Consider the following 54598-nt stretch of genomic DNA (forward strand, 5'->3'; position numbering starts at 1 on the left):
GAACCACCCCTGATACCCCACGGTGACCTTGCCGACCACGTCTCCGGGCCCGCTGGCGGCCGGCGCCGCGGACGCGCTGTGGGCGGTGCCGAGCCCGGTGAGGGCCGCGGCGGCCGTGCCGCCGGCCGCCGCTCCGATGAACGTACGACGCGAAACTGCCATGGATGCTCTCCGAACGGCGGCGCACGGCGGCGGGCGCCGGGCGCGACGGTGGACTGAGCGCGCGAACCTGCCGTTGCAGTTTCAACTTCAACAGGTGAACTCAGTGCCCCGCGCGCGGCCGTGCCGGAGTGCGGCACGGCCACGCGGGAGTCCGCTGGATTCGGGCTGACCTGCGGTGGGGGGAGGCGTGCGCAGTCCGATGACACACGCCACGCTGAGTGCTTCCGAAAGCGCGGCTGGCTGTACGCAGGGATTCAACTGCTGAAACAAACATCCCGTCAAGGGTCCAGGCCGGATCGGCGAATTGTCCGGGAAGCAGGCTATTTGCGGGCCCGAGGCGGGCATTGCATCCTGTGCAATGACGCCAAAACATCGGATGAGTCGATTCGTGATGTGTCGGACCGCCGCGCGGCCACCCGATAATCCGGATCGTCCCGATACGCTCACTGATGTGACGACGCTCCTGCGGCCCAGCTCCCGCCGTTCCGCCGGCCGCCGGTCAGGTCGCGCCCTGCTGACGCCCGTGCTGCTGACGGTCGCCCTCGGCGTGGCGTCCGTCGCCACGCCCCGCGACGTCGCCGTCAGCCGGCTGCTGCCCGCGGCGCCCGCGCTCGCCGCCTCGATGTGGTCGGTCGCCGCGACGGTCGCACTCGGGCTGCTGGCGCTGATCGTGGTCGTGATCGTCGAGATGGTCTACCACCAGCCGGCCGTGCTGTTCACCGGCGGCGCCATCGCCGCCGTCACCGCCGCCGCCGGCTACGCCTGCCACATCCGGCTGGAGCGCGAGCGGGCGCTGCTCCAGGTCCGCTCGGTCGCCGAGGCCGCGCAGTCGGTGGTGCTGCGGCCGGTGCCGTACCGGGTCGGCGGCATGCGGGTGGAGACGCTGTATCTGGCCGCCGCCGCCGAGGCCAGGATCGGCGGCGACCTCTACGAGGTCGTCGACACCCCGTTCGGCGTACGGCTGCTGATCGGTGACGTCCGTGGCAAGGGCCTGTCCGCGGTGGGGGTGGCCGGCGCCGTGGTGAACTCCTTCCGGGAGGCCGCCTTCGACGAGTCCGACCTCACCGCGCTCGCCCGGCGGCTCGACACCAGCCTGGTCCGGCACGGCGCCGCCTACACCTCCGGCGAGTCCGCCGAAAGGTTCGCCACCGCGGTGCTGGTGCAGATCCCGCACGGCGGCGGCACGGCGGAGGTGGTGAACTGCGGCCACCCGCCGCCCATCGTGATCAGCGGCGCGGACGTCCGGGCCGTCGAGCCCACCGCGCCCTCCCCGCCGCTGAACATGGCCGCCCTGATCGGCGCCGACTACACCGTCGACAGGGTCCCGCTGGCCCCCGGCGACCAGCTGCTGCTCTACACCGACGGGGTGACCGAGACCCGCGACGGCGAGGGGCGCTTCTTCCCGCTGCTGCCCTGGCTGCGCGCCCAGGACCCCGTCCCGCCGCGCCGGCTGCTCGACCTGCTGCACGACCGGTTGCTCAGCTACGGCGGCGGCGGCCTCGACGACGACATCGCGGCCCTCGTCGTCCAGGTCGGGCCCGACACTTGAGCCCCGCCGGGGACACCGCCCCCCGCCTGCGGCTTCACACGTTCACATGCCATCGCGGGCGGGCCGGCGGGATGCGAGGGATGCTGGGAGGTGAGCCGATACCGGGAGGCTGCGCCATGCCGAACATGGGACTCGCCGTCGTGCGCCAGTACGAGCGCGGAGTCGTTTTCCGGCTCGGGCGGCTGCGCGGGGTGCGCAGGCCCGGCTTCCACTTCATGATCCCGTTCACCGACCGCATGTGGAAGGTCAGCCTGCGCACGGTCACCATGCCCGTGCCGTCACAGCAGGTCATCACCCAGGACAACGTGTCGATCGGCGTGGCGGCGGTCGCGTACTTCCGCCGGGTGGACGCCGTCAAGGCGATCGTCGAGATCGAGAACGTCACGCAGGCCGTCGGCCAGATCGCGCAGACCACCGTGCGCAACATCGTCGGCCGCTCGCTGCTCGACCAGGTGCTCACCGACACCCAGACCCTCAACCTCGCCATCCGCGAGATCCTGGACAGCATCACCGAGCAGTGGGGCGTCCAGGTCTTCCTCGTCGAGCTCAAGGACATCCAGCTGCCCACGACGATGCAGCGCGCGATGGCCCGTCAGGCGGAGGCCGAACGCGAGAAGCGGGCCAAGATCATCGCCGCCGAGGGCGAGGCGCTCAGCGCCGGCCGGCTCGCCGAGGCCGCCGACGTCATCGCCGACCACCCCGTGGCGCTCCAGCTGCGGAACCTGCAGATCCTCGCGGACATCGCCGCCGAGAAGAACAGCACCATCGTCTTCCCCGCACAACTCCTCGACAGCGCCCGGGCCGTCGCCCGCTTCGTCGCCGAGGAGAGCGGGCGCGGCCCGGACCCGAACGCCCCGCCGCCGCGTGTCGACCCCGTGGCGGAGCCACCGGCCGTGGGAGGGTCCGACGACCGCGACACTCCGCCGGAGATCGACCCGGGCCGGTGACCCGGCCGCCCGGCAGCGCATCGCGAGCCCGATCGCGGGAACACGAAGTGCAGGGAGACATGACGCCCATGCCCGATCTCGACGTCGCCGACTCCGGCCGCCCCGCGGCCTCGTGCGCGGTCGACCGTGACGGAACGGTCACCGCGTGGGGCGGCGACGCGTTCGTACTGCTGGGCTACGCCGCCAAGGACGCGGTCGGGCGGCACATCGACGATCTGCTCCAGGTCCCCGCCGATCTGCTGCCCTGGGCGGCCGACACCGGCTGGACGGTCTTCGCCCCGGTCCGCGACCGGGGCGGCGACCGGCTGGACGCCCTGTGGTGCGCCGAGCCCCTGGCCACGGCCGACCGCGACCAGTTCTGGGCCGTCCGGGTCGTCCCGCAGGAAGCCGCCACCCGGCACTCCACCGCCCCCGGCGGCCCGCCCGAGCAGGACCACAGCAGCAGGCGGCGGCTCGCCATGGTCTACGAGGCGTCGCTGCGTATCGGCAACACCCTCGACGTCTTCCGCACCGCCGACGAGCTCGCCCAGATGAGTACCGAGGAGTTCGCCGACTACGTCACCGTCGACCTGCTGGAGCAGCTGCTCACCGGCGACGAGGTCGTCGACCCCGCGCCCGAGGGCAGCGTCGTGCTGCGGCGCACCGCCCAGCGCTCGGTGCTGGACGGCTGCCCCGAGGCCGTCGTCGCGCTCGGCGACAAGCACGCCTACCCGCAGGACTCGCCGGCCGGCCGCACCCTGGCCACCGGCCACGGCTTCCGCCAGCAGGTCAACTCCTCCACCCTCGGCTGGTGGTCCGCCTCGCCCGAGCGCCAGACCGCCGTCCAGCGCTACGGCATCCACAGCGCCCTGGTCGTCCCGCTGCGGGCCCGCGGGGTGACGCTGGGCCTGGCGATGTTCTGCCGGCACCGCACCAGGGAGCCGTACGAGGCCGACGACCTCGGCGTCGCCGAGGAGCTGGCCCGGCGCGCCGCGGTCTGCGTCGACAACGCCCGCCGCTACACCCGCGAACGCGCCACCGCCGTCATGCTCCAGCGCAGCCTGCTGCCCGGCACCCTCGCCTCGCCCACCGCCGTCGAGACCGCCGCCCGCTACCGCCCGGCCGGCTCCCGCAGCGGCGCCGGCGGCGACTGGTACGACGTCATCCCGCTGTCCGGCGCCCGGGTCGCCCTGGTCGTCGGCGACGTCGTCGGGCACGGCCTGCGGGCCGCCGCGGCCATGGGGCGGCTGCGGGCGGCCGTCCGCACGCTCGCCGACATCGACCTGCCGCCCGACGAGGTGCTCACCCGGCTGGACGACGTCATCACCCGGCTCGGCCGGGAGGCCGCCGCGGTCGACGGCGCGGGGCCGGAGGAGCAGGGCCTGGGGGAGATGAGCGCGACCTGCCTCTACGCCGTCTACGACCCCGTCTCGCGCTACTGCTGGATGGCCAGCGCCGGCCACCCGCCGCCCGCCGTCGTCACCCCCGAGGGCGAGGTCACCTTCGCCGACGTGCCGATCGGGCCGCCGCTGGGCATCGGCGGGCTGCCCTTCGAGGCGATCAACCTGCGGCTGGCCGAGGGCAGCCTCATGGAGTTCTACACCGACGGCCTGGTCAAGGTGCCCGGCTCGGACGTCGACGAGGCGATGGAGACGATGCGCACGGTGCTGCGGGCCGCCGACCGCCCGCTGCAGCAGACCTGCGACCTGCTGCTGCGCACCCTGCTGACCGCGCCGCCCACCGACGACGTCGCGCTGCTGCTGGTCCGCACGCGGGCGCTGAGCGCCGACAACGTCATGTCCTGGGACGTCTCCGACGACCCGGCCGAAGTCGCCGGTGTCCGCAGGCGCGCCAGCGACCAGCTCAGCGCGTGGGGCCTGGACGAGGCCGCCTTCACGATGGAGCTGGTCATCAGCGAGCTGGTCACCAACGCGATCCGGCACGGCCGGCAGCCGGTGCGGCTGCGGCTGATCAAGGACGACGCGTCGCTCTTCTGCGAGGTCTCCGACGGCAGCAACACCGCGCCCCACCTGCGCCGCGCCCGCGTCCTCGACGAGGGTGGCCGCGGCCTGCTGCTCGTCGCCCAGCTCACCGACCGCTGGGGCACCCGCCAGACGCCGGTCGGCAAGATCATCTGGACGGAGAACGACCTCACGTCCGCCCCGACCCCGACGCTCTGACCTCCGGCCGGGCTGTCCAGGGCCGGGGCGCGCGTGGCCCCGCGCGGCGGGGCTCCGGCGGTCCGCCGGGGAGTACGTGGCGGGGCCGGCGCGGGGCTGCGTTCCGGCGTTCCGCCGGGGATACGCAGCCGGGGCCGGTCCGCGGCCCGGCGGCTGCGGGGTCAGGCGGCGTCCCGGGCGCCGGTGCCGTACTGCGGCCGGGTAGCCCGCCGGGCCGGGGGTCAGGCGGCGTCCCGGGTGCCGGGCGCCGTGCGGCGGCCGAGGGGCTTGCCGGCGGCTGCCGCGAGGGCGGCCACGGTTGCCGCCGCGGTCAGGGCCGCCGGGAGCGACCGGGTCGCGAGGGGGCCCGCCACCGCCGCGCCCGCCGCGTAACCGGTGAGCTTCAGGCTCGCGCCGGTCGTGAAGACCCGGCTCCGCGAGGACTCGGGCGCCTCCCGGTGGCGTACCGCGAACAGCGCGGTGAGCTGCGGCCCCTCCCCGACGCCGGCCAGCGCGAAGGCGGCCACGAGCAGGCCCGGGCGACCCGGCACCGCCAGTGCGGCCAGCGCCAGCGCGGCGGCCTGGACCACCGCGCCGGCCACGACGACGGTCTCGGGCCGTAGAGCGCGCGGGAAGCGGGCCATCACCGCGCCGGCCCCCAGTGCCGCCACCGCCGTGCACGACAGCAGCGCCGCCCCCTGCCCCGCCCCGCCGAGCACCCGCTCGCCCAGCAGCGGCAGGCACGCCGCGGCCATCCCCTGCGCGGCGCAGCACCCGACCGACACGCCCGTGACCCGCGCCAACGCCCGGCTGTCGCGGAGCACCCGCAGCCCCTCGGCGAGATCGCGCGCCACGGACGCCACCGGTCCCGTGCGCCGCCCGGCCCGGGCCGCGGGGCCGGGCCGGCGCGGTCCTCGGGTCAGACCCCGCGCCACGGACGCCCCGGGCCCCGCCGCCGGGGCGGCCGGCCGTCCGGGGCGGCCCCGGGGCGGTAGGTACCAGGCGGCGGGGGCCGCCGCGGCGACGAGCGCGGCGGAGAGGGTCACCGCCGTGGGTGCGCCCAGGGTCTGCGCCGCGGTGGCGGCGAGGGCGGGGCCGGCCAGGGTCGCCAGGGTGAAGGTCAGGGCGTCGAGGGCGTTGGCCCGCGGCAGGGTGTGCGGCGGCACCGCCCGGGGGAGTTGGGCCGTCCAGCCGCCGGAGAGGGCCGGCGCCAGGAGCCCGGTCAGCGCCGCCGCCGACACCGTGACGGGGAAGGGAACCCGCCCGAGCGTCGCGAGCACGAGGGCGAGACCGGCCGCGTAGAGCACCAGCGCCGCCGCCAGCAGCCGGCCGGGCCGCTCGCGACGGTCGAGCAGCGCGCCCAGCAGCGGGCCGCCGGCCGCCGCCGCGACGGTGAGGCCCGCGAGCAGCGTGGACGCCCGCGCCGCCCCGCCGGTGAGCGCGTACCCGGCGAGCATCAGCGCCGGGCCCGACATCTCGTCGCCGGTCCGCGCGGCCACCGCACCGCCGAGATACGCACCCAGTCCGTAACCCTTCTTCACCGGGGAGACGTTACGGACGTCACTCAAAACAGCGCAATATGCGTTACATTGCCGGCGTGCACCCCGACGACTGGTCCGCCCGCCACTCCGTGGCCGCCATGGCCCGCCGCACCGCCGCCCTCGTCAACGCGCTCGCCCCCGAAGCGCCCGACCCCCGCGGCATCGCCGCCCTGCTGCGTGCCCACGGCGAGACCGGCCCCCTCGACCTCACCGCCGCGGACGTCACCCGGATGCGCCGGGCCGCCGCCCTGCTGCGGGAGGTCTTCGCCGCGGCCGGCACCGGCACCGCCGCCGACGCCCTCAACCGCCTGCTGCGCGAGCACACCGGCCCGCTCCGGCTCACCTCGCACGGCGCCGGCACCCCCTGGCATCCGCACCTGGACCGCGACGACGACGCCCCCTGGGACGAGTGGTTCCTCGCCTCCTCCTGCCTGGCGCTGACCGTCCTGCTGTGGAACACCCAGGAGCCGCCCGGCCGGATCTGCGCGGCCCGCAGCTGCGGCGACGTCTTCGTCGCCCAGGGCCGCGGCCCCGAGCGCCGCTACTGCTCGCGCCGCTGCGCCACCCGCGAGCGCGTCGCCGCCCACCGCCGGGCCCGCGCCGCCGCCGTCCCGCCGGCCTGACCCGCGGCTCGGGCACGCCCCGCGCCCGCGGCCGGCGGCGGGAGCAGGCCGTCACCTGGCGCGGCGCGCCACCGTGAAGTGGTCGATGCGCTCGCCCGTCTCGGCTATCGCGGACACCGTCAGCGTCGACTCGTGCCCGGAGCGGGCCGGCTCGACGTCGACCGACACGAACGAGTAGCCGGTGTAGCGGACCCGCGACCAGTGCACGGACTCCTTCACCTGGCCGCCGCCCTTGGCCGAGTGCCAGGTCTGGACGGTGTCGACCTCGTTGAGGTGGCCCTCGTACGAGTCCGGCGCCGGGAAGTCGTACAGGCTGCGGCCGGCGCCGCCCGCGGTGATGTAGACCGTGCCGTCGCCGGCCGGGCGGGTGGTGTCGCCGATCCGCACCTGGCGGCTCACCCGGCCGCCGCGGATCGCGTCGGTGCGCTCGTACACGTGGTTGTGGCCGTTGATGACCAGGTCCACCTGGTGCTTGTCGAACACCGGCACCCACTCGGCCTGCACACCGCCGTCCGAGGCGTGCGAGTTGGTGGTGGAGTAGGCGCAGTGGTGGAAGAAGACCACCAGGAAGTCGATGCCCCGCTGCTTGCGGTACGCCGCGAGCGTGCGGTCCAGCCACCCGGTCTGGCCGCCGCCGGAGATGCCGTAATTGGCCGGGATCTCGTAGGACACGTCGTTGGCGTCCAGCGCGATCACCGCGGTGTTGCCGTAGACGAAGGAGTACGCGCCGGGCTGCGTCGCGGAGTTGAAGCCGTGGCCGGGCAGCGTCCAGCGGGCCCGCTGGCCGCCGTAGCCGTTCGGCGAGTACCAGGCCTCCATGTCGTGGTTGCCGGTCGTCACCATCCACGGGATCTTCGCCGCGACCGACTCGGTCTGCGCCAGGAACTGGTCCCAGGTGCGCGCGTCGTAGTCGGCCGCGTCGCTCGCCTGGCCCGAGCCGTCCGGGTCGGCGTAGCAGATGTCGCCCGCGTGCAGGTGGAAGGCGGGGTTGCGGGCCAGGATCAGCGAGTCGTTGGCCAGCGCGTGGTAGCTGACGCCCTGGTCGCCGAACGCGGTGAAGGTGAAGCGCTCGCTGTGCGCGGGCGCGGTGGTGAAGGAGCCGATCGTGGCGAAGGCCGCGGTCGTCGCCGGGTCGAAGCCCTCGTGGCCCACCCCGTAGTAGTACGTGGTGCCCGGCCGCAGGCCGCCGAGCTGCGCGTGCAGGTAGAACTGGTCGACCGCGGGGAGCTTGCTGTTCAGCAGCTGCGGGGTGTGCAGGTCCCGGACCTCGGCCTCGATCTTGTGGCTGAGCGACCAGGGCTGCAGGCCGATCCGCACGAACGGCTTGCGCACCGCGAGCGGGACCTGCCAGGAGATCGTGAACTGCGTCTTCGGGTCGGCGCCGAACTGCAGGTGGCGGCCGAACGGGGCGACCAGCGCGCCGTCCACGCCGTGCCCGGTCGCCGGCCGGTTCAGCAGCGCCGGGCTGGCCTGGGCCGTCCCGGTGAGCAGGCCGGAGGCGGCGGCGGTGCCCGCGGCGGTCAGGCCGCCGAGCACGACGCGGCGCCGGGTGAGCTTCGCGCGCAGGTACTCGTGCTGCTCGGCCATGCTCATCCGCTGCGCGAGCGACGTGTCCATACCCATACGAGGAGTGTCCATGCCGCGCAATGTCGCAGCGGTCGGCAACGGCCGTACGTCTCACGCGTGAACGCGGGGCGGCGGCCGACCTGCGGCTGGGCCCACGCGAGCCACACCCGCCACTCTCGCCCCGGGGGTTTCTCTGGCGCCGCGTCAACTCACCGCAGAACCAGGTGGATTGGCGCGAGTATCGCGCACCGCCGCGGCGGCGTCGATCCGCGGTTGCACACCCGCCGCGCCCCCGGCGGCCGGGCCCGTCAGGCGGTCTGCGCGCGGGCCCCCGCCGCCGGTGCGGCCCGCGGCGCGGGCAGCGGGCCCGCCGGGCGACCGGCCGCCGGCGCCAGCCCGCCCTCGGCGGCGCAGGCCGCGAGGCGGTCGAGCAGCAGCGCCGCGTACGGATGCGGCTCGCGCCGCGGGGTGATCGCGTAGACGCCGCGGGAGGGCGGGTCCACCAGCGGTACGGCGGTGACGTCGGCGCGCAGCGCGGCCCTCAGGACGCCCGGCACCAGGGCGACGGCATGGCCCGTCGCCACCAGGGCGAGCTTGCCCGGCAGATCGGCCGCCGCGAGATCGACCCGGGCCGTGACGCCGGCCCGGGCGGCGTGCCGGCGCAGCAGCGCGGCCGAGCCCTCGTTGTCCTCGGCCCAGGTCCGGCCGGCCAGCGCGGCGATCGGCAGCGGACCGGGCCCGGCCAGCGGATGCCCCACGGGCAGCACGACGACCATCTCGTCCAGACCCAGGAACCGCCGCTCGACCCGCGCGTCCTGCGGCAGCCCGGGCGGCGCGTCCGTCACCACCCCCACGTCCAGATCCCCGGCCGCCACCCGGGCGTGCAACTGCCCGCTCAGCGCCGGCAGCAGGCTCCACCGCACCGGCCCGGCCGCCTCCAGCACACCCCGTACGGCCGCCGGCACGATCTGCGCGGCCAGCGACGGCGTCGCCCCGACCGCCAGCGGCCGTACCGCGCCCCCGTCACCCGCCTCCCGCGCGGCCCGCACCGCCCGGTCGGCCTCGGCGAGCGTGGCCTGCGCATGCCGCCGGAACGCCTCCCCGGCAGGGGTGGGCCGCACCCCGCGCGCGTGCCGCTCCACCAGCGGCACGCCGAGCTGCCGCTCAAGACCGGCGATCTGCCGGGAGACGGCCGACTGCGTGTGGTGCAGCTCGGCCGCCGCCGCGGACAGCGAGCCGAGCCGGCACACCGTCACGAACGTCCGCCACACCACCAGGTCCATCGCGCCAGTATGCGCGCCGGCCATGCGCGCCCTGCAGGGCAGCCCTACCGGATCTGCGGTTGTCGCAGCGACCGCGGTGGACCAGGCTGGCACCCATGACCACCGCACACACCGTCGCCGTCCTGGGCCTGGGCCGTATGGGAGCCGCGATCGCCCGCCGCCTCACCGAGCAGGGCCGGGAGGTCGTCGGCTGGACGCGCTCCGGGCGCTCCGCCGGCGACATCCCCACGACGGACAAGCCCGCCGACGCCGTCGCCGGCGCCGACCTCGTCCTGCTGGCCCTCTTCGACGGCCACGCCTGCCGGGACGTCCTCGACGCCGTACGGGACGCGCTGCGCCCCGGCACCGTCGTGGTGAACACCAGCACCATCGCCCCGGCCGAGGCCGAAGCGCTCGCGCAGTCCAGCGGCCCGTCGTACGTCCACGCGCCCGTCCTCGGCTCCACCCCCGCCGTCGCCGCCGGCAGCCTCCAGGTGCTCGCCGCGGGCGCCGATGACGCCTTCGACAAGGCCCGGCCGGTCCTGGAGCAGCTCGGGAACGTCCGCCATGTGGCCGACGCCCGTACCGCCGCCGCCCTCAAGCTGGTCGTCAACAGCACCATCGCCGGCTCCGTCCTCGCCCTCGGCGAGACACTGCGGCAGGCCGACGCCCTCGGACTGCCCCGCGAGCAGGTCCTGGACGTCCTCGAACTGAGCCAGCTCGGCAAACTCGCCGCCGCCAAGCGGCCCTTCCTGGCCGACCCGTCCGCCGCGGCCACCCGCCCGGCGCAGTTCACCATCGGCGCGCTGACCAAGGACATGGACCTGCTCACCGCCGCCTCGGGCGCCCCGCTGCCGAGCGCCGCCGCGCTGGCCGAGGCGCCCGCGGGCCCGCACGCCGACATCGCCGCCGCCGCGACCGCCCCGGCCGTCGACGACGCGGTCCTGGCACCCCTGCGGGCCTACATGCGCGGCCACGCCACCGGCGACCCCGCCCACTTCCGCGCCGCCTTCCTGCCCACCGCCCGGATCGAGGGCCTGCGCGACGGCACCTTCGTCTCCTGGGACCTCGACGACTACTGCGCCCTCTTCCCCGGCCACCCGGCGCCCGACGAGGCGGCCAGGACCCGCCGTATCGACGCCGTCACCGTCCACGGCACCGTCGCGACCGCGGCGATGACCCTGCGGTACGGCCCCGAGACCTTCACCGACGTCTTCCTGCTCGCCCGCACCGACGGCGACGGCTGGCGCATCGCGAGCAAGGCGTACCACCGGCACACCTGAGCGCGGCGGGACCGGGACCCGCGGCGCTGCTCAGGTGTGCCGCGTCACCAGTCGCGGTCGGCGAGCAGCGGGCCGAGCGGCCCGAGGTCGAGGTTCAGGTCCTCGCGGCGCAGCCCGTGCCGGGTGCACAGCTCGTCCATCGCGCGGTCCAGGTGCATGAGGGTGACGCCGAGGCGTTCCTCCTGCTCCGCCGTCAGGCCGCCCTGGTCGATCCGCCGGACGGCCTGCCGCTCCATCAGCTGGCGGACCAGCTCCACCAGGGTGAGCACCAGGCCGACCAGGTCGCGGGCGGCGCTGTCCGGGTCGAGGTCCAGCCGGGGGCCGCTCACAGCAGGCCCCCGTCGCTCCAGGGCGCCGGGACGCGCTCGCTGACCGACGCCAGCAGGGCGTGCAGGGAGAGCCGGACCAGCGGCACGTCGGCGATCGCGATCACCACGTCGCCGCTGATCACCACCCCGGTGGCGAGCACCCGGTCGAGCAGGTCCACCAGCGGCACGCCCAGCGGCGCGCCGCTGTCGGGCCCCACCCACGGGACGACGCCCGTCGCGCCGGTCACTCGCCCTCTCCCGCGGTTTGCCCGGTGAAGGAGTACGGCACCCACGGCCCGGACAGCTCCACGTGCAGCCCGAGGTCGCGGTACGTGCCGGCCAGCGCCCGCACCGCCGAGGCCAGTTCGGCGGCGCGGGCGTCGTCCACCAGATACGCGGCGTTGAGCACCTGGTGCCGGTCCCGGCCGGTGACCTCGGTGCCGTGTGGACGCCGCCGTACCGACGAGACGGCGAAGGCCGCCGCGGTGTCGTGGGCGTGCCGCGCGGCCCGCAGCGCCGCCTCCTGACGGGCCGTGCGGTCCCGCTCCTGGCCGCGTACCCGCGCCAGGTACGCCGCGCCCTGCCCGCCGGCGGGCACGGGGGAGGGGTGGCCGGCGGCGGGTGCCGCGGACGCCTCAGGGCGCCCCGCCGAGACCTTCAGCGCCCATTCGGCGCGCCCGGTCACCAGCTCCAGCGCGGCCAGGAACTGCTGCCGCCGCGCGTCGAGCGCGGCCACCGCCCGGCGGTCGTCGGTGAACAGCGTGGCGAGCGGCAGCGGTACGACGGGCCCGCCCGCGGCGGCGGCCGTCACCACGGCGTGGTGGGCCCGCGCGCACACCTCCAGCCGCGCCGGATCGGCGAGCCGGCGGCGCAGCGCGTCCTCGGTGAAGTCCGCCGCGGGCACGTCCTGCACCAGGGCCCGGAGCCGAGCGGCCAGCGGCAGCAGCCGCAGGGCGCCGCCGCCTTCGTGGCCGCCTTCGGGGCCGGCGGCGGGCGCGGCCGGCCCGTCGCCGCCGAGGATCGCGAACACGCAGGTCACCGTGGTGCCGGTGGCCGGCGCGGCGAGGGCGGGGAGCTGCTGCGCGGCCGTCATCCCGCGTCGCCGCCCTCGGGGTCCCCGGTGCGGGAGCGCCGCCGCGGCGGGCGCTCGCCGCGGGTCTCCAGCTCGGCCAGCCGCTCCCTGAGCTGCTGGTTCTCCCGGGTCAGGGCATGCTCGGCGGCACGTGAGGAGAGCGCCGGGTCGGTCTCCCACCAGTCGATGCCGGCGAGCTTGGCGGTCTCGACGGAGGAGACGAACAGCCGCAGCCGGATGGTCAGCAGCTCGATGTCGAGCAGGTCGATCTTGATGTCCCCGGCGATGACGATGCCCTTGTCGAGGATGCGCTCCAGGATCTCGGCGAGGTTCGCCGTGGCCGGGGTCGGGCCGTACGGCTCGGCCGCGGTGGTGTACTCCAGCGCGGTCACCGCCGGCTCCGGCGGCGCCGCGGGGCCTGCTCTTCCTCGTCGTCCTCTTCTTCCTTGGCGGGCTCCTCCTCCTCGCCCTCTTCCCCTTCCTCCTCGTCCTCGGGCTCGCCCTCCTCCTCGTCCCAGTCCTCCTCGCCGTCCTCGCCGGCACCCTCGCCCTCGTCGTAGGCGTCCTCGTCCTCGGGGCCGTAGTCCTCGTCGTCCTCCTCCGGCCCGTTCTCCCCCTGCTCGTCGTCCTCCAGCCCCTCCTCGTGGGAGCGGACGACCTCGCCGTCGCGGATCTCGCCGCGCCAGCCCTCCACCTCGTCGTCGGCGTGCAGGGTGACGTGCCGGCCGAAGTGCTTGAGGTCCAGCCGCAGCCGGCGGCCCTGGGCGCGCCAGAGGTTCGCGGTCTTCTCGAAGAAGCCCGCGGGGGTGTACTCGACGACCACGAGGATGCGCGTCAGGCTGGGCCCGAGCTCATGGAAGCTCACACAGCCCGTGGTGCTGCCCTTGGCGCCCTCCGAGGTCCACACGATCCGCTCGTCGGGGATCTGCTCCTGCGTCGTCGCCTTCCAACTGCGGCTGGAGGGGCCGATCTTGAGATTCCAGGTGGTGACCTCGTCCTCCTCCTGGGAGACGCCCCTGACGCCCTTGGTGAAGCTGCTGAAGTCCTCGAACTGCGTCCAGTTGTCGTACGCGGTGCGCCGGGAGACCCCGACGTCCAGCGACTCGACGATGTTGACGGCCTTGACGTTCTCGCCCGTGCCGCTGCCTCCGCCGCCGCCGACGGTGTCCTTGACCTTGCCCACGACCTTGTCCTTGGTGTCCTTCGCCTTCTGCCCGACCATCGCCTTGAACGGCGAGTCCCCGTGCAGCATGCGGTTGCCGGCGCCGAGCATCCCGCCCTGGCCGTCGGCGACGTCGGTGAGCCGGTCGGTCAGACCGGAGACCTTGTCGCCCGCCTTCTGCGTCCACTCGTCCGCGAGCCCGCCCAGGAACTTCCCGAACTCCTGGCGCAGGTCGCCGAAGCCGGTGAGGCCGCCGGACTGCTCGCTTTCCTTGCCCTTGGGGCCCTTCGGTGCCATGTCCGCCTACCTCCCGTGCCGCTTGGCGGCGCCGTGCGGCCTGCCCGACCCCGCGTGGTCCGCGGCGGCCTTCTTCCCCGCCGCGGCCTTCTTGCGGGCCGGGACCGCCTTCTTGGCGGCGGTCCGCTTCGCCGGGGACTTCTTCGCCGGCGCCCGCTTGCGCGCGGCGGCCTTCTTCGCCGGGCCGTTGAGCCGGTCCCAGTCGGTACGACGGGAGGCGCGGCGCCCGCCCTCCCGCCCGCCGCCGCCCTGCGCCGGCTCCTCCTCTTCGGCCCCGTCGCCCTCGCTGCCCTCGCCGGTCTCCTCGCCCTCGTCCTCCTCGAACTCCGCCGCCTCCTCCGCCTCGTCGTCCTGCGCGCCGCCGCGCCCCTTGCCGCGCTGCCGCAGCGACTCCGCCAGCGCGGTGAAGCCGCGCTCGGCGGAACCCGACGCGGCGGAGCGGGCCGCGGCCAGCAGCTCCCCGCTGATCTGGTCGCGCAGCGGCTCGAAGCGCGGGTTCTCCCGCAGCTGGCGCATCCCCTCGGCGGCGAGCCCCGCCGGGCTCAGCCCGAACCTGCGGCCGGCCAGGAAGGTGGCGATCGCGAGCGCCGTCCTGGCCTTGCGCGTGCGTCCGAGGACGTAGCCGCCGGCCATGGCCGCTGCGACCGCGGTCTTGCATGAGCTGTTCATCGGCGAGCACCTCTCGAATGATGGGTCGTCTTGCGGCGGACCGGCCGGGGCCGTTCCAGCAGGTCCAGCAGCCGCTCCTCCTCGGCCTCGAAGCCCGCGTCGTCGATCTCGCCCTCGTCGTAGGCGCGGTGGAGCGCCGCGAGCCGGGCCCGCAGCACGGCCGGGTCGTACATCTCGTCGAGCGCGGTGTCCAGCAGCTGCTGGGAGACCCAGGTGACGCCGCGCACGGGAGCGAGCGGCAGCAGCAGCACCCCGCTGAGCAGCCCCATGTCAGACCCCGGCCGGTGCGGCAAGGCCGCAGAAGCTGTAGCAGGGCAGCGGTCCGGCGAGCCGCAGCTCGGCGCGGTCGGCGAGCTGCGGGCCGAGGTCGTCGACGACGGCCCGGCAGTCGGCGACGCGGTCCGCGGCCACCAGGAAGGACACATTGAGCACCCCGCCCGGCACCTCGGCGCCGGGGGCGACGTCGTCGGCCAGCTCGGTGAGCACGTCGGCCACCTCCCGCGCCGCCGCGAGCGCCCGCCGCCGCAGGCCCGCCATGACGGCCTCGCCGAGCCGCACGCTGGTGTCGTAGCCCGGCCGCCGCCGGCTCTCCTGCCGCAGCCGCGCGACATGGGGGTCGGTACGGACCAGGGCCGCGATGCCGTCCTCGACGGGGGCGGCCTTGAGGTTCATCTCGAAGCGGCCCTCGACCCGGTCGAGCGCCGCCGCGTAACTCCCGGCGCCCTCCCGCAGCCGGGCGAGGACCGCCTCCTCGTCGGCGGCGACCGCGCCGAACCGGGTCGGCAGCAGCGCGCCGCGGCCGGCGAAGGCGAGCTGGACGTCCTGGTGGGCCCGCAGGTCCCGGCGGCGCGGCCGGAGCTTGTCCGGGGCGGCGCTGACGACCGCGGCGAGGCCGCCGTACGCGGGGGTGCGGACCCGGGCCGGCGGGTCGCCGATCCCGCGGATGCCCGGCGGGGCCGCGAGCCCGGCCCGCGTCACCCCGTAGACGTACACGCTCACCGCACGTCAGCCTTCCTTGCCGCGGCTCTTGGCCCGGGAGCCCGACCGGCCGCCGGCGCCGCCGGCGGCGGCACGGCGGCGCGGCCGGTCCCGGTCCCGGTCGTCCTCGGCGGGCTCCTCGTCCTCGTCGCCGAACCCGAGGGCGTCCTTGACCTTGCCGCCGACCTTGCCGCCCAGCGACCGGGTGGCCTTCCTGGCGCCGGCCCGCCCGACGGACCCGGACATCCCGCCGAAGAGCTCCGGCACGGTCCGGCTGCGCGAGTCGCGCTCCAGGTCGAGCCGGTTGCACACCTCGGCGAAGCGCAGATACGTGTCGACGCTGGCCACCACGACGCGGGCGTCGATCTTCAGGATCTCGATGCCGACCAGGGACACCCGGACGAACACGTCGATGACGATGCCCCGGTCGAGCACCAGGTCCAGGACGTCGTAGAGGGTGCCGGTGCGCGGGGCGCAGACGACTTCATCGGCTATGACGGTCACGGCGATACCGCTCTTTCTGTCGGAAGTCCGCCGGCCGTCCGCGCGGGACGGCGGCGCGGGGCGGGACTAGGAGTCGGCGACCCCCCGGCAGTAGCGGCGCACCCGGCGGTAGCCGCGCAGGGTGCCGTCCCCGGCGAGCTGCACCTCGTAGGTGGCCATCAGGCTGGTGGTGTCCGGGATCCGGGCGACCTCCACCACGTCCACGGACACCAGCCAGCCGTCGTCCTCGGTCGGCGTGACCTCGGAGCACCCCTCGGCGATCCGCCCGGTCAGCTTCCCCAGGCACCGCGCGGCCTCCTCGGCCGCCCCCTCCGCGCCGGAGGCCCGCCTCTTGCCCTGACCGCGCGTCGCCGTCGACGACCGCCGGCCATGTTCTTCTGCCATGCCCTCACCCGCACCCGCGAGGGTCCGCACGCGCTGATGGACCATCCGGAGAGGGTCGGGCACCGCCTAGCGGTATCGACCTGGCTGTGTTGACCTAGCGGCCCAGCCGGCGCACCTGCCACCACGTCAGGCCCGCGACCGCCGTCGCCGCCAGGGCGACCGCGGTGGTGCGCGGCAGCCGGCTGCCGCCCGCCGGGGTGCGGGTGCGGGTGCGCTGCGCGCGTACCGCGCCGTGCGACTGCCAGCTCAGCACCGAGGCGTACGACTGGCCCGACAGCCAGCAGCCGAACGACTGGAACGAGCCGGCCGACAGCGCCGACATCGACGACCCCAGCGAACCGAAGGAGCCGAACGAGGCCACCGAGGCGATGGACAGCGCCGAGCCCGCCGAGCCGATCGACAGGACGGACTCCGTGGAGCCGATGGACAGCAGCGAGTTGTGCGAACCGATCGACCAGCGTGAGGACATGACGCCATTGTTCCCCCGCGGCGCCCGGGCCGCCCGTGCGCGGCGCACCGGCGGCCGGGCGCCGAATACCGTTTGACGCCCCCGCGCGGCCGGTGATCGGATGCCGGGCATGAGCGCAGGTCAGACGCACCCCGGCAGCGATCCCGGCATACCGGCCCCGGACGGCGGCCTCGTCCGGCGGCTCGTCGCCGAGCAGTTCCCGCGGTGGGCGGGGCTGCCCGTGCGGCGGTGGGCCTCCGGCGGCACCGTCCACGCCGTCTACCGGCTGGGCGACGCCCTGGCGGTGCGGCTGCCGCTGGGGGAGGGCGGCGCCGCGGACATCGCGCGGGAGCGGGACCTGCTGCCGCGCCTCGCGCCGCACCTGCCCGTACGCATTCCCGAGGAGCTGGGCGCGGGCGAGCCGGCGGAGGGCTACCCGTGGCCGTGGTCGGTGCACCGCTGGCTGCCCGGCACGCATCCGCAAGCCGGCGCGCTGCACGACCCCGTAGGGCTCGCCGAGGATCTCGCGGGCTTCGTCGCGGCGCTGCGGGCCGTGGACCTGCCGGACGCGCCGCCGGCCCACCGGGGCGGGCCGCTTTCCGCCCTCGACGCCGAGACCCGGGCGGCGGTCGGGGCGCTGCGCGGCATCCCGGAGGAGGGCGTGGACTGCGACGCCGTGCTCGCCGTGTGGGCGGAGGCGCTGCGCGCCCCGGCGTGGCAGGGGCCGCCGGTGCCGCTGCACGCCGACCTGATGCCGGGCAACCTGCTGGTCGAGGACGGCAGGCTCGCCGCGGTCATCGACTTCGGCTGCGCGGGGGCCGGCGACCCGGCGTGCGACCTCTTCCCCGCCTGGAACCTGCTGCCGCCCCCGGCCCGCGCGGTCTTCCGCCGGGCGCTGGACGTGGACGACGCGACCTGGACCCGCGGCCGGGCCCGTACGCTCTCGCAGGCGCTGATCGCCCTGCCGTACTACCGCACCCGGAACGAGGCGATGGCCGGCAACGCCCGGCATGTCGTCCGCGCGGTGCTGGACGATCTCGCCCGCGCGCGCTGACCGCGCTCACCCGAACGGGCCGGTGCGGGACGCCGCCGGCGGGGTAGCCGAGGGCCAGGGGCAGTCGGGGGCCGCTTCGGGCGACCGGATGGCGGGTAACGATCGGTGGGTGAACGATGAGAACGGCGAGAACGGCGAGAACGGTGAGTACAACGGGCACGACGGGCACGACGAGAACGACGGGAACGCGGTGAACGACGCGCGCGGCGACAACGGCGCGCCGGAACCGCCGCACCCGGCCCCCTCCGGCGCCGGCTCCGCGGCCGTGGCGCAGGACGCGCAGGTCATCGTGGTCGGCGCGGGCCCGGCCGGATCGAGCGCGGCCTACCACCTGGCGCGGGCCGGTGTGGACGTCCTGCTGCTGGAGAAGGACGACTTCCCGCGGGAGAAGGTGTGCGGCGACGGGCTCACCCCGCGCGGCGTGCACCAGCTGCTGCGGATGGGTATCGACATCGACGGCGACGGCTGGCACCGCTCGCGCGGCATGCGCTGGGTGTGCGGCGAGCGCCGGGTGCTCATCGACTGGCCCGCGGGCGCGCGCTTCCCCGACTTCGGACTGACCCGCACCCGCCATGACTTCGACGAGATCCTGGCCCGGCACGCGCAGGCCGCCGGCGCCCGGCTGCACACCGGGGTGAAGGTCACCGCGCCGCTCACCGACCGGGTCGGCCGCGTCGTCGGCGTCCACGCCACCGCCGGGCCCGACGCGCGGCCGGTCGTGCACCGCGCCCCGCTGGTCGTCGCCGCCGACGGCGCCTCCGCGCGGCTGGCCGTCGCGCTCGGCGCCCACCGCGACCAGGCCCGCCCGATGGCCACCGCCGTGCGCCGCTACTTCCGCAGCCCCACCCGCTCCGGCGAGGACTACCTGGAGCTGTGGGCCGACCTGCGGCTGCCGGGCAGCCGGGACTGGCTGCCCGGCTACGGCTGGATCTTCCCGCTCGGCGACGGCCGGGTGAACGTCGGGGTGGGGGTGCTGGGCCGGCGCGGCAAGCGCTCCCCGGACCTGCGTGCGTCGCTGGCCGACTGGCTGGCCAGGACCCCGCCGGAGTGGGGCCTGGACGAGGCCGGCGCGGACGGGCCGCTGCGCAGCGCCGCCCTGCCCATGGGCCTCAACCGCCGCCCCCAGTACGGCCGCGGCCTGCTGCTGGTCGGCGACAGCGCGGGCACCATCAGCCCCTGGAACGGCGAGGGCATCTGCCAGGCCATGGAGTCCGGCGAGGCCGCCGCCGACGTCGCCGCCCTCGCCCTGACCCGCCCGGCGGGCGCCGGCCGCGAACGGGTCCTGCAGAGCTACCCCGCCGTCCTGGACCAGCGCTGGGGCCGCTACTACCGCCTCGGCAACGCGGCGGCCACCTACGTCCTCAGCCGCTCCGGCTTTGAGCCCGTCCTGGCCCGGATCATCGACCGCCCCGCCCTCGTCGACGGCATGGCCCGGCTGCTCACCAACCTCACCGACGACCCCGGCCGGGACGCGATCGACCATGTCGTCAACGCCCTGGTCCGCCTCACCCCCGGTCCCTCGCGCAGGACCGCCCGCAGAGCGGTGCCCAGCCGCTGACCTGCCGCCGCGGCGGCACACCGGGGCGCCGGGACCGGAATAACCGGGCCGCGCCCCGGTGCTGCACGCAGCATGACTGGACTTCACAAGCTCGGCTCGTCGGACATCGAGGTCTTCCCGCTGAGCCTGGGCGGCAACGTCTTCGGCTGGTCCGCGGACAAGGCCGCCTCCTTCGCCGTACTGGACGCCTACACCGAGGCGGGCGGCAACTTCGTCGACACCGCCGACAGCTACACCGCCTGGATCCCCGGCAACTCCGGCGGCGAGTCGGAACGCATCATCGGGGAGTGGACCGCCGCCCGCGGCAACCGCGACAGCGTCGTCATCGCCACCAAGGTCAGCCGCCACCCCGACTTCCTGGGCCTGCGCCCCGAGAACATCAAGGCCGCCGCCGACGCCTCCCTCAGCCGGCTTCGCACCGACCGCATCGACCTGTACTACACGCACTTCGACGACCCCGAGGTGCCGGTCGAGGACATCATCACCGCCCTGGACGAGCTGGTGACGGCCGGCAAGGTCCGGGCGATCGCCGCCTCCAACATCAGCCCCGAGCGGCTGGCGCAGTCCCTGGACTTCTCCACCCGCGAGGGCAAGGCCCGCTATGTCGCCCTCCAGCCGCACTACAACCTGATGTCCCGCGACACCTACGAGGGCCCGCTCCAGGACATCGCCGTACGCCACGGCCTCGCCGTCGCACCGTACTTCTCGCTGGCCGCGGGCTTCCTGACCGGCAAATACCGGGCCAGCACACCCGTGGAGAGCGCCCGGGCCGCGGGCGTCGCCAAGTACCTGGGCACCGAGCGCGGCGACCGGGTCCTGACCGCGCTGGAGCAGACCGCCGCCGCGCACGGCGCGCAGGTCGCCACCGTCGCGCTGGCGTGGCTGGCCGCCCAGCCCGGTGTCGTCGCGCCCATCGCCAGCGCCCGCACCCTCGACCAGCTGCCCGCGCTGCTGGCCGCGCCCGGGCTGCGGCTGACCGACGCCGAGGTCGCCGCGCTGACCGCGGCCTCCGCGTAGAGCCGTGAAGCGGTGCGCCGGAGGAAGGGCTCAGGCCAGGTGGCGGCGCTCCTCCGGCGTCCACGTCTCGGTGTCGCGCGGCGTGACGTACGGCTCGCGGTCTGCCGGGAAGCCGCCCGCGACGGCCCGCGCCCGGGCCAGCTCCGCGTCGAACTCCAGGCCCAGCAGGATCGCCACATTGGTGATCCACAGCCACACCAGGAACACGATCACCCCGGCCACCGTGCCATAGGTCTTGTTGTACGAGCCGAAGTTGGACACGTAGACCGCGAAGCCGCCCGAGGCCGCCATCCAGATCAGCAGCGCCAGCAGGCTGCCCGACGTCGTCCACAGGAAGCCGCGGCCCTTGACGTTGGGCGCCGCCCAGTACAGCACGGCGATCATGGTGAGCACCAGGAAGGCCAGCACCGGCCACTTGGCGACGGCCCACACCGTCAGCGCGGTGTCCCCGAGCCCCAGCGTGGCGCCGGCCTGGTGGGCGACACCGCCGGTGAAGACCACGATCAGGGCGCTCGCCCACGCCAGCAGCATCAGCAGCACCGTCAGCCCCAGCCGCAGCGGCAGCACCTTCCAGAACGGCCGGCCCTCGGGCACGTCGTAGACGGCGTTGGCGGCGCGGATGAACGCGGCCACATAGCCGGACGCCGACCACAGCGCGAGCAGCAGGCCGACCACCGCGAACGCCGAGCCCATCCCCGCCCGGTCCTGCAACTGCCGCACCGCGTTGGTGATGAGGTCGCGCGCCGGACCGGGCGCCAGCTCGTCCAGGTTCTTGAGCACCTTGTCCGTCGCCGACCGGCCGGAAAGCCCCAGCACCGACACGAACACCAGCAGCGCCGGGAACACCGACAGCACGCCGTAGTACGTCAGCGCGGCGGCCCGGTCACCGAGCTCGTCGGTCCTGAACTCCTCGAAGGTGCCCTTGAGCACCGCCCACCACGACCTGCCCGGCAGGTCGGTGGGATGGTCCGGCTGCCCGCGCCGCACCCGTATCCCCGGCCCGGCCTTGCGTTCACCGCGCATCGGTCTCCCCGACTTTCGCTCCATAGCTGCCCGATCTGCCCGCGAAGCGGCGATCGAAACGTCATCCGCGGCCGGCCCGGCCCGGGAGGCGCCGCAGCGCAACCCCCCGGGCCCGGCCCGGCGGCTCACAGCGCCCGCAGGATGTCCTCCACCCGCTCCTTGGCGTCGCCGAACAGCATCTGGGTGTTCTCCCGGAAGAACAGCGGGTTCTGCACCCCGGCGTAACCGGTGCTCATCGACCGCTTGAAGACGATCACGTTCTCCGCCTCCCACACCCGCAGCACCGGCATGCCGGCGATGGGGCTGCCCGGGTCGTCGACCGCCGCCGGGTTCACGGTGTCGTTCGCCCCGATGACCAGCACCACCGCGGTGCCCGCCAGGTCGTCGTTGATCTCGTCCATCTCCAGCACGATGTCGTACGGCACCTTCGCCTCGGCCAGCAGCACGTTCATGTGCCCCGGCAGCCGCCCGGCGACCGGGTGGATGCCGAACCGCACCTGCACGCCCCGCTCGCGCAGCCTGCGCGTCAGGTCCGCCACCGGGTACTGCGCCTGCGCCACCGCCATGCCGTAGCCGGGGGTGATGACGACCGACCCGGCGTCCCGCAGCAGCTTCGCGGTGTCCTCGGCGTTGATCTCGCGGTGGTCGCCGTACTCGGTGGTGTCGGACACGGCCGCCTCGACACCGAAGCCGCCCGCGATGACCGACAGGAACGACCGGTTCATCGCGGTGCACATGATGTACGACAGATACGCACCCGAGGAGCCGACGAGCGCGCCGGTCACGATGAGCAGGTTGTTGTCCAGCAGGAAGCCCGACGCAGCCGCCGCCCACCCCGAGTAGCTGTTGAGCATCGACACCACGACGGGCATGTCGCCGCCGCCGATCGACGCCACCAGGTGCAGGCCGAGCGCGAGGGCCACCGCGGTCACCGCGACCAGCAGCCCCACGTTCGGCGACACCACGAAGGCCACCGTCAGGCCCACGAACGCCGCGAGCGCGGCCAGGTTGAGGACGTTGCGCGCGGGCAGCATCAGCGGGCTGGACTTGATGCGCGCCGAGAGCTTCAGGAACGCGATGACCGAGCCGGTGAAGGTCACCGCCCCGATGAAGACGCCGATGAAGACCTCGGCGTGGTGGATGCGCAGCAGGTCGGCGGCGATCTCGTGCTGGGCCGCCCCCCTGGCCTCGACGTCCAGGTAGCCGTTCCAGCCGACCAGCACGGCGGCCAGGCCCACGAAGCTGTGCAGTATCGCGATGAGTTCCGGCATGCCGGTCATCTCCACCCGGCGGGCCCGCTGCAGGCCGATGCCGGCGCCGATGACCATGGCCAGCACCAGCAGGCCCATCCCGGTCGCGGCGATGCTGCGGGAGGCGAGCCCGATCGTGGCGGCCAGCGCGATCGCCATGCCGGAGATGCCGTAGACCACGCCGGAGCGGGACGTCTCGTGCCGGGACAGGCCCGCCAGCGACAGGATGAACAGCAGCGCGGCGACGACGTAGGCCGCCTGCGCGGCGGTCGATGCGGTCATCGCGGATCAGTCCTTCGCGAACATCGACAGCATGCGCCGCGTCACCGCGAACCCGCCGAAGATGTTGATCGAGGCCAGCAGGACGGCGGCGAACGCCAGGACCGTCACGGCGGTGTGCGCGTGCCCGATCTGCAGCATCGCGCCCACCACGATGATCCCGGAGATCGCGTTCGTCACCGACATCAGCGGGGTGTGCAGGGCGTGGTGGACATGCCCGATCACGTAGTACCCGATGACGATGGCCAGCACGAAGACCGTCAGGTTCCCGATGAGCTGCTGCGGCGCGAAGGCCGTCACCAGGAACAGCACCGCGGCCCCAAGGCCCACCAGGGCGTATGTACGGGCCGGCGACGCCTTGCGCTTCTCCGGCGCGGCGGGTCTCGCGGCGGGCGCGGGCGCCGCGGGCGCCGGCGCGGCCGACACCTGGACCGGTGGGGGCGGCCAGGTCGTCTCGCCGCCGCGCACCACGGTCACCGAGCGCTGCACCACGTCGTCGAAGTCCAGCACCAGCTGCCCGTCCTTGCCGGGGGTGAGCAGCTTCAGCAGGTTGACCAGGTTGGTGCCGTACAGCTGCGACGCCTGCGTGGGCAGCCGCGCGGCCAGGTCGGTGTAGCCGATGATCGTCACCTGGTTGCCGGTGACGACCTTCTCGCCGGCAACCGAGCCGGCCACGTTCCCGCCCTGCGCCGCGGCCATGTCCACGATGACGCTGCCCGGCTTCATGCTCGCCACCATCTCCTCGGTGACCAGCAGCGGCGCCTGACGCCCCGGGATCAGCGCGGTGGTGATGACGATGTCGGTGTCCGGCAGCACTTGCGCGTACAGCGCCGCCGCTCGGGTGTTGTAGTCGTCCGACATCTCCTTGGCGTAGCCGGTCGAGCTCACCTCGACCTCCGCCGACTCCACCGCCAGGTACTCCCCGCCCAGCGACCTGACCTGGTCGGCGACCTCGGGCCGCGGGTCGGTGGCCCGCACCACCGCGCCGAGGCTGCCCGCCGCGCCGATCGCCGCGAGCCCGGCCACGCCCGCGCCGGCCACCAGCACCTTCGCCGGCGGCACCTTGCCGGCCGCGGTCACCTGCCCGGTGAAAAACCGCCCGAAGGCGTGAGCGGCCTCGACGACCGCGCGGTAACCCGCGATGTTGGCCATCGAGCTGAGCACGTCCAGCGACTGGGCGCGGGAGATACGCGGCACCGCGTCCATCGCCAGCGCCGTCACCCCCGCCCGCGCCAGCGCGTCGAGCAGCTGCGGATTCTGCGCCGGGGCGAGCAGCGAGATCAGCGTCGCGCCCTCGGTGAGCAGCGCGATCTCCGCCTCGGAGGGCGCGTCCACGGCCAGCACCACGTCGGCGCCCCACGCGTCGGCGCGGCTGCCGATCCGCGCGCCGGCCTCGCGGTACGCCTCGTCCGCGATGCTCGCCGCCAGGCCCGCGCCCGACTCGACCAGCACCTCGTAGCCGAGCCCGCGCAGTTGCGCGACCGTCACCGCGGTGGCCGCCACCCGTGTCTCCCCCTCTCCCGACTCGCAGACCACGCCCACTCGTTGACCTTGCTGACTCACCATGGGTCCTCTCTGGTCGGCGTTCCGCCCCGGCCGAGATACCTCGGCCGCGGCGGTGACTACCCGGAAGGTAGCCACAGTTCGTACCCGGCATGCGCCGTCGATCCGCCCCGCGGGGCACGCCACGGCACGGCACGACCGCATGATCCCGTGCCGCACCCGGGCGCACCACCGTTCGAAAGAGGTACGCACCGGCGGCGCCCCGTAATCTTGGGCCGGACACGGGGGAGGGGTGCGTGGAACGGATCGGCAGTTACGGCGTCGTGCGCAGGCTCGGCGAGGGCGGCATGGGCACGGTGTGGCTCGCCCGCTCGCGCGGCGGCCGGCTGGTCGCGGTGAAACTCGTCAGGACCGAGCTGGCGGGCGACCCGGCCTTCCGGGCGCGCTTCCGCGCCGAGGTCGCCGCAGCCCGCCGGGTCGGCGGCTTCCACACCGCGCCGGTCGTGGACGCCGACCCCGACGCCGCGCAGCCGTGGCTGGCGACCGCGTACGTACCCGGTCCGACGCTCGCCCAACTGCTCGCCGCGCAGGGGCCGATGGACGAGGAGCGGCTGCGCGGGCTCGGCGCGGCGCTCGCCGAGGCGTTGCAGGCCATCCACCGCTGCGGGCTCGTGCACCGCGACCTCAAGCCCGGCAACATCGTGATGGCCGACGACGGGCCGCGCGTCCTGGACTTCGGCATCGCCCGCGCCATGGACGACGCCCGGCTCACCGCGACCGGCACCGCCTTCGGCACGCCCGGCTTCCTCGCCCCCGAGCAGGCCGAGGGCCATGCGGTCGGCCCCGCCGCGGACGTCTTCGCGCTCGGCGCGGTGCTGGTCGCCGCGGCCGGCGGCAGCGCCTTCGGCGGCGGTACGCCGGTCGCCCAGATCTACCGCTCCGTCCACGGCGAGCCGGACCTGACGGCCGTGCCGGAGGCGCTGCGGGAGCTGGTCGCCGGGTGCCTGGACAAGGCGCCGGAGCGCCGGCCGGGCACCGAGCAGCTCCTGGACCGGCTCAGCCCGCTGCAGAGCCCGGCCCCGCCCGCCCCGGCCACGTCGTACGACCTCGCCCCGCCGGCGCCCCGGGCCGCGCCGGCCGCTGCGGACCCGCCGGCGGCCCCGTCCGTACCGGGCACGCCCCCGGGACCGCCCGCAGCGCCGCCGGGGGCCCCGCTCGTGGCCGACACGCCCGTACCGCCGCCGCCCGCGTACCCGCCGGCGCCGCCCGGCCACGCTCCCGCCACCCCGCCGCCGTTCGGGGCCGCCGCGCCGTTCGGGTCGCCGGGGCCGCCCGGGACGCCGCCGGTGCCCGCCGTGCCCGGCGTACCGGCGCTGCCGCCCTCGCCGTACGGGCCCGGCGCGCCCATCCCGCCGCCGGGGGCGGGGCTCGGGCAGATCGCGATGCCGGAGTTCCTGGCCATGGACCGCAAGAACGCCGTCGTCCTCGACCCCGCCGGCATCTCGCTCGGCTCCGACGGCCGGGTCACCGAGATCCCCTGGCACGCCGTGGACGTCGCGTGGTGCGAGAAGGCCGCCGGGCGCGGCCACGCGCTCGTGGTGGCCGTGGCCCTGCGCGACGGCACGCTCTTCTCCTGCGAGGTCGGCACCCGCAGGGCCGCCGAACTGGACGCCTGGATCGCCCGGTTCACCGCGACGCTGGCGTACTACAGCCCCGAGACCGACTGACCGCCCGCGCCCGGGGCCCCACCGCTCGCCGGCAGCGCGGCCGGCAGGCCGAAGACGGCGAACAGCCGCAGGTCCCGGAAGGCGGTGATCCGGGCGACGCCCGCCGCGTCGCAGGTGAGCACCTGGAGCACGTACGGCCGGTACCCGCCGTCCGCCGCGCGGCGGTAACCGGCCAGCGCCGGCTGGCCGTTGGCCGCGGTGGCGACCATCCGCAGATCGCCGGGCCCGGTCAGCACATGCCACGCCAGGAACCGGCCGATCCGCTCCCGCCCGGTGAACCAGGTCGGCACCGGCGGCATCTCCAGCACCGCGTCGGCCCGCAGCAGCCGCATCAGCGCGGCCACGTCGGCGTTCTCGAACGCCGCCGCGTAGCCGTCGAGCAGCGCCCGCCGTTCGGCGTCGGCGGGCTCGCGCACCGTGTCCTGCGCGGGGGCCGCCTCGCGCAGCGCCGCCCGGGCGCGTTGCAGCAGGCTGTTGACCGCCGCCGCCGACACCCCGAGCAGCTCGGCGACCTCCGCGGCCCGCCAGCCCAGCACGTCCCGCAGGATCAGCACCGCGCGCTGCCGCCCCGGCAGGTACTGCAGCGCCGCGACCAGCGCCAGCCGCACGCTCGCCCGCGCGGCGGCCACCGCCGCCGGATCGGCCGACGGCGGGCCCAGCAGCGCGTCCGGGAACGGCTCCAGCCACGGCACGTCCGCCAGCGGCTCGGCCGGCGGTGCGTCGGGGTCGTCCGAGGGCCCGCCGAGCCCGGTCGGCATCGGCCGCCGCCCGCGGCTCTCCATCGCCCGCAGGCAGGCGTTGGTGGCGATCCGGAACAGCCACGTCCGCAGCGACGACCGCCCCTCGAACCGCCCGTACGACTGCCACGCCCGCAGCAGCGTCTCCTGCACCTGGTCCTCCGCGTCGTGCACGGAGCCGAGCATGCGGTAGCAGTACGCCAGCAGCGCCGGCCGCATCGGGGCGGTCAGCCGCGCGAAGTCCGCGCCGTCCGCCGCCGCCGGGTCGCTCCCCGCGCCCGTCCGCGCCTGCGCCGGCGGGGCCGGCTCCTGCCGCTGTGTCGCCGCTGTCGGCACTGCTCCTCCTGTGGGCTCGCCCGGAAAGGCCCACTGCCGGGGGCCGTCACCAAGAGAGATCCGGCCGGCGGGGAAAACTCATCGCCGCCCGCGCCGGCCGCCGCGATGACTTTCCGCGCCGCCCCGTATCGGAGAGGGCAGGAGCGCCCGCAACCGGCGCCCCGCACCTCGCACGATCCCCGCTGGACATCTCGCACGATACGGAGAGCACTCCCATGGCCACCATCGCAGACAGGGCAGTCCTGGTCACCGGCGCGAACCGCGGCATCGGCCGCGCGCTCGTCCAGGAGGCGCTGGACCGCGGCGCCGCCCGGGTCTACGCCGCCGCCCGGCAGCCCGTGCCGCCCGCCGACGAGCGGGTCGTCCCGCTCACCCTCGACGTCACCAGCCCCGAGCAGATCCGGCAGGCCGCGGCTGCCGTCCCCGCCCTGGACGTCCTGGTCAACAACGCCGGCCGGTACGGCGAGGACGTGCTCGGCGACCCCGCCGTGCTGGAGGCGATCCTCGCGGTCAACCTCCACGGCACGCTCGGCGTCACCCGGGCGTTCACCCCGCACCTGGTCGCCGCCGCCGGCACCGTCGTCAACAACCTGTCGCTGCAGGCCCTCGCGCCGCTGCCGCTGACCGCGTCGTACTCGCTGTCGAAGGCCGCCGCCTTCTCCATGACGCAGTCGCTGCGCACCCTGCTCGGCGACCGGGGCGTGCGCGTGCACGCCGTGCTGACCGGCCCCGTCGACACCGACATGACGCGCGGCCTGGACATCCCCAAGGTCGCGCCGGCCTCGGTCGCCGCGGCGATCTTCGACGGCGTGGAGAAGGACGAGGAGGACATCTTCCCCGACCCGCTCTCGCGCGGCATGGCCGAGAGCTGGCACACCGGCGCGGTCAAGGCGTTCGAGCGGGAACTCGCCGCGATGGCCCGCGCGGCGGCGGGCCCGGCGGCCTGACCGGCCGGTACGCGCGCACGGCGAAGCCCCGGGGCGGGTGGGCCCCGGGGCTTCTGCGTGCGGGCACGCGCCCCGCGTCAGCGGCGAGCGGTGCGGCTCACCTGCCGCCGTACACCGGGGGCCGGTCCTGGCCGGGCTTGCCGTAACCGGGCTTGCCGGGGCCCGGCTTTCCGGGTCCGGGCTTTCCGGGGCAGGGCTTGCCGTAGGTCGGGTGGCACGGCGGCTCCGGGTGGCCGCCGCCGGGGATCGGCAGCGTCGCCGACGACTCCGGCGACAGGACGGGTTCCCCGTTCGCGGTGCCGCTCGCCGTCGCGGTGTTGTCGACCGAACCGGCCGCCACGTCCTGCTCGGTCAGCACGTACGTCGCCGTGCAGGTGACCGTCTCACCGGGCGTGAGCGTCGTCTGCGGGCAGTCCACCGGCCCGACCTTCGGGTCGTCGACGGCCAGGTCCGTGACGTCCGTGCCGCCGGAGTTCGTCACGACGAAGTCGTACGGCACCGGGGTGCCCGCCACCAGCCGGTCCGGCAGCGGCTCGCGCACCTGCTTGACCAGGTTCAGCCCGGGCAGCTCCCGGTCGGTCCTGATCGCCACGTTGCGGATCAGGTGCACATCGGTGAACAGGCCCGTCGAGCCCGCGAAGCCGAATTTGTACGTCGCCGGCACCGGTTCCGGCGCCGGGGTGGACAGCACTTCGTGCGGCCCGGTGCCGTCGTTGAAGTCCACCAGCACGGTGACCACCGGGTCCGGCGCCGGCGTGATGCGCACGGTCACCCGGCGGCGCGACGGCTCCAGCGCCTGCTCGGCCTGCTCCGGCGTGGCGTCCGGCGGCAGCGAGGTGAGCGGGCCCTGGAGGCTGCCGGGCAGCGTCGAGGGCCAGGGGCCGGTGGTGGTGAAGTTACTGGTGGTCGCGGTCAGGAAGCAGTAGCCCTCGGTGCCGTCACCGGGGCCGCGCAGCGTCACCATGTTGGCGCCGGGCGCCGGGACGCGGAAGACCGTGCCGGCGGGGGAGCGGCGGGCGCAGCCGTTGCCGCGCTGCTCCCAGTCGCCGAAGTAGTTGCCCAGCACGTCGAGCCCGACGCCGAGGTAGCCGCGGTCCACGCCGGGCAGGAACGGCTGCGCCGGGTCGTCGTCCGGGAGCTTCTGCGCGTAGCCGAGGCTGCCGCCGAAGGCGCCGGGGTGGGTGAGCGAGGTGTCGCCGTCCACCAGGAAGAAGGAGATGCCGTCGGCGGGGGTGTCGGGGGTGGTGCTGCCGTACTGCCACTGGTCGAACGTGACGTCCAGGCCCTCGGTGGCGGGCAGCGCGTGGTCGTAGAGCACCGCGCCCGACTGGTCGTGGGAGGCGTCGGTGAGCTGGAGGTAGCCGTGCGGGGCGCCGCCGGCCGGCGGTACGGGGCCGGTCCGGTCGGTGCGGCAGCCGCCGAGCGGGTGGTCGCCGGCGGGCGGCGGGGTGGCGGTGGCGGCTGCCCCGGTCAGGCACGCGGCGCCCACGGCGACGAAGCCGGGGTCCGCGGTGGCGCCGGTGAAGGTCTCCGTCACCAGCGGGGACCCGCCCTGGCGCACCGCGGCCGGCGCGGCGGCCGAGGCCGCACCGGCGCCGAGGGCGCCCGCGCCGAGCGCGCCGAGCGCGCCGAGCGCCGCGGTGGCCGCGAGCAGCCGCGTCAGTCGATATGAGGTCATGGCGCAAGGACTAACCGACCGGCGCCGGTCGATCCGCGCGGCGGGCCGAGCCCGGCCCGCGATTACCTCCGCCGGAGCAGCGGCGCCGAGTTGACGGTACGTCAGGCGGGGCCGTCGTAGGAGGCCACCGCCGTGAGCGCGGAGCGGAAGGTCGCTGCGTCCGCACCCGTCAGCGGCGCCAGGAACCTGCGCTCGGCCTCGTCGCTCGCGGCGGTCGCCCGGCGCAGGGTGTCCGTGCCGTGGTCGGTCAGCACCACGACGTTGCGCCGCCGGTCGCCGGGGTCGGGGCGGCGGGCCAGCAGGCCCTTGCCCTCCAGGGTGTCGAGGAAGGCGACCATCGTCGTCCGGTCGACCCCGAGCCGGCCGGCGACCCGCGCCTGCGAGGGGGCGTCCTGGCCGGCGATCACGAGCAGCACCGCCAGTTCCCGCCCGCTGATGCCGAACGGCTCCAGCGCCTCGGCGTTGAGCGCGGCCAGCCGCGCCTGGGCGTGCTTGAGGAGGTGGCCGAGGCGGCCGTTGAGCTCGGGCGCTGTGGTGGACATCCGAAGACTGTACAGCTACGGTGATCGTCAGTGGTGCTGACGATCAGCGCTGCTGCTGTTCAGTGCCACTGCTATTCAGCCCGGCTGCTGTTCAGGGCTGCTGATCTTCAGCGGCGCTGCTGTTCAGGGGTGCTGCTTGTTCAGCGGTGCTGCTGATCAGTGGCCCTGCTGATCAGCAGTGCTGATCGTCAGCTCGAACGGAGCATTCTCGTATGATCCTTGTCACCGGCGGCCTCGGCTTCATCGGCTCGCACACCGCCCGCGCCCTGCTGGACCTCGGGGAGGAGTGCGTGCTGGTGCAGCGGCGCGAGCCCGGCGCGCTGCCAGGCTTCCTCGTCGGCGCGGGCGGCAGGCCGCTGGTGCGCACCGAGCGGGCCGACCTCGGCGACGTCGAGGCGCTGCGGCGGATCGGCGAGCGGCACGCGGTCACCGGCGTGGTGCACCTCGCCGGGTCCGTGCCCTGGCCGCCCGGGGCCGCCGATCCGGTGGGCGCCGCGCAGGACGCGCTCGGGAGCCTGTTCAACGTCGTGCGGGCGGCGGCCGGTCGGCAGGTGCCGCGGGTCGTCGTGGCGAGCACGATCGGGGTCTACGCCGGCGCCCCCGGCACCCTGCCCGGCACCGCCCCCGGCTCCGGCGGCGACGCCGGCCCCGACCGCACGCCCGAGGTCACCGCGCCGCTCGGCGAGGACCTGCCGCTGCCCATGACGGCGGGCCATGCCATCCCGGCGTTCAAGAAGATCGGCGAGCTGCTCACCGGCCACCTCGCCGCCGCCACCGGGCTCGACCTCGTCAACGCCCGGATATCCGCGGTGTGGGGCCCGCTCGGCCGCCCCGCCTCGCCCTTCGTCGCCGTGCCGCAGCTCGTGCACGCCGCCGCCCGCGGCACCGAGCCCGACCTGTCGGCGCTGTACGCCCCGGCCCGCGCCGGCCAGGGCGCCGACCTGATCTACGCCCGCGACTGCGGTCGCGCCCTGGCCCTGCTCCAGACGGCGCCGCGGCTGCGGCACCGTACGTACAACGTCGCCTCCGGCCGGATCACCGGCAACGCCGAGGTGCTGGCCGCGCTCAACGCCCAGGTCCCCGGCGCCGGGCTCAGCCTGCCGCCGGGGCGCGAACCGGGCGCGGGCCCCGACGTCCGGCTGGACGTCACCCGGCTGCGGCAGGACACCGGTTACGCCCCGCGGTACGACCTGGAGCGGGCCGTCGCCGACTACCTCGGCTGGCTGCGGGCCGGCAACCCCCGCTGAACCGCAGCCGGCCGGCCCGCCGCCGGCTCAGGCGGAACCGGCACCCGCCCCGGCATCCGCCCCCGTACCCGCGCCCAGCCGCCCCAGCGCCGCCACCACCAGCGCCTCCACGCCCGTGGTGAGCGTCGGCTGGAGGACCGGCGCGAACTCGGGGGAGTGGTTGCTGGGCAGCTCGTCGAGCCGGCCCTCCTGGAAGGCGGCCAGCGTCGCCGCGGCGTCCGTGCCGCCCCAGAACCAGAAGACCGTCGGGACACCCGCGGCCTCGCCGAACAGCCCCACGTCCTCGCTCGCCGCGATCGGCGGCAGCGGCAGCAGCCGCTCGGCGCCGAAGTGCGCCGCGAGGTCCGCGCCCACCGCACGCGTCGCCTCGGGGTCGCTGACCAGCACCGGCGCCCCCGGGCTCCAGGTGATCACCGGCGGCTTCGGCGCGCCGCTCGCGGCGGCCTCGGCGTTGACGATGCGCTCGATCGCGTCGATGACCAGCCGCCGCACCTGCGGGGTGTAGGAGCGCACGCTGATGCCCAGCCGCGCGGTGTCCGGGATGACGTTCTCCTTCGTCCCGGCCTGGAGCCGGCCCACCGTCACCACCGCGGTCTCCGCGGCCGGCACCTCGCGCGCGACGATGCCCTGGAGCCGGACCACGACCGAGGCGGCCATCAGCACCGGGTCGACCGTGGCCTCCGGGCGCGAGCCGTGGCCGCCGCGCCCGAAGAGCTGCACGTCGCCGACGTCCGCGCCGGCCATCACCGGGCCCTCGCGGTGCCCGATCATGCCGGCCGGCAGCGGCCCGACATGCTGGCCCAGCACGACCGAGGGCCGCGGGAAGCGCTCGAAGAGCCCGTCGGCGATCATCGCCCGCGCCCCGGCCATCAGCTCCTCCGCCGGCTGGAAGACCGCGAGCACCGTGCCCGACCAGTGCGCCCGCAGCCGCGCCAGCAGCGCCGCCGCGCCCGCGAGCGCCGTGACGTGCATGTCGTGCCCGCAGGCGTGCGCGACCGGCACGCTCTCCCCGTCGGGGCCGTCGGCGACGGCCTCGGAGGCGTACGGCAGCCCGGTGTTCTCGCGCACCGGCAGCGCGTCCATGTCGGCCCGCAGCATCACCACGGGCCCGTCGCCGTTGCGCAGCACCCCGACGACGCCGGTTCCGCCGACCCCCTCGGTCACCTCGTAGCCGGCCTCCGTGAGCGCCCGCGCCGCCTTGCCCGCGGTGCGGTGCTCCTGGCCGGACAGCTCCGGATGGCGGTGCAGGTCCTCGTACAGGGCTTCGAGCCCGGGGAGCAGGTCGGTCTGCCAGGTGTCGTCGGGGAGCGCCATCGGGTCACCTTCCACTGGGCCGCGCCCCGTCGTCGGGCCGCGCCGTCGCCGCTCCCATTCGACCACGTCAGCGCGCCACGACCGAGCCCGGACCCGGACCCGACCCCCTCCTCACGGAGCAATACACCTAGTGCTTGCCGGCGATGGTGAAGAGGAAGTACAGGTAGGCGGCGAGCAGATGGGCGACGACCACGTAGACCAGGACGCGCAGGACGACCCCGCGCTGCTTGCGCTTCTCGCTGCCGTTGGTGGTGGGGACGACGACCGGGGTGACCGGGGTGGCCGGTCGGACCTCGTGCTGGGTGCCCTCGGTGGTGGCCATGTCCTTGTCTCCTCGCGGTGTGTTCAGGGAAAGCCTCGGGAAAATCAGGGGCGCGATCGGTGCGCGTTCGATGGGCGATCGGTGCCGCGATCAGTGCGCGGGGCCGTGGTGCGCGCCGGCGCCGGTACGGGGCGGCGGGCCGACGCACAGCGCCGACGTCTCGCTCTGCATCAGCGTGTGGACGAACAGCACGTCCGCGCCGGTGCCGCCGGTCGCGGACAGGCGGTGCGGGACGAGCGAGTCGAAGTGCGCGGAGTCGCCGGGCGCCAGGGTGTGGACCCGCTCGCCGAGCGTCAGTTGCAGCGTGCCGCCGGTGACGTACAGCCACTCCTCGCCGGGGTGCACACGGACCAGCGCGCGCTGCGCCCCGGCCTCCGCCGGGATGTGCAGCCGCAGCGCCTGCATGGCGCGCCCGGTGCCGCCCGCCCGCCAGTACGTCCAGCCGGCGGACGGTACCGCGGCGGCGTCCTTGCCGCGTAGGATCGGATCGGGTTCGCTCGCGGTCTCGCCCAGCAGGTCCGAGACCGTGGTCCCGTACATCCGGGCGAGCCCGAGCAGGACCGGGAGCGACGGCTGCCGCAGCCCGGACTCCAGCCGCGACAGGTGCGCGGCGGACAGGCCGGCCCGGCCGGCGGCGTGCTCCAGCGTCAGGCCCGCCGCCAGGCGCAGGTCCCGCAGGCGCGGGGCCAGCACCAGGTCCTCGTCGGGGGCCGCGGGTGCTGCGGGGGGCTGGTGGTCGGTGACTGCCATGCGTCCATGGAACAGCAGCTCATGCCTCTGGGGCAAAAAGTTTGCCTGAGAGGCAAATCCCGCGCGACGCCTCCCCTCCCACGCGATGTCCGGCCGCCGGTCCGGCCCCGCCGCCTGGGGCTTTGCTGATCCGGCAATGTTGTTTGCCGTTTTCCGCCCTCCTCGCCGACGATCGCCGACGAGGAGGCAGACGACATGACGAACCACCATCCGCAGCCCGAAGCCGAGCCCAGGCCCGAAGCCGCGCCCGAGCCCGGAGCCGCAGCCGCGCCCGAGCCCCGAGCCGCAGCCGAAGCCCAAGCCGACGTCGAGGCCCTGGTGCTCGGCGGCGGCGCCGCCGGACTTGCCGGTGCGGCAACCCTGGCCCGCGCCCGCCGCTCGGTCCTGGTCATCGACGCCGGAGCGCCGCGCAACGCCCCCGCGTCGGGCGTGCACACCTATCTCGCCCGCGAGGGCACCCCGCCCGCGCAGCTGCTGGCCGCCGGCCGGGCCGAGGTCGAGGGCTACGGCGGCCGGATCCGCCGGGGGACCGCCACCGCCGCCGAGCGCCGCCCGGGCGGCGGCTTCCTGGTCACCCTCGACGACGGCACGACCCTGACCGCGAGCCGGCTGCTGGTCACCACCGGCCTGACCGACGAACTGCCCGCCGTCCCGGGCCTGGCACAGCTGTGGGGCCGCGACGTGCTGCACTGCCCGTACTGCCACGGCTGGGAGGTGCGCGACCGGGCCGTGGGCGTCCTCGGCACCGGCCCCATGGCCGCGCACCAGGCGCTGCTGTGGCGGCAGTGGACCGACCGCGTCACCCTCTTCCTGCACACCGCGCCCGAACCGGACGACGAGACGTACGAGCGGCTCGCCGCGCGCGGCGTGAGCGTCGTCGACGGCGAGGTGATCCGGCTCGTCGCCGAGGGCGGGCGGCTCGCCGCCGTCGAACTGGCCGGCGGGCGGCGGATCGCGGCCGACGCCCTGGCCGTCGCCCCGCGCTTCACGGCCAACGCCGGCATCCTGCGCGGCCTCGGCCTGGAGGCGGAGGAGCAGCGCATGGGGGAGTACGTGATGGGCACCCGCATCCCCGCGGACCCGGCCGGCGCGACCGCCGTGCCCGGCGTGTGGGTGGCCGGCAACGTCGCCAACCTGACCGAGCAGGTCATCGGCGCGGCTGCCGCGGGCGTGCGCGCCGCCGCCGCGATCAACGCCGACCTCGTGGAGGCCGACACCCGCCGCGCCGTCGCGAAGGCCCGGGCGGCCACCGCGCCCGCATGACCCGCCGGGCATGCCGTACGTCCCCGGGCCGGCGCCGGGGGCGCACGGCCTGCCCGGCGCCGGGCCCGTACCCCCGACCCAGGGGGGCGCGCGCCGGGCGGTCCGCGCCGGGGGTGCGCTTCCGCACGCCGCTTACGGGCGCCCGGCCGAACCCGATTGAATAGGGGCAATTCCGGCCACCAGCAGGGAGCCCCGCATGACCGACGGCCCCACCCCCGCGGTGGTCTTCGACGCCCCCTTCACCGACCGCACCGCCTGGGCGGTCGGCCGCACCTCCGCCTACCCGCCGGACGGGCGCAACCCCGGCGACAACAAGCTCGACGAGATCGGCCCCGGCTACGCCCCCACCGCCGCCGGCGTCTTCACCGCCCGCCGCGCCCGCGACGGCGGCTGGCACACCGCCCTGGTCTCCACCGAATACGCCCCCGGCGGCTTCGAGCTGCTCCCCGGCGACGAACTGAGCGCCACCTGCACCGTCCACGACGTCCAGGGCGCCTGGCCCGCGCTGTGGACATGGGGCCGCGACACCCGCGGCGGCCCGCAGCCCGGCCACGGCGAGGTCGACGCCTTCGAATACCACGCCACCAACCCCCGCCTGCTGGAGCTGACCAACCACGTCCGCGCCGCCGGCCACTACGCCGAGGACGCCGTCACCCCCGGCCGCCCCTTCGCGCTGCGCGTCGTCCTCGGCGCGGGCAACGTCGAGTGGTATGTGGACGGCCGGCTGCTGTTCGCCGACCACCGCGGTGTCGGCCCGCACTGGCGGGCCTGGCCCGTGGTGTGCGTCAGCGTCGCCGCCGGCGCCTACGGCCATCTGCCGCCCGCGCCCGGCACCGACGAGCTGCACTGGCAGTGCACCGGGCTGACGGTGCGCCGCCCGGCTGGCGCGAGCCGAAATCCGCCCGCATGATCGGCGGGAAAACGGGCAGGTGCTGCGACGCCATCCCCGGGCCGCCGCGCCCGGGGCCCCTCACCCCCCATGGAACGGAGTCGGTGCGATGACCCGGCGACAGCCGTCGCACACCCGCGCCCACCAGGCCGGCGAGACCGGCGCGGACGTGGCGCGCGGAGCGCCCTGCTGGGTCAGCCTCTCGGCCCGCGACCTGGCCGCCGCCGAGAAGTTCTACGGCACGGTGCTCGGCTGGGAGTTCCGCTCCACCACGCTCGGCACCCGCTTCGCCGTCGCCCTCAGCGACGGCCACCCGGTCGCCACGATCGGCGCGGTCGCCGGCGACATGCAGGTCGCCGTGGTCTGGACGCCCTTCTTCGCCGTCCCGCAGATCGACGAGGCGACCGCCCGGATCCGCGAGCGCAGCGCCACCGTCGCACTGGGCCCGGTCTCCTTCGCCTCCGGCCGCGCGGCGCTGGCCGCCGACCGGGACGGCGCGGTCTTCGGCGTGTGGGACGGCCGGCTGCCCGGCGGCTGGGAGTCCTGGCACGACCGCGGCCCGGTCGTCGTCCGGCTGCACACCCGGGACGCCTTCGAGGCGGCGATCTTCTACGGCGGCGTCCTCCAGTGGGCGGACGGCGACGGCGACGGCTGCTCGGTGAGCTACGAGCCGGAGCAGTCCGAGGTCGTCGTGCGCACCGGCGGCAGCGTCGTCGCCCGGATCTACTCCGGCGCCGTCGAGGCCGCCCCCGACCCGGCCGCGCGCCCGCACTGGTCGGTGCACTTCCCCGTCCGGGACGTGCCCTCCACCGTGGAGACCGCGCGCACGCTGGGCGCCACCGTGCTCGCCACCGGCGAGGGGCCGGACGGCCCGTGGGCGGACCTGTGCGACCCGGACGGCGGGCGCTTCACCGTCTTCGCCCCGCCCGCACCGGAGCCGCCGGCCCTGTGAGCCCCGCTCTCCCGCCCGCCGCCGCCTCTCCCGGCGGGCGGGAATGCGCCGCCGGCCCTCTGCGTTGACGCCCTCGCACGACGAAAACGACTTCCATGTCGGAGAGAGGTGGTCCCATGGCCCGCAGCGAACAGCGCCCCGTCGTCACGCTGCGCTCCACCGCCGGTACCGGTCACAGCTACGTGACCCGCAAGAACCGGCGCAACAACCCCGACCGGCTGACGCTGCTGAAGTACGACCCGGTCGCCCGCGCGCACGTGCTCTTCCGCGAAGAGCGCTGACCGCCGCGGCGCCATCGCGACGCCCGCGCAGCACACCGGTCCCGACCCGCGAGAGGACACCCATGAAGCACGGCATCCACCCCGAGACCCGTCCCGTCGTCTTCCGCGACAAGGCCGGCGACCTGGCCTTCCTGACCAGGTCCACCGCGAGCTCCGACCGCACGGTGGAATGGACCGACGGAAAGACGTACCCCGTCATCGACGTGGAGATCTCCTCGGCCAGCCACCCCTTCTACACCGGCCGGGCCCGCGAGCTCGACACCGCGGGCCGCGTCGAGCGCTTCCGCCGCCGCTACGGCCGCAGCGCCGGCTGACCGCAGGAAAGAAGCCCACGGGCCGCGCCCCCCGACACGCGGGGGCGCGGCCCGTCGCGCTGTGGCCGCGCCCGCGGTCCGGGAGCGGTCACAGCGCCAGATGCATGATGTGCAGCCCCACATACCCCAGCCGCGGATGCCGGAAGCCCTCCGGCAGCGTCCCGATGACCTCGAAGCCCAGCGAGCGGTAGAGCGCGACGGCGTGCACATTGCTCTCCACGACCGCGTTGAACTGCATCGCCCGGTAGCCCTGCGCCCGCGCCCACTCCACCGAGTACGCGCACAGCGCCCGCCCGACCCCCCGCCCCCGGTGCGCCGGGTCGACCATGTAGCTGGCACTCGCGATGTGCGAGCCGTTCCCCATGTGGTTGCGGTTCATCTTCGCCGTGCCGGCGACCGCCCCGGCCTCGTCGACCGCGACGACCGTACGGAACGGCGCCGCCAGCATCCACCACGCGCGGCCCTGCTCCGGCGTCATGTCCGGCGGGTAGGTGAACGTCTCGCCCTCGGTGACGATGCGCCGGAAGAACGGCCAGATCGCCGCCCAGTCCGCTTCCTCGGCTTCCCTGATCAGCATCGCCCCACCCTGCCCGGCCCCCGCCCCGTACCGCCAGCGGTTTAGGCCCTCCCCGGCCAGGCGCGCGGGGGAGGGCTCAGCGGGCGGGTTCGCCGAAGCGCTCGTGGCCCAGCACGCCGAGCAGCCGCAGTTTGTCGTACCCCTCGCTGCGCGGCGGCGCGGTCAGCACGACCAGCGCCTGGTGCTGGTCCTCGGTGAACAGCGCCTGGCAGTCCAGCTCGATCGGGCCGAGCTCGGGGTGGACCAGGGTCTTGTGGTCCTCGAAGCGCCGGGCCACCTCGTGCCGCTCCCACAGCGCGGCGAACTCCGCGCTCCTGGCCCGCAGCGCGCGGACCAGCTCACCGGCGGGCGAGGCCGGGCCCATCGACGCGTGCGCGGCCCGCAGGCCCGCGACCAGGGCGCGGCTGTGCCGGTCCCGGTCGGCCTCCGGGTAGCGGACCCGCTCGGCCGGATCGGTGAACCAGCGGTAGGCCTCGCTGCGCGCCAGGCCCGTATGCCGCGAGGCGTCGCCGAACAGCGCCGCGGCCAGCCGGTTCTGCGCCAGCGTCTCGCCCAGGCTGGAGACCACCAGCGCCGGGGAGTCGTCCAGCCGGTCCAGCACCCGCAGCAGCGCCGGGGCGACATGCGCGGCGGCGGCCCAGGACGCGGCCGGCGGGTTGTGGCCCGCGACCCGGAAGAGGTAGTCGCGCTCGGCGGCGGTCAGCCGCAGCGCCCGGGCGAGCGCGGCGAGCATCTGCTCACTGGGCTGCGGGCCGCGCCGCTGCTCCAGGCGGGTGTAGTAGTCGATGGACATCACCGCGAGCGTCGCCACCTCCTCGCGGCGCAGCCCGGTGGCCCGGCGGCGGACGCCGGGCGCCATCCCCACGTCCTCGGGCTGCAGCTCCTCGCGGCGGCGCCGCAGGAAAGCGGCCAGTGCGTCACGGTCCATGCACTCCATTATCGGACGCCGCCCGGCGCGAACCAGGGACCGCCGATCCCCCGATCAGCGCTCCCTGCCCGCCCCGCCGGCGGCTGCCTAGCGTCATGGCCATGAACATCTCCGGCAACACCGTCTTCATCCCGGGCTCCACCAGCGGCATCGGCCTGGCCCTCGCGCTGGCGCTGCACGCCCGGGGCAACACCGTCGTCGTGGGCGGCCGGCGCACCGAGCTGCTCGACCGGATCGCCGCCGAGCACCCCGGGCTCGGCACCGTCGTGATCGACACGACCGACCCGGCGAGCATCCGGGTCGCCACCGAGGACGTCCTGGCCCGCTACCCGGACCTGAACGTCCTGGTCACCATGGCCGGCATCATGCACATCGAGGACTGGCACCGGCCCGCGGACTTCCTCGCCTCGGCGGAGTCGGTCGTCACCACCAATGTGCTCGGCCCGATCCGGCTGATCGCCGCGTTCGTCGAGCACCTGCAGAGCCGGCCGGACGCCACGATCATGACCGTCTCCTCGGGACTGGCCTTCACCCCGCTGCGGATCACCCCCAGCTACAACGCCTCCAAGGCCGCGATCCACATGCTCAGCGAGTCGCTGCGGCTCCAGCTGGCCGACACCACCGTGAAGGTCGTCGAGCTCGTGCCGCCGTCGGTGCGCACCGCGCTGCTGCCCGGGCAGGAGTCCAGCGAGTTCGCGATGCCGCTGGAGGACTTCGTCGCCGAGGCCGTGGAACTCCTCGCGACCCGGCCGGACGCCAAGGAGATCCAGGTCGAGCAGGTGAAGTTCCTGCGCTACGGCGAGGCGCGCGGCGACTACGACGAGGTCGTCGCCACCGTCAACCACCTCGACCCGCACGGCAGGTGACCGCCGGCGGCGCTACAGCCGCACGACGATCAGCGCGATGTCGTCCAGCCCGCCGTTCGGGACGCCCAGCCGGGAGAGCAGGGTGTCGGCCAGGGCGTCGGGGCCGAGCGAGCTGTGGGCGGCGAGGGTGTCGACGAGGCGCTGCAGCCCGGTGTCGATGTCCTCGCCGCGGCGCTCGATGAGCCCGTCGGTGTAGAGCACGAGGGTGGCGCCCGGGCGGTAGGGCACCGTGGCCTGCGGACGCGGGCCGTCGTCCATGCGGACCCCGAGCGGCGGGTCGGTGGCCTTGTCCAGCACGGCGACCGAGCCGTCGGTGCCGCACAGCAGCGGCGGCGGGTGGCCGGCGCTGGTGTACGTGATCCGGCGGGCGCGGGTGTCGACGACGGCCTTCGCGGCGGTCGTGGCCAGCGCGCTGTCGAACGTACGGGCGTAACGGCCCAGCACGTCCATCGCCCGGCCCGGCTCGGGGATGGCGCGCACCGCCGCGGACAGGGCGCTGCGGAGCATCCCCATGATGGCCGCGGCCTCCAGCCCGTGGCCGACGACATCGCCGACCGCGACGGTGAAGGTGTCCTCCGACAGGTCCACCACGTCGTACCAGTCGCCGCACACGTTCATCGACCGCACCGCCGGCATGTAGCGCAGGGCGATCTCGCGGTGCCCGGCGAGGTCCGGGGAGTGCAGCATCGCCTGCTGGAGGGTGAGGGCGATCTGCCGCTCGCGGGCGTGGGCCACCCGCAGCTCGTCGTTGAACCGCTGCAGCTCCTGCCCGCGCGTGTAGAGCTCGGCCTCCATGCCCTCGACCGGGACGCCGGAGGTGCCCGGATCGTCCTGCTGGCTCTCCATGAAGTCGGTCATGTCCTCCACCCGGTGGATGATGCAGCGCACCGATCCGTCGGGCGCGAGCACCGGGATGTTGATCGGCGACCACCACTTCGACACGAAGCGCCGCTGCTGCCCGCCGGGGGCCGGGATGTCGTACCGCTGCACGGCCATCGTGTCCGGCCGCTTGGAGTGCAGCACCCGCCGCAGCGACGCCTGGAGGTTGCGGACCCCGTCGGCGTCCGGGTTGTCGGGGTTGTCGGGGTGGACGTCGAAGATGTCCCGGCCGACCAGCTCCTCCCGGGTGCGGCCGGTGACCCGCAGATAGGCGTCGTTGACGTCCACGGCCACGAAGTCCGGCGTCAGCAGCAGGTTGGGGCTCGGCGTCACGGCGAACACCGCCCGGTAGTCGATCCGCGGTGCGGCCACGGCTGGCCTCCTGTCCCGTCCGTCGTGTCATGTCCCGCCACCGACTATGCGATGCCGCCACCGCCCGCGGCCGGGCGGCTCGCCGAGGCCGCCGCAAGGGCGCGGGGCTCAGTCGAAGCGGATGTGCCGGACGCTGACCCCGGCCCGCCGGATACGTCCGCGCAGCGCGCTGTCGGTGTTGGGCTCCAGCGACAGGCCGGCCGACGCGGCGACCCGCGAGGCGACCTCGGGCACCCCGATGCGGTCGGTCCACAGGTGCTCGGCGAACCGCGGGTCGCGCAGCCGCTCCAGGCACAGGTCGAGCTTGCGCAGGGCGAAGCTCTCCCGCCGCAGCGCCGCCTCCGTCCCGCGCAGCACCCGCACCGCCCGCCCGAGGCCGCGCTCGCGCAGCCGGCGCACCACCGTGGGCCTTTCGGCGAGCAGCGCGAAGTGCCGTACGTCATGGCCGCGCTCGCGCAGCCGGCCCACCGTCTGCTCGAAGTACGCCGGCTCGACCACCGTCATCGGCACGATCACCGTCCCCGGATGGCGGACCGCGGCGAGGTCCAGCACCTCCACGACGCCGTCCCGCCACGCCCGCAGGTCCTGGAAGTCGCCGCGCAGCTCCCGCGGCAGCGCCCGGTGCAGCCCGAAACCCACATGCTCCGGGTCGCACACCACGCTGCCGGGCAGCCGGCGCGCCAGCTCGTACGCGGTCGCCGTCTTGCCGCCGCCGAACGGCCCGTTGATCCACACCAGCATGCGCCGACCCTACGCCCGGCCCGCCGGCCGGCACGGCTGCGGCTCGGCGGCGCCCCGGTCGCGCCGGTTCCACACCGGCGTGCCGAGCAGCGCTGGCGGGTGCCCCGCGGGAGGTCAGTCGCCCTCGGTGGGGGAGACGAAGTCGCTGCCGCGGATGAGCAGCAGGGACAGCACCCCGCCGGCCAGCGCGATGACCGCCGCGACCAGCAGGATGTGGTCCAGGCCCGAGGTGAAGGCGGCGCGGGCGGCGACGGCCGCCGCCGGGCGCTGCCGCGCCGGGACCTGCGCCAGGGCGGCGGAGAACTCGCCGTCGGTCAGCGACGAGGCGATCTGCGGGGCGCGGGCGCCGAGGCCGGGGATGCGGCCGAGCTGCTCGGCCACCACCGACTGCACCCGGGTGGCGAACAGCGAGCCCAGCAGCGCGATGCCGGTCGCGACCCCCACCTGCCGGGAGGTGGAGCTGATGCCCGAGGCCATCCCGGCCCGCCGGGCGGGCACCACGCCCACCGCGGTCGAGGCCAGCGGCGGGTTGATCAGCCCGATGCCCACCCCGGCCAGCAGCAGGCCGGGCACCAGGTGCGTCCATGACGAGCCGGCGTCCAGGCCGCGCATCCACAGCAGGCCGAGGCCGATGACGATGCCGCCCGGCCCGATGAGCAGCCGTACCGGCACCCGCGACGACAGCCGCCCGGAGACGGCAGCCACCACGAAGATCGCCGCGGAGGCCGTCAGCAGCCGCAGGCCCGTGCCGAAGGCGGAGTAGCCCAGCACGTCCTGCAGGTAGAGCGTCAGATAGAGGAACATCGCGAAGATCGACGCCGACATGCAGAAGGCCGCGATCAGCCCGCCCGAGAAGGTGGGCTTGCGCAGCAGCGACAGGTCGAGCATCGGCTCCCGGCCGGCGCTCTCGACAACCAGGAACACCACGAGCAGCACCGCCGCCGCCGCGAAGCAGCCCAGCACCAGCGGGTCGGAGAAGCTGGTCTCACCGGACTTGATGAGCGCGAAGACCAGGAAGGCGAGCGAGCCGGTGAAGGTCGCAAAGCCCCACCAGTCCGGCCGCCGCGGACGCGGGTCGCGCGACTCGCGCACCCGGGCCCAGGTCACCGCGAGCGCGAACAGCCCGACGGGCACGTTGACGTAGAAGATCCAGCGCCAGGAGATCCCGGAGGTCAGCGCGCCGCCGACGACCGGCCCGACCGCGACGGCCAGGCCGGTGACCGCGCCCCACACCCCGAAGGCGAGCCCCCGGTCCTTGCCGCGGAAGGTCTCGGCCAGCAGCGCCAGCGACACCGCGAACATCGCGGCCCCGCCGACGCCCTGCAGACCGCGGGCCAGCTCCAGGAACAGCGTGCCGGACGCCATGCCGCACAGCAGCGAGGCGACGGTGAAGACGGCCAGGCCCGCCAGGTACGCGCGTCTGCGCCCGAACAGGTCGGCCAGCGAGCCGCAGGTCAGCAGGGTCGAGGCGAGGGTGAGGGCGTAGGCGTCGACGACCCACTGCAGGTCGGAGAAGCTGCTGTGCAGGTCGCGCTGCACGTCCGGCAGCGCCACGTTCACGATGGTGATGTCCAGCAGCAGCATGAACGTGCCGACGCACACCGCCGTCAGCGTCCACCACCGGTGCACCTCGCCCTCCCCGGCGCCGCGTCGCGCGGCCGGCGGGGGCGAGGGCAGGTGGACGGCGCGCAGGTGCGCCCTGATCGCCATGCGCGCGCCCCTCAGGGCGAGGTGACCAGCGCCGCCTCGGTCTCCCGGAGGAAGTCGTCCAGGTCCTTCGGCGTGCGGGACGTCACCAGCGTCCAGCCGCCGGTGTCGTCGCTGACCACCGAGCGGTCCACCCACCGGCCGCCGGCGTTGGTGACGTCGGTGCGCAGCGACGCGTACGACGTCATCGTCTTGCCGCGCACCACGTCGGCCTCGACCAGCGCCCACGGGCCGTGGCAGATTGCCGCCACCGGCCGGCCGGAGGAGGCGAAGGACCGCACCGCCGCGACAGCCTTGCCGTTCATCCGCAGGTGGTCGGCGTTGAGCGCGCCGCCCGGTATCAGCAGCAGGTCGTACGGCCCGGGGTCGGCGTCGTCGAGGGTCGTTGTCGGCGAGACCTTGCGGCCCGGGTCCTTGTCGCCCACCAGGGTCTGCACGGGCTCGTCGGACACCGCGGCGATCTCGACCTCGGCCCCGTTGCCCCGCAGGTGCTCCACCGGGACGACCAGTTCGTCCTGCTCCACGCCGTAGTTCGTGACGACGGCGAGGACCCTGCGCCCCTGGAGATCGTTGCCGGCCATGGGCTGCTCCTCTCGTGGGTGTGCCGTTCCCCCACGGGTGCCCGGCCGCGCGACCGGTATGCCCCTTTACGCCGCGCCGCTCGCGCGGGCCTGCTGGTCGGGGTCGGAGTCCAGCGAGAACAGGGCGAGCAGCGCCGCGACCGGGGCGCCGGCGTCCGCGGGGTGGCGCAAAAACGTCCCCGTCGGGATTTCGTAGGTGTTGGTGCGGCCCACCCGGGTGTGGGTGAGGTACCCGTCCGACTCCAGATCCGAGATGATCTTCTGGACGGCGCGCTCGGTCAGCATGCACTGACCCGCGATGTCCCGGACCCGGATCGCCGGCGACCGGGCGATGGCGGCCAGGACGCGGGCGTGGTTGGTCAGGAAGGTCCATCCGGTCCGGGGGCGGGCGACGTCATCCATGGCGATATCGTACGACGTCGGATTCAGGTCAGCGCAAACACGAATAGGATTTCGCGTATAGCTTGACAGTCGTCGCGCCGACGCCACAGGCTGGTCTCGCCGCGGTCGGCACCACACACGGCACCGCACACCACCGCAGACCCAGGAGGGCGCACTCTATGGCACGTGCAGGGGACCACCCGCGCGAGCGCGCGCAGCCCGGCGACGTCGCGTCGGCGACGGCCGCCGCGGGCCCACGGGTGGTCAGGCACCTGCGCTCCGGACTCACCATCCGGACGGTAGAGGACGGCGAGCGCATCCGCGTCCGCGTCGAGGGCGAGGTCGACCTCGACTGCGCCGACACGCTCCACCAGGTCCTCGCCGACTGCCTGCAGGCCGGCCCGCGGGGTGTCGACCTCGACCTCACCGGGGCGGAGTTCTTCGACTGCGCCGGGCTCAACGCGCTGCTGCGGGCCCGCAGCGGCGCCCGCGCCGCCGGGGCCGAGCTGACCGTCACCGCGGTGTCGCCCGCGGTGGCCCGCGTGCTGGACCTCACGCACTGCGACGAGGCCTTCCCGCACTCCGTCCCGCCGCCGCCACCCGCGCCGGTGCCCGCGCAGCCCTCCGCGCCCCCCGTGCCCTGGGGCACCCCGCGCCGCACCGCCCGCCCGGCCTGAAACCGGCCCCGCGCCCCGCGTACGGGTGACCGCCTGGTTGCCGGCCCGTACCGCGGGTACGCGCCCGGCCATGACGAAGGGACGCAGCGGCCCGGCCGCGGACGGCGGCACGGCGGGCGCGAAGAAGGGCGACGACGGCGAGACCACCGGCACGGTGCTCATCGCGCTGCTCGCCAATGTGGTGATCACCCTCGCCAAGGCGGTCACCGGCGCCCTCACCGCCTCGCCGGCGCTGCTCGCGGAGGCCGCGCACTCCGTCGCCGACACGCTCAACGAGATCTTCCTGCTCGCCTCGGTGCGGCGCAGCCGCCGCAGGGCCGACGCGCGGCACCCCTTCGGCTACGGCAAGGAGCGCTTCTTCTGGGCGCTGCTCGCCGCGGTCGGCATCTTCGTCACCGGCGGCTGCTTCTCCTTCTACCAGGGCGTGCACGCCTGGATCACCCCGGAGAAGCAGTCCACCACCGAATTCGTCGCCACCTACGCCGTGCTCGGCGTGTCGCTGGTCGCCGAGGGCAGCTCGCTGCTGCGGGCGGTGCGGCACCTGAAGGGCCGCGCCCGGGCGCACGGCCGGACCCTGGTCCGGGAGGTCGCCAGGAGCGAGGACCCGACCGTACGCACCGTCTTCGCCGAGGACGCCACCGCCGTGCTCGGCGTGCTGCTCGCCGCCGGCGGTGTGCTGGGCCACCAGCTCAGCGGCTCCCAGCGCTGGGAGGCCGGCGCGGCCTTCGCGATCGCCGTGCTGCTGGTCCTCGTCGCGTACGGCCTCGGCCGCGCCGCCCGCGACCAGCTGGTCGGCCAGGCCGTCGACCCGCGCCAGCAGCAGGAGGCGTACGGCATCCTCGCCGAGCAGCCGGAGATCGACACGGTCACCGCGCTGCTGACCATGCGGCTCGGCGTGGACACCGCGCTGCTGGCCGCCCGGGTGGACCTGCGCGAGGGCATCGACAGCGAGCGGGTCGAGGAGGTCAGCGTCCGCATCAAGGACGAACTGCGCCGCAGGTGCCCGGCGTTCGACGAGATCTTCCTCGACATCGTCGACGCCGACAGCGCCGAACGGGCCCGCGCCCGCGAACGCCGCCAGGCCGTCGACCGCGCGGTGGCCCGCCAGGACGAGGCCGACGACAGCTGACCGCCACCGCGGCCTTGCCGGCGGCCGACGCCTTGCGCGCCCGGCACGGTGCCGGCCCGCCGCGGGTTCCCCACCTCGCGCGGGGCGCCCACGGGCTGCCCCGCAGCCGCGCGCGGCGGGCATCGGCGGCCCCGGCGGTCGCGGCCCCGGCCCGCCTCCGCAGCCGCCGGCCCGCCGGCCGGTCGCGGGTTTCCCGCCTCGCGCGGGGCGCCTACTGGCTGCCCCGCAGCTGCGGGCGGCGGGCATTTGGCCGCCCCGGCGGTCGCGGCCCCGGCCCGCCTCGGCAGCCGCCGGCCCGCCAGGCCGGTCGCGGGTTTCCCGCCGCGGGCCGGGTTCCCCGCCTCGCGCGGGGCGCCTACCGGCTGCCCCGCAGCCGCGCGCGGCGGGCATTGGCCGCCCCGGCGGTCGCGGCCCCGGCCCGGCTCCGCAGCCGCAGGCCCGCCGGCCGGGCCCGGCCGGCGCGCACGCCCGGCTGCCTCCTCGGTCCCGGCCGGCCTGCACCGTCCAGCGGCCTGCATCCGCAGCCGCCGGGACGCAGGCCCGGCGTGGGTTTCCCGTTCGGGGGGTGGGACAGACGGTGTCATGGCATAGGAGTGGCCCGCCGGGCGTGTCCTGCGCGTCGGTGGGGCTCGGGCCGACGGCCGGTGTACACGGGATTCAGCGGTGGATGCGGTGGGCTCGCGGGTGGTGGGCGCGGGGAGGACGGGAGGTGGCGGGGATGGGGCGTCGTGCGGTCGCGTCGGGCGTCACCGTGGGCGTCTGGTCCGGGCTGCTTCTGCTGCTCTACGTCGTGCTGATCTCCGCCGTCTCACCGCTGGAATGGGGCGTCGGCGCCGGCCTCGCCCTCCTCGGCGGCGGTGCCGCGGACGCCGTGCGGCGCGCCGAGCACCCCCGGCTGCGGGCCGGCCGCAGGGCCGCCGCGGCGCTGGCCGCGCTGCCCGGCGCCCTGCTGCGGGAGACCGGGCAGCTCACCGCGGCCGTCGCCCGCGCCCTGCTGCGGCGCCGGGCGCCCGCCGACGCACCCTTCACCGTGCGGCTGCCGGCCGGCGCCGACCCGGCGGTCGCGGCGGTGCTGCTCTCCGCGACGCCCGGCGCCTGCGTCGTCGACATCGCCCGGCATACACCGCCCGGCGCGCAGCCGGAACTGACGGTGCATCTGCTCGGCGGCCCCGCCGCCGCACCCTCGCCCGTCGAACGCGCCCTCGGCGTACGGCGGCTGCCGTGAACGCCTGGCTGCTCGCGGCCTGCGTGCTGCTGCCCGCGGGCGTCGGCCCCTGCGTGTGGCGCGCCTGCCGCGGCGAGCCGGCGCAGCGCCTGACGGCGACCTCGCTGGCCGGCACCATGGCCGTCGCGTTCTTCCTGCTCGCCGCGCGCGGCCTGCACCGCACCGCGTACGTCGACGTCGCCCTGGTGACCGCCGTGCTCGCGCCGACCTCCACGCTGGTCTACGCCCGCTGCCTCGCCGGCGGCGCCGGCCCTTCCGGCGAGCGCCGGGAAACCGCCGCGGGGAGGGACTGACGTGCACGTCCTCGCCCTGGCGCTGCTGTGGTCCGGCGCCGCCGCCCTGCTGCTGTCGGCCGCGGCGCTCGCCGTGCTGCCCACCGCGTACGGCAGGCTGCACGCGCTCGCCCCCGCCACCAGCCTCGGCCTGCCGCTGGTGTGCCTGGGGCTCGCCGTGGACGCCGGCGCCGGCCGGGCCGCGGTCAAGCTGCTGTTCATCGGCGCGCTCACCGCGGTGTCCGGGCCGGTGATCACGGTCGTCATCGGCCGCACCATGATCCGCACCGGCGGCCGGGCCCCGGACGCCACCGGGACCGACGAAGGGGACCCGCCGGCATGAGCACCCCCACCGCGGCCTCGGACTTCCTGGTCGCCGCCGCCCTCGTCCTGGTGGTGGCCGCGGCGACCGCCGCCGCCCTCACCCGCGACCCGGTGCGCCAGTCGGTGGTGCTGTCGGCGCTCGGCTTCTGCCTGGCGCTGCTCTTCCTCGTCGTGCAGGCGCCCGACGTCGCCCTCTCCCAGCTCGCCGTGGGCAGCGCGATCACCCCGCTGCTGGTGCTGCTGACGGTACGCAAGGTCCGCCGCCGGCCCCGCGACGACGGCCCGGCCGGTGAGGGTCCGGCCGGTGAGGGTCCGGCCGCCGCCGACCCGCCCGGCAGCGGCGGGCGGGGGAGCCGGCGGTGAGCCGCCGGGTCCGTACCACCGCGTTCTGGCTGGCCGCCGCCGCCTTCGCGGTGATCTTCACGCTCGCCTGCACCGGCCTGCCGCACTTCGGCACCACCCTCCACCCGTACGGCAGCCGGGCCGTCGCCGCGTCCGTGCGGCAGCACACCGCCAACGTCGTGTCGTCGGTCAACTTCGACCAGCGCGCCCTGGACACCCTCGGCGAGGAGTCGATCCTCTTCGGCGCCGTCCTCGGCTCCGTCGTCCTGCTGCGCCGGGCCCGCGACGAGGACCGCGCCGCCCCGCAGCCGCGCCCCGTGCTGCCCTCCACGCTGCTGCTCGGCGCCGGGCTGCTGCCGGTCACCGTGCTGGTCGGCGGCTACGTCGTGGCGCACGGGCAGCTGAGCCCCGGCGGCGGCTTCCAGGGCGGCGTGATGCTCGCGACCGGGCTGCACCTGGCGTATGTCGCGGCCGACTACCGGGTGCTGCGCCGGGTCCGCCCCCTCGCGGTGTTCGCCGCGCTCGACGCGGTCGGCGCCGGCGCCTTCACCGCGCTCGGCTTCGCCGGGCTCGTCGCGGGCGCCGCCTACCTGGAGAACGTCCTGCCGCTCGGCACCTTCAACCAGCTGGCCTCCGGCGGCCTGGTCCCGCTGGTCAACGCCGCGGTCGGCGTCGAGGTCGCCTCCGGCGTCATCGTGCTGGTCGCGCAGTTCCTCGACCAGGCCGTGGAGATCGACGAACCCCGCCACCACGGCGCCGGCGCCGGCGCCGGCGGCGGAAAGGACGGCGACCGGTGAGCATCCTCCCCTTCCTCGCGGCCGGCTGGATCTTCCTGATCGGCGTCTACGGCATGGTGACCAGCCGCAACCTGGTCCACGCCGTCGGCTGCCTGGCCGTCGCGCAGACCTCGACGTACGTGCTGCTGCTCGGCATCGGCTACCGGCGCGGCGGCACCGCCCCGGTCTTCTCCGACATCCCCGTCGGCACCGCGGTCGTCGACCCCGTCGTGCAGGCCCTGGTCCTGACCGATGTCGTCGTCGGCGCGACCGTCACCGCGCTGCTGCTGAGCCTGGTCATCCAGATCCGCAAGCGCACCGGGACCGTCGACCCCGAAGCGCTCACCGACCTGAAAGGCTGAGGCCCGACGGTGCTGCCCACCGGCCGGGAGACGGCCGACCTGCTCCCGCTCGCCGTAGCGATCCCGCTGCTGGGCGCGGCGGTCCTGGTGCTGGCCGGCCGCGTGCTGCCCCGACTCGGCATCGACATCCTCGCCACCGCCTTCGCCGCCGGCACCACCGCCGAGCTGGCCCTGCTGTGGTCGCGCATCGGGGACGAGGGCGGTCGCGCGGTCTCCTGGGCCGGCGGCTGGACCCCGCAGCACGGGCACAGCGTCGGCATCGTCCTGGTCGCCGACCGGCTCGGCGCGGGCCTGGCCCTGCTGGTCGCGATCCTCGTCGCGGCCGTCCTGGTCTACTCCTGGCGCTACTTCGACGAGCCGCCCGTCCGGCACCGCGGCGCCTTCCCCGCGCTGCTGCTGCTCTTCGAGGCCGGCATGTGCGGCTTCGCCCTCACCGGCGACCTGTTCGACGCGTTCGTCTTCTTCGAGCTCATGGGCGTGGTCGCCTACGCCCTGACGGGCTTCCGCATCGAGGACCCGCGCCCGCTGCACGGCGCCCTCACCTTCGGCGCCGTCAACTCCCTGGCCGCCTACTGCTCGCTGCTCGGCATCGGGCTGCTCTACGCCCGCACCGGCGAGCTGGGCATGGCGCAGATCGGCGCCGCGCTCGCCGGCCACCGCACCGACATGCTCACCGTCACCGCGTTCGTGCTGGTCCTGACCGGGCTGCTGGTGAAGTCCGCGACCGTGCCCTTCCACTTCTGGCTGCCCGACGCGCACGCCGTCGCGCCCACCCCGGTGTGCATGCTGATGTCCGGCGTGATGGTCGAACTCGGGCTGTACGGCGCCGCGCGCGTCTACCTCACCGTCTTCGCCGGCCCCGGCGGCATCCCGCACGCGGCCGTCACCCACACCCTCGGCACCCTCGGCGTGCTGACCGCGCTCACCGGCGCCGTCATGTGCTGGCAGCAGCGGCACCTCAAGCGCATGCTGGCCTTCTCCACCATCGCGCACACCGGGCTGTGGCTGCTGGGCCTGAGCCTGCTCGGCGGCGACGCGACCGCCGGCACCGCCCTGTACGTCGCCGGGCACGCCGGGGTGAAAGCCGCGCTGTTCGGCCTGACCGGCGTCCTGCTCGACCGGCACGGCTCGGTCGACGAGTACGGCCTGCACGGCACCGAACGCGGCTCGCGGCTGCTCGGCGGGCTCTTCCTCGCCGGCGCCCTCGCGCTCGCCGGGCTGCCGCCGTTCGGCACCGCGCTGGGCAAGGCGCTCGCCGAGCACGCCGCCGAGAGCCATGCCGGCTGGCTGCCCGCGCTCTACGTGCTGGTCTCGGCCCTCACCGGCGGCGCGGTGCTGCGCGCGGGCCTGCGCATCTTCTACGCCGCAGGTCCCGTCCCCGCGCCCAGCACCTCCGACGTCGAGACCAGCGGCTCGGGGGAGGAGCCCGAGGTCCGCGAGCCGCACCGCAGGGTGCCGCGCACCATGACCGCGGTGCCGGCGGCGCTGCTGCTGGGCGCGCTCGCCCTCGGCCTGTGGCCCGCCGCGGGGCGGGCGCTGGCGTCGGCGGCCGTCGCCTTCGGCGACCGCGCCGGCTATCTGGCCCAGGTCGGCACCGGCGCCGCCCCGCCGCCGCCCGGGCCCGCGCCCGGGGCCGCCTGGACGCTCGCGGGTGTGCTGCTGGGCCTGCTCTCGGTCGCCCTCGCCGGCGTCCTCGCGCTGGCCGCGGTACGCCCCGCGAGCCGCCCGCCGCTGCGCGCGCTGCGGGGCGCCGCCCGGCTCGCCGACCGGCGGCTGATCGTGCCGCTGCGCCGGCTGCACTCCGGGCACCTGGGGGACTACGTCGCCTGGCTGATGGTCGGCATCGCCGGGCTGATGCTGGCGCTTGCCGGGCAGATCTGACGCACCCGCCGGTGCGGCGAAAGGCCCGCCCCGCCGCCGTGCCGCGGGGGGAGCGGGCGCTCAAGCCGTGGTGGGGGGAGCAGGCCCTGACCGGCGCTCAGCTGCGCCGGTAGCGCTCGGCGGCGTCCGCCCGCAGCGCCATCCCGTGCCCCGGCGCGCCGTCCCGGCCCGGGCGGACCGCGCCGCCGGCCGGGTCGAGGGCGCCGGAGAAGAGGTCGCGCTCGATACGGACGTGGTCGTGGAACCACTCCAGGTGGCGCAGGTTGGGCACCGCAGCCGCGGCGTGCGCGTGCAGGTGCGGGGCGCAGTGCCCGGAGATCTGCACCCCGCGCGCCTCGGCCAGCGCCGCCGCCTTCAGCCACACCGTGACACCGCCGCAGCGGGTGACGTCCGCCTGGAGGCAGTCCACCGCGCCGGCCGCGAGCATCCGCTCGAAGTACGCCAGGGTGTAGCCGTACTCCCCGGCGGTGACGTCGGCGCGCACCGCGTCCCGTACCCGGGCCAGGTCCGGCAGGTCGTCGGAGGAGACCGGCTCCTCGAACCAGGTGACGCCCTCCGCGTCGAGGTGGGAGCCGAGCCGTACGGCCTGCTTGGCGGTGTAGCCGCCGTTGGCGTCCACGTACAGCTCCGCGTCGCCCGCGGAGCGGCGGGCCGCGCTGATCCGCCGCCGGTCGCGCTGCTCGGCCGCGCCCCAGGACTCGCCGACCTTGATCTTCACCCGGGGGATGCCGGCCCCCTCGGTCCACTCCCGCAGCTGCCGGTCCTGCCGCTGCTCGTCGTAGGTGGTGAAGCCGCCGCTGCCGTAGACCGGCACCTCGTCGCGGGCCGCGCCGAGGAGGGTCACCAGGGGCAGCTCCAGCAGGCGGGCCTTGAGGTCCCACAGCGCGATGTCGACCGCCGAGATCGCATGGCCGGCGATACCGGGGCGGGCGGCGTTGCGCACCGCCCGGGTCATCGCCTCGTTCGCCGCGGGCACGTCCCACGCCGACCGGCCGGTGACGGCCGGCGCGAGGTGCGCGCCGACCACCGCCGCGGCGGCCGGTGAGCCGTACGTCCAGCCCAGGCCCGTGACGCCGGCGGCCTCGGCGTGCACGGCCACCAGCGTCGTCTCCGCCCAGGCCAGGGTGCCGTCGGCCTCCGGCGCCTCGGTGGGCACGGTGAGGACCGCCGCCCGCAGCGCCCGGATCCGCGGCCCGCCCGGGTCGGCGCCGCCCTCCCCGGCCGCACTCACCCCTCGTCCCCGGCACCCGGCCGGTCGTCGCGGTGCCGGCGGCCCGGCAGCATCTCCTGGATCTTCGACTTGACGCCCTGCCGCACCATCGCCGTACGGTCCACGTCGCCGTGCACCACCGCCGAGGCCGCCGCCTCGATCTGGTCCCAGGTCGCGTGCGGCGGGATCGGCGGCACGGCCGGGTCGGTGCGGAAGTCGATGACGAACGGCCGGTCCGCGGCCAGCGCCTTCTGCCACGCTTCCCGCACCCCGCCCGGCTCCTCCACGCGCGCCCCGCCCAGGCCCAGCGAGCGGGCGAAGTCGGCGTAGCGCACGTCCGGGATGGACTGCGAGGGCACGAACTGCGGGGCGCCCTCCATGGCCCGCATCTCCCACGTCACCTGGTTGAGGTCCTGGTTGTTCAGGACCGCCACGACCAGCCGCGGGTCGCTCCAGTCCCGCCAGTACTTCGAGGCGGTGATCAGCTCGGCCATGCCGTTCATCTGCATGGCCCCGTCGCCGACCACCGCGAGCGCCGGCCGGTCGGGGTGCGCGAACTTCGCGCCGATCACGTACGGCACGCCGGGCCCCATCGTGGCCAGCGTGCCGGACAGCGAGCCGCGCATGGCGCCGCGCATCCGCAGGTGCCGGGCGTACCAGTTGGCGGCCGAGCCGGAGTCGGCGGCGAGCACGGCGTTCTCCGGCAGCAGGTCGTCCAGCGCGTGCACGACGTACTCGGGGTTGACCGGGTCGGCGTCCACGGCCGCGCGCCGCTGCATCACGTCCCACCAGCGGGAGGTGTTCTGCTCGATCGTCCTGCGCCACTTGCCGTGCTTCTTCGCCTTCAGCTGCGGCAGCAGCCGCTTGAGCGTGCCGGCCGCATCGCCCACCAGGTTGACCTCGAAGGGGTAGCGCAGCCCGATCATGTACGGATCGACGTCGATCTGCACCGCCCGGGCCTGCCCGAAGTCGGGCAGGAACTGCGTGTAGGGGAAGCTGGAGCCCATCACCAGCAGCGTGTCGCAGTCCCGCATCATCTCGTACGACGGGCGGGCGCCCAGCAGCCCGATCGACCCGGTGACGTACGGCAGGTCGTCGGGCAGCACGTCCTTGCCCAGCAGCGCCTTGGCCACGCCCGCCGCCAGCGTGTCCGCGGCGTGCTCGATCTCGCTGCGGGCGCCGCGCGCCCCCTGCCCGACCAGGATCGCCACCTTCTCGCCGGCGTTGAGCACCTCGGCGGCGTGGTGCAGGTCCTCGTCCGAGGGCACGGGCGCGTAGTGGCCGACGCCGAGACTGGAGGGCACCATCTTGAACGCGTGCGTGGGCGCGCTGTACTCCAGCTCCTGCACATCGGCCGGGATGATCACCGCGGTGACGGTGTGCCGCGCGTACGCGGTGCGCAGCGCCCGGTCCAGGACGTTCGGCAGCTGCTCGGGAACGGTGACGGTCTCGCAGAATTCCGAGGCGACGTCCTTGTACAGCGCCGCCAGGT

Annotated in this window: 58 protein-coding genes (1 of these 58 cut by a window edge); 26 read left to right on the top strand and 32 right to left on the bottom strand. The window is 75.4% G+C overall.

What is annotated here, in order from left to right; translation table 11 throughout:
* Positions 1-613: 613 nt before the first annotated feature.
* From HCN08_RS20290 to HCN08_RS20300, 3 genes are all read left to right on the top strand, one after another.
* On the top strand, positions 614-1711 hold the full coding sequence (locus HCN08_RS20290; protein WP_322974579.1) for a PP2C family protein-serine/threonine phosphatase: 1098 nt from the start codon (positions 614-616) through the stop codon (positions 1709-1711).
* 116 nt (positions 1712-1827) lie between these two features.
* Positions 1828-2658 (top strand): slipin family protein, encoded by an 831-nt coding sequence (locus HCN08_RS20295; protein ID WP_167984594.1) that lies wholly within the window; start codon positions 1828-1830, stop codon positions 2656-2658.
* Between the two features lie 68 nt (positions 2659-2726).
* A complete protein-coding gene (locus tag HCN08_RS20300; RefSeq protein ID WP_240970272.1) occupies positions 2727-4817 on the top strand; it encodes an ATP-binding SpoIIE family protein phosphatase in 2091 nt (696 codons plus the stop codon).
* Positions 4818-5038: 221 nt separating this feature from the next.
* Here HCN08_RS20300 and HCN08_RS20305 read toward each other — a convergent pair whose 3' ends face one another.
* Positions 5039-6337 (bottom strand): MFS transporter, encoded by a 1299-nt coding sequence (locus HCN08_RS20305; protein ID WP_167984596.1) that lies wholly within the window; start codon positions 6335-6337, stop codon positions 5039-5041.
* 38 nt (positions 6338-6375) lie between these two features.
* Between HCN08_RS20305 and HCN08_RS20310 the strand changes: the two genes are divergently transcribed.
* Complete coding sequence (locus tag HCN08_RS20310) at positions 6376-6960, top strand: CGNR zinc finger domain-containing protein (protein WP_167984597.1); 585 nt, start codon at positions 6376-6378, stop codon at positions 6958-6960.
* 51 nt (positions 6961-7011) lie between these two features.
* Here HCN08_RS20310 and HCN08_RS20315 read toward each other — a convergent pair whose 3' ends face one another.
* Positions 7012-8598, bottom strand: coding sequence for a purple acid phosphatase family protein (locus HCN08_RS20315; protein ID WP_167984598.1), 1587 nt, complete (start codon positions 8596-8598; stop codon positions 7012-7014).
* 236 nt (positions 8599-8834) lie between these two features.
* Positions 8835-9809, bottom strand: coding sequence for a LysR family transcriptional regulator (locus HCN08_RS20320; RefSeq protein ID WP_167984599.1), 975 nt, complete (start codon positions 9807-9809; stop codon positions 8835-8837).
* A 95-nt stretch (positions 9810-9904) separates the two neighbouring features.
* On the opposite strand from HCN08_RS20320, the gene HCN08_RS20325 reads away from it, so the two are divergent.
* The gene (locus HCN08_RS20325) at positions 9905-11071 is read left to right on the top strand and encodes a nuclear transport factor 2 family protein (protein WP_167984600.1); all 1167 of its coding nucleotides are present in this window, start codon (positions 9905-9907) and stop codon (positions 11069-11071) included.
* Between the two features lie 44 nt (positions 11072-11115).
* On the opposite strand, the gene HCN08_RS20330 is transcribed toward HCN08_RS20325, so the two are convergent.
* The 11 genes from HCN08_RS20330 to HCN08_RS20380 all read right to left on the bottom strand — a co-directional run bounded on the left by HCN08_RS20330 (position 11116) and on the right by HCN08_RS20380 (position 16914).
* The gene (locus HCN08_RS20330) at positions 11116-11400 is read right to left on the bottom strand and encodes a gas vesicle protein K (RefSeq protein WP_167984601.1); all 285 of its coding nucleotides are present in this window, start codon (positions 11398-11400) and stop codon (positions 11116-11118) included.
* Complete coding sequence (locus HCN08_RS20335) at positions 11397-11627, bottom strand: gas vesicle protein (RefSeq protein WP_167984602.1); 231 nt, start codon at positions 11625-11627, stop codon at positions 11397-11399. The genes HCN08_RS20330 and HCN08_RS20335 overlap by 4 nt, the downstream gene beginning before the upstream one ends.
* Positions 11624-12472: a GvpL/GvpF family gas vesicle protein gene (locus HCN08_RS20340; RefSeq protein ID WP_167984603.1), complete on the bottom strand. Its 849-nt coding sequence runs from the start codon at positions 12470-12472 to the stop codon at positions 11624-11626. Before HCN08_RS20340 ends, HCN08_RS20335 begins: the two co-directional genes overlap by 4 nt.
* Positions 12469-12843 carry a gas vesicle protein gene (locus HCN08_RS20345; RefSeq protein WP_167984604.1) on the bottom strand — a complete coding sequence of 125 codons (375 nt, stop codon included), beginning with the start codon at positions 12841-12843 and terminating at the stop codon, positions 12469-12471. The genes HCN08_RS20340 and HCN08_RS20345 overlap by 4 nt, the downstream gene beginning before the upstream one ends.
* Positions 12840-13910 (bottom strand): SRPBCC family protein, encoded by a 1071-nt coding sequence (locus HCN08_RS20350; protein ID WP_167984605.1) that lies wholly within the window; start codon positions 13908-13910, stop codon positions 12840-12842. Before HCN08_RS20350 ends, HCN08_RS20345 begins: the two co-directional genes overlap by 4 nt.
* A 6-nt stretch (positions 13911-13916) precedes the next feature.
* Positions 13917-14579 (bottom strand): hypothetical protein, encoded by a 663-nt coding sequence (locus tag HCN08_RS20355; protein ID WP_167984606.1) that lies wholly within the window; start codon positions 14577-14579, stop codon positions 13917-13919.
* Positions 14576-14848 (bottom strand): gas vesicle protein GvpG, encoded by a 273-nt coding sequence (locus HCN08_RS20360; protein ID WP_167984607.1) that lies wholly within the window; start codon positions 14846-14848, stop codon positions 14576-14578. The genes HCN08_RS20355 and HCN08_RS20360 overlap by 4 nt, the downstream gene beginning before the upstream one ends.
* 1 nt (position 14849) lies before the next feature.
* Entirely contained in the window at positions 14850-15578 is a 729-nt protein-coding gene (locus HCN08_RS20365; RefSeq protein ID WP_167984608.1) for a GvpL/GvpF family gas vesicle protein, read from the bottom strand.
* Positions 15579-15584: 6 nt separating this feature from the next.
* Positions 15585-16061, bottom strand: coding sequence for a gas vesicle protein GvpJ (gene gvpJ, locus HCN08_RS20370; protein WP_322974580.1), 477 nt, complete (start codon positions 16059-16061; stop codon positions 15585-15587).
* Positions 16062-16127: 66 nt separating this feature from the next.
* The gene (gene gvpO, locus HCN08_RS20375; RefSeq protein WP_167984609.1) at positions 16128-16445 is read right to left on the bottom strand and encodes a gas vesicle protein GvpO; all 318 of its coding nucleotides are present in this window, start codon (positions 16443-16445) and stop codon (positions 16128-16130) included.
* Positions 16446-16539: 94 nt separating this feature from the next.
* Positions 16540-16914 carry a hypothetical protein gene (locus HCN08_RS20380; protein WP_167984610.1) on the bottom strand — a complete coding sequence of 125 codons (375 nt, stop codon included), beginning with the start codon at positions 16912-16914 and terminating at the stop codon, positions 16540-16542.
* A gap of 109 nt (positions 16915-17023) precedes the next feature.
* Here HCN08_RS20380 and HCN08_RS20385 point away from each other — a divergent pair, with 109 nt between their 5' ends.
* The 3 genes from HCN08_RS20385 to HCN08_RS20395 all read left to right on the top strand — a co-directional run bounded on the left by HCN08_RS20385 (position 17024) and on the right by HCN08_RS20395 (position 20522).
* Entirely contained in the window at positions 17024-17947 is a 924-nt protein-coding gene (locus HCN08_RS20385; RefSeq protein ID WP_167984611.1) for an aminoglycoside phosphotransferase family protein, read from the top strand.
* A gap of 265 nt (positions 17948-18212) precedes the next feature.
* A complete protein-coding gene (locus tag HCN08_RS20390) occupies positions 18213-19505 on the top strand; it encodes a geranylgeranyl reductase family protein (protein WP_322974591.1) in 1293 nt (430 codons plus the stop codon).
* Between the two features lie 72 nt (positions 19506-19577).
* Entirely contained in the window at positions 19578-20522 is a 945-nt protein-coding gene (locus HCN08_RS20395; RefSeq protein WP_167984613.1) for an aldo/keto reductase, read from the top strand.
* A gap of 30 nt (positions 20523-20552) precedes the next feature.
* On the opposite strand, the gene HCN08_RS20400 is transcribed toward HCN08_RS20395, so the two are convergent.
* The 3 genes from HCN08_RS20400 to HCN08_RS20410 all read right to left on the bottom strand — a co-directional run bounded on the left by HCN08_RS20400 (position 20553) and on the right by HCN08_RS20410 (position 24640).
* Positions 20553-21545 carry a YihY/virulence factor BrkB family protein gene (locus HCN08_RS20400; RefSeq protein ID WP_240970273.1) on the bottom strand — a complete coding sequence of 331 codons (993 nt, stop codon included), beginning with the start codon at positions 21543-21545 and terminating at the stop codon, positions 20553-20555.
* Between the two features lie 125 nt (positions 21546-21670).
* Positions 21671-23077: a Re/Si-specific NAD(P)(+) transhydrogenase subunit beta gene (pntB, locus tag HCN08_RS20405; RefSeq protein ID WP_167984615.1), complete on the bottom strand. Its 1407-nt coding sequence runs from the start codon at positions 23075-23077 to the stop codon at positions 21671-21673.
* Between the two features lie 6 nt (positions 23078-23083).
* Positions 23084-24640 (bottom strand): Re/Si-specific NAD(P)(+) transhydrogenase subunit alpha, encoded by a 1557-nt coding sequence (locus HCN08_RS20410; protein WP_167984616.1) that lies wholly within the window; start codon positions 24638-24640, stop codon positions 23084-23086.
* 233 nt (positions 24641-24873) lie between these two features.
* On the opposite strand from HCN08_RS20410, the gene HCN08_RS20415 reads away from it, so the two are divergent.
* A complete protein-coding gene (locus HCN08_RS20415) occupies positions 24874-26304 on the top strand; it encodes a serine/threonine-protein kinase (protein ID WP_167984617.1) in 1431 nt (476 codons plus the stop codon).
* Here HCN08_RS20415 and HCN08_RS20420 read toward each other — a convergent pair.
* The gene (locus tag HCN08_RS20420) at positions 26283-27377 is read right to left on the bottom strand and encodes a sigma-70 family RNA polymerase sigma factor (protein WP_167984618.1); all 1095 of its coding nucleotides are present in this window, start codon (positions 27375-27377) and stop codon (positions 26283-26285) included. The two genes, HCN08_RS20415 and HCN08_RS20420, sit on opposite strands and share 22 nt — an antisense overlap.
* Before the next feature lie 215 nt (positions 27378-27592).
* On the opposite strand from HCN08_RS20420, the gene HCN08_RS20425 reads away from it, so the two are divergent.
* The gene (locus tag HCN08_RS20425; protein WP_167984619.1) at positions 27593-28324 is read left to right on the top strand and encodes an SDR family NAD(P)-dependent oxidoreductase; all 732 of its coding nucleotides are present in this window, start codon (positions 27593-27595) and stop codon (positions 28322-28324) included.
* Positions 28325-28421: 97 nt separating this feature from the next.
* Here HCN08_RS20425 and HCN08_RS20430 read toward each other — a convergent pair whose 3' ends face one another.
* Together HCN08_RS20430 and HCN08_RS20435 are read right to left on the bottom strand one after the other, a co-directional pair.
* Positions 28422-30002, bottom strand: coding sequence for a DUF7507 domain-containing protein (locus HCN08_RS20430; RefSeq protein ID WP_167984620.1), 1581 nt, complete (start codon positions 30000-30002; stop codon positions 28422-28424).
* A gap of 101 nt (positions 30003-30103) precedes the next feature.
* A complete protein-coding gene (locus tag HCN08_RS20435) occupies positions 30104-30544 on the bottom strand; it encodes a MarR family winged helix-turn-helix transcriptional regulator (protein WP_167984621.1) in 441 nt (146 codons plus the stop codon).
* A 212-nt stretch (positions 30545-30756) separates the two neighbouring features.
* On the opposite strand from HCN08_RS20435, the gene HCN08_RS20440 reads away from it, so the two are divergent.
* Complete coding sequence (locus tag HCN08_RS20440; protein WP_167984622.1) at positions 30757-31791, top strand: NAD-dependent epimerase/dehydratase family protein; 1035 nt, start codon at positions 30757-30759, stop codon at positions 31789-31791.
* A 27-nt stretch (positions 31792-31818) separates the two neighbouring features.
* Here the strand turns inward: HCN08_RS20440 and HCN08_RS20445 are convergent, their stop codons facing one another.
* The 3 genes from HCN08_RS20445 to HCN08_RS20455 all read right to left on the bottom strand — a co-directional run bounded on the left by HCN08_RS20445 (position 31819) and on the right by HCN08_RS20455 (position 34177).
* Entirely contained in the window at positions 31819-33105 is a 1287-nt protein-coding gene (locus HCN08_RS20445; RefSeq protein ID WP_167984623.1) for an amidohydrolase, read from the bottom strand.
* 127 nt (positions 33106-33232) lie between these two features.
* Positions 33233-33427 (bottom strand): DUF6126 family protein, encoded by a 195-nt coding sequence (locus HCN08_RS20450; protein WP_167984591.1) that lies wholly within the window; start codon positions 33425-33427, stop codon positions 33233-33235.
* A 90-nt stretch (positions 33428-33517) separates the two neighbouring features.
* Positions 33518-34177 carry a helix-turn-helix domain-containing protein gene (locus tag HCN08_RS20455; protein ID WP_167984624.1) on the bottom strand — a complete coding sequence of 220 codons (660 nt, stop codon included), beginning with the start codon at positions 34175-34177 and terminating at the stop codon, positions 33518-33520.
* A gap of 195 nt (positions 34178-34372) precedes the next feature.
* Here HCN08_RS20455 and HCN08_RS20460 point away from each other — a divergent pair, with 195 nt between their 5' ends.
* From HCN08_RS20460 to HCN08_RS20480, 5 genes are all read left to right on the top strand, one after another.
* The gene (locus HCN08_RS20460; protein ID WP_167984625.1) at positions 34373-35440 is read left to right on the top strand and encodes an NAD(P)/FAD-dependent oxidoreductase; all 1068 of its coding nucleotides are present in this window, start codon (positions 34373-34375) and stop codon (positions 35438-35440) included.
* A 196-nt stretch (positions 35441-35636) separates the two neighbouring features.
* Positions 35637-36350 carry a LamG domain-containing protein gene (locus tag HCN08_RS20465; protein ID WP_167984626.1) on the top strand — a complete coding sequence of 238 codons (714 nt, stop codon included), beginning with the start codon at positions 35637-35639 and terminating at the stop codon, positions 36348-36350.
* Between the two features lie 88 nt (positions 36351-36438).
* Positions 36439-37281, top strand: a complete 843-nt coding sequence (locus tag HCN08_RS20470; protein WP_167984627.1) for a VOC family protein — start codon at positions 36439-36441, stop codon at positions 37279-37281.
* A gap of 116 nt (positions 37282-37397) precedes the next feature.
* The gene (gene rpmG, locus HCN08_RS20475; protein ID WP_167984628.1) at positions 37398-37562 is read left to right on the top strand and encodes a 50S ribosomal protein L33; all 165 of its coding nucleotides are present in this window, start codon (positions 37398-37400) and stop codon (positions 37560-37562) included.
* 62 nt (positions 37563-37624) lie between these two features.
* Complete coding sequence (locus tag HCN08_RS20480) at positions 37625-37876, top strand: type B 50S ribosomal protein L31 (RefSeq protein ID WP_167984629.1); 252 nt, start codon at positions 37625-37627, stop codon at positions 37874-37876.
* An 88-nt stretch (positions 37877-37964) separates the two neighbouring features.
* Here the strand turns inward: HCN08_RS20480 and HCN08_RS20485 are convergent, their stop codons facing one another.
* Together HCN08_RS20485 and HCN08_RS20490 are read right to left on the bottom strand one after the other, a co-directional pair.
* Positions 37965-38453: a GNAT family N-acetyltransferase gene (locus HCN08_RS20485; protein WP_167984630.1), complete on the bottom strand. Its 489-nt coding sequence runs from the start codon at positions 38451-38453 to the stop codon at positions 37965-37967.
* Between the two features lie 76 nt (positions 38454-38529).
* The gene (locus tag HCN08_RS20490; protein ID WP_167984631.1) at positions 38530-39381 is read right to left on the bottom strand and encodes a helix-turn-helix transcriptional regulator; all 852 of its coding nucleotides are present in this window, start codon (positions 39379-39381) and stop codon (positions 38530-38532) included.
* A gap of 101 nt (positions 39382-39482) precedes the next feature.
* Between HCN08_RS20490 and HCN08_RS20495 the strand changes: the two genes are divergently transcribed.
* On the top strand, positions 39483-40247 hold the full coding sequence (locus HCN08_RS20495; protein WP_167984632.1) for an SDR family oxidoreductase: 765 nt from the start codon (positions 39483-39485) through the stop codon (positions 40245-40247).
* 12 nt (positions 40248-40259) lie between these two features.
* Here the strand turns inward: HCN08_RS20495 and HCN08_RS20500 are convergent, their stop codons facing one another.
* The 5 genes from HCN08_RS20500 to HCN08_RS20520 form a co-directional block, all read right to left on the bottom strand.
* A complete protein-coding gene (locus HCN08_RS20500; protein ID WP_167984633.1) occupies positions 40260-41498 on the bottom strand; it encodes a PP2C family protein-serine/threonine phosphatase in 1239 nt (412 codons plus the stop codon).
* A gap of 108 nt (positions 41499-41606) precedes the next feature.
* On the bottom strand, positions 41607-42239 hold the full coding sequence (locus HCN08_RS20505) for an AAA family ATPase (protein ID WP_167984634.1): 633 nt from the start codon (positions 42237-42239) through the stop codon (positions 41607-41609).
* Positions 42240-42353: 114 nt separating this feature from the next.
* The gene (locus tag HCN08_RS20510; protein WP_167984635.1) at positions 42354-43949 is read right to left on the bottom strand and encodes an MFS transporter; all 1596 of its coding nucleotides are present in this window, start codon (positions 43947-43949) and stop codon (positions 42354-42356) included.
* Positions 43950-43960: 11 nt separating this feature from the next.
* Positions 43961-44527 carry a type 1 glutamine amidotransferase domain-containing protein gene (locus HCN08_RS20515; protein WP_167984636.1) on the bottom strand — a complete coding sequence of 189 codons (567 nt, stop codon included), beginning with the start codon at positions 44525-44527 and terminating at the stop codon, positions 43961-43963.
* Between the two features lie 66 nt (positions 44528-44593).
* Positions 44594-44929 carry a helix-turn-helix transcriptional regulator gene (locus HCN08_RS20520; RefSeq protein WP_167984637.1) on the bottom strand — a complete coding sequence of 112 codons (336 nt, stop codon included), beginning with the start codon at positions 44927-44929 and terminating at the stop codon, positions 44594-44596.
* A gap of 158 nt (positions 44930-45087) precedes the next feature.
* Between HCN08_RS20520 and HCN08_RS20525 the strand changes: the two genes are divergently transcribed.
* The 9 genes from HCN08_RS20525 to HCN08_RS20565 all read left to right on the top strand — a co-directional run bounded on the left by HCN08_RS20525 (position 45088) and on the right by HCN08_RS20565 (position 51896).
* Entirely contained in the window at positions 45088-45585 is a 498-nt protein-coding gene (locus HCN08_RS20525; protein WP_167984638.1) for an STAS domain-containing protein, read from the top strand.
* Between the two features lie 70 nt (positions 45586-45655).
* The gene (locus HCN08_RS20530; RefSeq protein ID WP_167984639.1) at positions 45656-46714 is read left to right on the top strand and encodes a cation diffusion facilitator family transporter; all 1059 of its coding nucleotides are present in this window, start codon (positions 45656-45658) and stop codon (positions 46712-46714) included.
* A gap of 718 nt (positions 46715-47432) precedes the next feature.
* Complete coding sequence (locus tag HCN08_RS20535) at positions 47433-47939, top strand: Na+/H+ antiporter subunit E (RefSeq protein WP_167984640.1); 507 nt, start codon at positions 47433-47435, stop codon at positions 47937-47939.
* Positions 47936-48232 (top strand): monovalent cation/H+ antiporter complex subunit F, encoded by a 297-nt coding sequence (locus HCN08_RS35560; protein WP_167984641.1) that lies wholly within the window; start codon positions 47936-47938, stop codon positions 48230-48232. The genes HCN08_RS20535 and HCN08_RS35560 overlap by 4 nt, the downstream gene beginning before the upstream one ends.
* A gap of 1 nt (position 48233) precedes the next feature.
* Positions 48234-48554: a cation:proton antiporter gene (locus HCN08_RS20545; RefSeq protein WP_167984642.1), complete on the top strand. Its 321-nt coding sequence runs from the start codon at positions 48234-48236 to the stop codon at positions 48552-48554.
* Complete coding sequence (locus HCN08_RS20550; RefSeq protein ID WP_167984643.1) at positions 48551-48898, top strand: Na(+)/H(+) antiporter subunit B; 348 nt, start codon at positions 48551-48553, stop codon at positions 48896-48898. Before HCN08_RS20545 ends, HCN08_RS20550 begins: the two co-directional genes overlap by 4 nt.
* Positions 48895-49674 carry an MnhB domain-containing protein gene (locus HCN08_RS20555; protein ID WP_167984644.1) on the top strand — a complete coding sequence of 260 codons (780 nt, stop codon included), beginning with the start codon at positions 48895-48897 and terminating at the stop codon, positions 49672-49674. Before HCN08_RS20550 ends, HCN08_RS20555 begins: the two co-directional genes overlap by 4 nt.
* On the top strand, positions 49671-50015 hold the full coding sequence (locus tag HCN08_RS20560; RefSeq protein ID WP_167984645.1) for a sodium:proton antiporter: 345 nt from the start codon (positions 49671-49673) through the stop codon (positions 50013-50015). The genes HCN08_RS20555 and HCN08_RS20560 overlap by 4 nt, the downstream gene beginning before the upstream one ends.
* Positions 50016-50024: 9 nt before the next feature.
* A complete protein-coding gene (locus HCN08_RS20565) occupies positions 50025-51896 on the top strand; it encodes a complex I subunit 5 family protein (RefSeq protein ID WP_322974581.1) in 1872 nt (623 codons plus the stop codon).
* Positions 51897-51993: 97 nt separating this feature from the next.
* Here the strand turns inward: HCN08_RS20565 and HCN08_RS20570 are convergent, their stop codons facing one another.
* Together HCN08_RS20570 and HCN08_RS20575 are read right to left on the bottom strand one after the other, a co-directional pair.
* On the bottom strand, positions 51994-53127 hold the full coding sequence (locus tag HCN08_RS20570; RefSeq protein WP_407648846.1) for an enolase C-terminal domain-like protein: 1134 nt from the start codon (positions 53125-53127) through the stop codon (positions 51994-51996).
* Positions 53124-54598, bottom strand: partial view of a thiamine pyrophosphate-requiring protein gene (locus tag HCN08_RS20575; RefSeq protein ID WP_322974582.1) — the 3' portion only. 349 nt of this gene lie beyond the right edge of the window; the window shows 1475 of its 1824 coding nt (coding positions 350-1824); its start codon lies off the right edge, out of view — the gene reads right to left on this strand; its stop codon occupies positions 53124-53126. The genes HCN08_RS20570 and HCN08_RS20575 overlap by 4 nt, the downstream gene beginning before the upstream one ends.

Source organism: Actinacidiphila epipremni, assembly GCF_012034175.1.
Lineage (GTDB): Bacteria > Actinomycetota > Actinomycetes > Streptomycetales > Streptomycetaceae > Actinacidiphila > Actinacidiphila epipremni.

What these genes read in the sequence shown, in the direction of transcription:
- HCN08_RS20450 (WP_167984591.1), bottom strand. Translation starts at nt 33,427, where the DNA reads ATGGCCACCACCGAGGGCACCCAGCACGAGGTCCGACCGGCCACCCCG.
- HCN08_RS20325 (WP_167984600.1), top strand. Translation starts at nt 9,905, where the DNA reads ATGACCACCGCACACACCGTCGCCGTCCTGGGCCTGGGCCGTATGGGA.
- HCN08_RS20315 (WP_167984598.1), bottom strand. Translation starts at nt 8,598, where the DNA reads ATGGACACTCCTCGTATGGGTATGGACACGTCGCTCGCGCAGCGGATG.
- HCN08_RS20425 (WP_167984619.1), top strand. Translation starts at nt 27,593, where the DNA reads ATGGCCACCATCGCAGACAGGGCAGTCCTGGTCACCGGCGCGAACCGC.
- HCN08_RS20295 (WP_167984594.1), top strand. Translation starts at nt 1,828, where the DNA reads ATGCCGAACATGGGACTCGCCGTCGTGCGCCAGTACGAGCGCGGAGTC.
- HCN08_RS20465 (WP_167984626.1), top strand. Translation starts at nt 35,637, where the DNA reads ATGACCGACGGCCCCACCCCCGCGGTGGTCTTCGACGCCCCCTTCACC.
- HCN08_RS20340 (WP_167984603.1), bottom strand. Translation starts at nt 12,472, where the DNA reads ATGACGGCCGCGCAGCAGCTCCCCGCCCTCGCCGCGCCGGCCACCGGC.
- HCN08_RS20455 (WP_167984624.1), bottom strand. Translation starts at nt 34,177, where the DNA reads ATGGCAGTCACCGACCACCAGCCCCCCGCAGCACCCGCGGCCCCCGAC.
- HCN08_RS20490 (WP_167984631.1), bottom strand. Translation starts at nt 39,381, where the DNA reads ATGGACCGTGACGCACTGGCCGCTTTCCTGCGGCGCCGCCGCGAGGAG.
- HCN08_RS20435 (WP_167984621.1), bottom strand. Translation starts at nt 30,544, where the DNA reads ATGTCCACCACAGCGCCCGAGCTCAACGGCCGCCTCGGCCACCTCCTC.
- HCN08_RS20310 (WP_167984597.1), top strand. Translation starts at nt 6,376, where the DNA reads ATGCGTTACATTGCCGGCGTGCACCCCGACGACTGGTCCGCCCGCCAC.
- HCN08_RS20525 (WP_167984638.1), top strand. Translation starts at nt 45,088, where the DNA reads ATGGCACGTGCAGGGGACCACCCGCGCGAGCGCGCGCAGCCCGGCGAC.
- HCN08_RS20360 (WP_167984607.1), bottom strand. Translation starts at nt 14,848, where the DNA reads ATGGGGCTGCTCAGCGGGGTGCTGCTGCTGCCGCTCGCTCCCGTGCGC.
- pntB (WP_167984615.1), bottom strand. Translation starts at nt 23,077, where the DNA reads ATGACCGCATCGACCGCCGCGCAGGCGGCCTACGTCGTCGCCGCGCTG.
- HCN08_RS20550 (WP_167984643.1), top strand. Translation starts at nt 48,551, where the DNA reads ATGAGCACCCCCACCGCGGCCTCGGACTTCCTGGTCGCCGCCGCCCTC.
- HCN08_RS20385 (WP_167984611.1), top strand. Translation starts at nt 17,024, where the DNA reads ATGAGCGCAGGTCAGACGCACCCCGGCAGCGATCCCGGCATACCGGCC.
- HCN08_RS20485 (WP_167984630.1), bottom strand. Translation starts at nt 38,453, where the DNA reads ATGCTGATCAGGGAAGCCGAGGAAGCGGACTGGGCGGCGATCTGGCCG.
- HCN08_RS20535 (WP_167984640.1), top strand. Translation starts at nt 47,433, where the DNA reads ATGGGGCGTCGTGCGGTCGCGTCGGGCGTCACCGTGGGCGTCTGGTCC.
- HCN08_RS20400 (WP_240970273.1), bottom strand. Translation starts at nt 21,545, where the DNA reads ATGCGCGGTGAACGCAAGGCCGGGCCGGGGATACGGGTGCGGCGCGGG.
- HCN08_RS20530 (WP_167984639.1), top strand. Translation starts at nt 45,656, where the DNA reads ATGACGAAGGGACGCAGCGGCCCGGCCGCGGACGGCGGCACGGCGGGC.
- HCN08_RS20410 (WP_167984616.1), bottom strand. Translation starts at nt 24,640, where the DNA reads ATGGTGAGTCAGCAAGGTCAACGAGTGGGCGTGGTCTGCGAGTCGGGA.
- HCN08_RS20320 (WP_167984599.1), bottom strand. Translation starts at nt 9,809, where the DNA reads ATGGACCTGGTGGTGTGGCGGACGTTCGTGACGGTGTGCCGGCTCGGC.
- HCN08_RS20430 (WP_167984620.1), bottom strand. Translation starts at nt 30,002, where the DNA reads ATGACCTCATATCGACTGACGCGGCTGCTCGCGGCCACCGCGGCGCTC.
- HCN08_RS20395 (WP_167984613.1), top strand. Translation starts at nt 19,578, where the DNA reads ATGACTGGACTTCACAAGCTCGGCTCGTCGGACATCGAGGTCTTCCCG.
- HCN08_RS20350 (WP_167984605.1), bottom strand. Translation starts at nt 13,910, where the DNA reads ATGGCACCGAAGGGCCCCAAGGGCAAGGAAAGCGAGCAGTCCGGCGGC.
- HCN08_RS20505 (WP_167984634.1), bottom strand. Translation starts at nt 42,239, where the DNA reads ATGCTGGTGTGGATCAACGGGCCGTTCGGCGGCGGCAAGACGGCGACC.
- HCN08_RS20480 (WP_167984629.1), top strand. Translation starts at nt 37,625, where the DNA reads ATGAAGCACGGCATCCACCCCGAGACCCGTCCCGTCGTCTTCCGCGAC.
- HCN08_RS20355 (WP_167984606.1), bottom strand. Translation starts at nt 14,579, where the DNA reads ATGAACAGCTCATGCAAGACCGCGGTCGCAGCGGCCATGGCCGGCGGC.
- HCN08_RS20300 (WP_240970272.1), top strand. Translation starts at nt 2,727, where the DNA reads ATGCCCGATCTCGACGTCGCCGACTCCGGCCGCCCCGCGGCCTCGTGC.
- HCN08_RS20440 (WP_167984622.1), top strand. Translation starts at nt 30,757, where the DNA reads ATGATCCTTGTCACCGGCGGCCTCGGCTTCATCGGCTCGCACACCGCC.
- HCN08_RS20510 (WP_167984635.1), bottom strand. Translation starts at nt 43,949, where the DNA reads ATGGCGATCAGGGCGCACCTGCGCGCCGTCCACCTGCCCTCGCCCCCG.
- HCN08_RS20520 (WP_167984637.1), bottom strand. Translation starts at nt 44,929, where the DNA reads ATGGATGACGTCGCCCGCCCCCGGACCGGATGGACCTTCCTGACCAAC.
- HCN08_RS20515 (WP_167984636.1), bottom strand. Translation starts at nt 44,527, where the DNA reads ATGGCCGGCAACGATCTCCAGGGGCGCAGGGTCCTCGCCGTCGTCACG.
- HCN08_RS20445 (WP_167984623.1), bottom strand. Translation starts at nt 33,105, where the DNA reads ATGGCGCTCCCCGACGACACCTGGCAGACCGACCTGCTCCCCGGGCTC.
- HCN08_RS20460 (WP_167984625.1), top strand. Translation starts at nt 34,373, where the DNA reads ATGACGAACCACCATCCGCAGCCCGAAGCCGAGCCCAGGCCCGAAGCC.
- rpmG (WP_167984628.1), top strand. Translation starts at nt 37,398, where the DNA reads ATGGCCCGCAGCGAACAGCGCCCCGTCGTCACGCTGCGCTCCACCGCC.
- gvpO (WP_167984609.1), bottom strand. Translation starts at nt 16,445, where the DNA reads ATGGCAGAAGAACATGGCCGGCGGTCGTCGACGGCGACGCGCGGTCAG.
- HCN08_RS20470 (WP_167984627.1), top strand. Translation starts at nt 36,439, where the DNA reads ATGACCCGGCGACAGCCGTCGCACACCCGCGCCCACCAGGCCGGCGAG.
- HCN08_RS20495 (WP_167984632.1), top strand. Translation starts at nt 39,483, where the DNA reads ATGAACATCTCCGGCAACACCGTCTTCATCCCGGGCTCCACCAGCGGC.
- HCN08_RS20380 (WP_167984610.1), bottom strand. Translation starts at nt 16,914, where the DNA reads ATGTCCTCACGCTGGTCGATCGGTTCGCACAACTCGCTGCTGTCCATC.